The sequence below is a fragment of the Pseudomonas cyclaminis genome (genome assembly GCF_015163715.1).
GTDB lineage: Bacteria > Pseudomonadota > Gammaproteobacteria > Pseudomonadales > Pseudomonadaceae > Aquipseudomonas > Aquipseudomonas cyclaminis.
Map to the genome: position 1 here is coordinate 1 of NZ_JADDUM010000041.1, position 53,043 is coordinate 53,043.

The window sequence follows — 53,043 nt, forward strand, 5'->3', positions numbered from 1 at the left end:
CTGCCTGAGGGTGTACGACCCAATCCGGGCCCGCCGCCGCGTCCGCTGCCTGAGGGTGTACGGCCCAATCCGGGCCCGCCGCCGCGTCCGAATCCCTCTTTGCCGGATCCTCATTACTCCAAGCGAAGTGGAGAGCAACTGGCCGAGCAGTTATTGAAAAATTATACGGCCTTCCGGGGGCCGTGGCCGTCGCGCGAGGTCACGACCCAAAGCGTGCACGATATGGCGGCTCGCCCATTAACCGGTTATCCGCACATTGACAGCAATATTCGCCTGGCAAGAGAGATGGTGCGCCGTCCGGAACTGATGCAGGCCTTGGATCGAAATGGTCGCACGGGTGGATTGGATAACCGCTTGTCCAGGGATGACATCAGCAGCTATGTGCGCTCCGATAACCCCTTGAAACTCGCTACCGACAAAGAAATGGTCTCGAACGTGCTCAGGCATTTTGATGCGTTGAAGGGTGGGTTCTGGAACGGTTCAATAAAGCTCAGTACGTTCGAAAGGCTCGCGTCGAAACCTTTGACCGGTGATCCGCGTAGTGATCATCTTATCCAATTGTCCAGGGAGGTCATGGCGCGTTCGGACTTGGGGGGGCTGATGGACAATATTTTCGGACCGCTGCGTGACGGAAAGGCGACGCGATCTGAATTGCTCAGGCTGCTGAACCTGCTGGGTTAGATCTTCCGGCGGCCTGGTGCCGCGCAGCACGGCGCACCAGGCGGTCAAACGCTCATGCAAGAATTGCACGTCCAATCATGAACACATCATCTACACAGCGCCGCGGCTTAGAAAACGACCTCCGCCATTGGCTATCGGCGGGCGCCTTTATCTACCGGATAAGGTCTTGACCATGAACTCGACATCCTTTGAACCCCGTCACGCCCAGTACAACGCTGCGACGCTGGTCATGCCTGTCGCAGGCGAGCCACCGCGGGTCAATCTCACGTCGTTTCCTAAGAAGAGCTTCCAGGCACCTACCGCCGAGGATTTCGACAAGGGCGCTCGAACGGTGGTTGAAGAACGAGCCCCCAGTTTGCTGTGTTCACTATTCCCGAATATCTGGAGCAAGTTCAAGCTGCCCAGGTTTTAAGTACGCAGGGTCTATGCGAGTCGGTCCCTGGGCGGGCGAATGGTTACAGTTAGTCGAATTTTGCTCGGTCTTTCGGAGGAACCACTGATGCATGAACGCCACTCAGCCTGTGTCGGTGCTTAGGCGGTGGAGTCAACATTTAGTGGAGAAGAACCATGAGTGGCAGGATTGATAATTTATTACCTACAGTACAGCAAGCCGCTAATGCGCTACCCGGAGGCGGGGGGCATGCTCGAGCTCCGGTTGATATGCGTGCGACGGGCAAGGCACTTTCCGTTGCACAGCCTTATTTCGTACAATTCCCCAACGGGTCCGCCCAGCATTTTGACGGTCAGAACATGTACGGCGGCATGTCGAAAGTCGGGAACCCTTACGTCAGTTCGGACGACCACCTGCTGGCAACCGCCTTGAGTAACAATCTGCAGTTGCCAGTACTGGATCAATTCAAGGAAGACGGGCACCTGACCCAGCAATCGATGCAGAAGATCGCGAGCGAGGACCCGGGCACCAGCGCCGTTCCCGAGCGTGTCATCATGCTGTTTCGGGAGACCGTCAACCGCCCGCGCTTGAACCAGGCGGTTCTTGGAAAGGATCGACACCTCACCGCTGAAAGCCTGTCCACGGCCGCTGGTTCATTGGTTGGCAATACCAACCCCAATACACAGAGCGCAGATCCGTACCATGCGAAAACCGATCTGCAACTGGTCCAGGCATTCAGGGCCATGTTTGATGACATACGCGATACATCGGAAGACTACAGTTTCTTTTTTGAGAAGCACCGCTATGTAAAGAAAGACACGATTCTCGAGATGAGCAAGGACCCTGACGAAACGGATAAAAACGGTCAGACCGTGCGGGATCCGGCGACCGGGTTCCCGAAGAAAAAATACAGCGAGAACCAGGTGTATATCACCAAGAATTTGGTTGAGCGAGGCCTGCTCGACTCTCTGGACAGCAACAAGGCGAACGGCACCAGTATTTTTGGCAGCCATAACCATGACGGCTGGATCAAGAACTACAGCGTTGACCGCTGGATGGAAAACGAGAAAAAAGAAAAGGGTCTCTGAACGCGCTTTCTGAAGGAGCTTCTTGAGCGACTCAAGAAGCTCATGCTCTATTTCATTTATACCCGCAGTATTTTTCCGCTGATTGCCACGGCTACCAGCAATCCACCGATCAACAGGAAGGCGCTTGCCAGGCTGCTGCCGTGAGCAATGAAGCCGATCATGGCAGGCCCGGCCAGAATACCGGCATACCCCAGCGTGGTAATGGCGGGTACGGCGATATGCTCCGGCATGAGGGTCTGCTTGCCGACGGCGGTGTAGAGCACCGGGACGATATTTGAACAGCCGGCCCCCACCAATGCGTAACCCAGCAACGCCATCTCCCAGGCAGGCGACAGGGTGGCGAGAAACACCCCGGCGGCTGCCAGGGAACCCCCCGCCACAATCACCCGGGTAGCGCCCAGGCGCCGTACGATGGCATCGCCAGTCAGGCGTCCCGCGGTCATGGTCAAGGCGAAAGCGGCATAACCCAGGCCGGCGTAGGCCTCATCCAACCCGCGCTCGGCGCTGAGGAACACCGCGCTCCAGTCGAGTACCGCCCCCTCGGCCAGAAAAACGATAAAGCACAGGCAGCCGATAAACAGCACCACGCCGTGGGGAATCGCAAACGCCGGGCCCGAACTTTCACTGCCGTAGGGCAGCAAGTGCGGCGCGGCCTTGAGCAGCGCCACCGCCATGATGACGATCACCACCAGCGTCGCTTGCAGAGGCGACAGGCCCAACCCCAATAACCCGGCAACCCCCGCAGCCCCAACGATGCCGCCCAGGCTGAACAGACCATGAAAGCCCGACATCATGGTTTTGCCACTGGCGCGCTCAACAATGACGGCTTGCAGGTTCACCGTGGAGTCCACCGTGCCCAGGCCCGCGCCAAACAGGAACAGCCCGGCGATCAGCAACGGAATCGAGCTGACCGTGGCGAGTATCGGCAACGCCAGGCAGATCATGACCGTGCCGGCGCTCAGTACACGTCGGCAACCGTAGCGCGATGCCAACGCCCCCGCAGCCGGCATCGCGATGATCGACCCCACCCCCAGGCATAACAACAGCAGACCCAGCGTGCCATCACTCAACGCCGCGCGTGCCTTGGCATAGGGCACCAGCGGCGCCCAGGCAGCAATGCCGAAGCCGGCAATAAAAAAAGCGATACGGGTCGACATTTGTTCCAGTCGCCCGGGAACCACGGGCGCTGAGGTGGGGATGGCAGTCATGAAGAATCCTTGGTTTAGCGTTCAACGAACGATGTCCGGCGCGACATCCTTGCACATCAGGCCCTGGGGATCGAGCCGGGTTCCCACAAATGCGCTGTTGTGTATTACGCTGCTGGCCCAGTGTGTAGGCAACCGAACGGACTCACCGATGAAGATATTCAGGCAGGCAGCGCCATGACCCGGTTCTATGATGCACGGGGCAATATTTATGGCGTAGTCAGCCCGGCGGTGTTACGCAGCCGGGGTATCGAGCTGCCCGATAGCGCCGCGCAGGCCGCGGGTGCTCGCGAGCATTGGGCACCCCTGGCGATAACGTCGGAGTGCGACTGGGGTTCGACGCCGCGCCCAGCCAATGCGAAAGCCCACCGATGCGATGGCTTGCTGGTTGGCCCGTTCCAGGCCGAGCCGCCGTTTGACCTGTTGATCGTCAACACCGACGGCTCGCTGGCCGAACGCAGTGGCAACGGGTTGACGATTTTTGCCCAGGCACTCACAGACCAGGGCCTGATGACCCAGACCTGTGAATTGCGCGTGCATCATGACAAGCCAGATGCGGAGTCGCCGGTAGCAACGCGGGTCGAGCCGGCCGTCTATAAGCACCGGCAGGGCTTCTGGCTGGCATTGGGTTTACCCGGTTTCGGGCCGTCGGCGGTGGGCGCGCACGGCGTCGAGCAGGCGTTGCTCGGCGGCACTGAACTGAGCCACGTGACAGCGTTGGCGGCGATTGACTCGCAGTGGGCGCACAGCCAGTTTGTGCGTGTGGGCAATCCCCATTGCGTGACGTTGGTCGAGCACGTTTCGGCCTTGCCGGACAACCTGCTGATGCAGCGACCCGCGCTGTTCGAACCGCTGCAGGCGATAGCCTTTGCGCCCCCGGCAGGCAGTGGTCGGCCCTGTTTGGCCGGGGTCAATTTGCAATGGGCGGCCAGGCAGTCCGGCAATCGGATTATTGCCCGGGTGTTCGAACGGGGAGAGGGCCCCACGGCGTCCTCCGGGACCAGCGCCAGTGCTGTGGCATGTGCGGCATGGCGAGCGGGTTGGGTCGAAGGCGGTGAAGTGGCGGTGGTGATGCCTGGTGGCACTGCGCCAGTGCGTTTGCAGACGCAGGATCAGACGCTGCTGAGCGTCAGTCTTTTTGGGACTGCATCGCCTCAGGCATAAAACTGTTTGAACGGTTGAACCCCGGAGTGGTTATCAGCCGTTTCGCTATCTACTAGTTATTTATCTGCAAGTTGTTGTAGGGCATTTCTTGTTTTAATTAAGTGGTCCATGGCCTCGATTCGTTGTTTCTTAAACGACACTTCCCGCTTTGCTGTACGAAACTTCTTTTTTACTTTAATAGGGCCGATTTCCTTACTGGGATCGCTAAGCTTTACGGCGTTCAGGCGCTTTTTATCGGCATTTATTCAGTGTTCAGCCGGAAAAAGAATTCAGATTGGCAATAACATTGGCGGGTAACAAAGGATGGTTGACGCGTTTGTTTCGTCACGTTTCAATTTGATATTTCCCTGCATGAATACAGACTTCCAGGTACTTGAATTCAAAGGCCAGGAGTTTCTCGACCAACCGTATTTCATCCAGATAAAGGGCGTCAGTGAAAACCCCGACCTTGACCTGGAGGCACTGCTTCATCAACCCGCCTACCTGGCTTTCGGTGAGGCCAACGAAGGCCTGCACGGGCAGGTTTACGCGATCGGCCGGCAGGAGCCGGGTCGAAGACTCACCTGCTACCACCTGACGCTGGCACCGCGTCTGGCTTACCTTGCCCACCGGCGCGACCAGCGGATTTTCCAGCAGCGCAGCGTTCCCCAGATCATCGCCACGGTCCTTGAACAACACGGCATTTTGGCCGACAGCCATGCCTTTGAGCTGGGCCCGGTGGTGTACCCGCCGCGCGCGTTCTGTGTGCAATACGCGGAAACCGATCTGCAGTTCCTCCAGCGCCTGTGCGAAGAGGAGGGCATTCATTACCACTTCCGCCACAGCGCCGACGCGCATGTGATGGTGTTTGGCGATGACCAGACTGTGTTTCGCCGCTTGCCCGCGCAGCGTTATTCCCCAGCAGGCGGACCGGAGGCTGAAACGCGGGTTATCCAGCGTTTCGATGTGCGGCTTCGTACCCGCAGTGGGCAAACGGTGCGGCGTGATCATGATTTCGAGCATCCGTCCCTGCGCCTGCAGGCCGCCGCCGGTTCCACAGCAGAACAATCCCTTGAAGACTACCGCTATCCCGCCGGGTTCAGTGGCCATGAACGGGGTTTGCGTCTGGCTCGCAGAGGCTTGGAACGCCATCAGCGCGACCGTTTTCGTGCGTTGGGCAAAAGCGACCAACCGGCGCTGTGCAGTGGGCACTTTCTTGAATTGCGTGACCATCCAGATCCGCTTTGCAACGATTTATGGTTGATCACGTCGGTCCGTCACGAGGGCTATCAGCCGCAGGTGCTGGAGGAGGCAGTCGGTGAGGTGGATACCTTGCGCGGCTATCGCAACCGCTTCACGGCGACACCGTGGCGGGCGACGCATCGACCGCCCCTCAAACACCCCAAGCCGACCATCAACGGTACCCAGACCGCAACGGTGACCGGGCCTGCCGGTGAGGAGGTGCATTGCGATGCGTACGGCCGGGTGAAAGTGCGGTTTCACTGGGACCGGCTGGACAAGACCGACGACAAAAGCAGTTGTTGGGTGCGGGTGGCGTCCGGTTGGGCCGGTGACGGGTTTGGCACCACGCTGCTCCCTCGGGTGGGCATGGAAGTACTGGTGACCTTCCTGGAAGGTGACCCGGACCAGCCGTTGGTCCACGGTTGCCTGCCCAATGCGTTGCACCTGCCGACCTATCCCTTGCCGCAACACAAGACCCGCAGTGTCTTGCGCAGCCGCAGTACCCTGGGCGGCGGCGGTTCCAACGAGTTGCACCTTGAAGACCGTCGTGGCGAGGAACTCATTTACGTGCGCGCTCAACGGGATCTTGAGCAGCAGGTGGGGCATGACGCTCACTTGGAAGTCGCGGGTGAGCGGCGGGAAATCATTCGGGGATTAAGCACGGTTCACCTGGAAAGCGAAGAGCATCGTCACGTCACGGGTGATCGCAAGGTCGTACTTAAAGCCAGCGATCACCTGGACGTGCAGGGCGATAGCCAGACGTATGTCGGGCAAACCCTCGTGATTGAAGCCGGGCAGCAGGTGCATCTCAAGGCCGGTGCCAGCCTGGTGATCGACGCAGGTGCACACCTGAGCTTCAAAGCCGGAGGAGAGCACCTGGTTATCCAGGCGGGCGGCATTTTCAGCAGTCGGCCCATCACCTTGGGAGGCACTCCGTCCGCCATCCGCTCGGCGAAGTTTGCGTCGGTTGTCGAGCGCCCGAAAGTCTCCGTTGTCCAGGGCGCCATCATGCACTTGGCCAGGCAATTGGGCGCGGACTTCTGTCCGGTGTGCGAACGCTGCCGAGAAGGGCTGTGCGATGTCAGTGAGAGGGCGGCCTGATGGACACTCTTCCAAGCCAATGGATGAGCCAACAACTGCAAGCGGGGCGCAGGCTGTGCTTGATACTTGAAGGCGATAACGCAGCCCGCCAGCCGATGTTGGCAGCGCGGGGTTTACCCGAGTATTGCAGCCTCTATGCACAAACCCCGCTGGCGGAAATCGCCACGGCGGGCCCCTTGATCCTGTTGCTGGATCAGGTCAGCGAGCCTGCGCTGCTGGATCTTCTTCAAAAGCCCGAGACGAATTGGGGCTGGTTGGGCAGTTTGCCAACCGTGGACCTGATGGGGGTGACGCAACATTGGCGCGACCGGCTGCTGGTCGGGCCGCAAGGTAACCAGGCGCTGTACCGCTTTCACGACAATCGTACGCTGGCGCGGGCGCTGAACCAGCTGAGTAGTGAGCAGTTGCCAGCATTCCTTGGTCCGCTGATCAGTGTGTGCTACTGGCACGAAGGCCGTTGGCACTGCGGGGACAACCCTGTACCCGGTGATTACCCGGTGCCCGATCCAGCGTCCTGGCTGAACATACCCAACCCAAATGCCCACGCCATTTTGCACGCCAATATCTTGCGTTATCTGCTGGCTGAGCACAGTGAAAGCCTGGCGGCGCTGGTCGAATTCCAAGACCCCAGAGTCTGGCTGACCCAGGTGCTGGAACAAGCTCGCGCTTGGCAATGGCGCAAGCCTGAACAACTTGAGTTTCTGGTGGTGCGACGGTTGGAAGAGGCCACTCGCCTCAGCGTGATTCGTTGGCAGCCAACCGGTGGAGAAACCCCCGAAGATCATTTCCAACGGGTGTTGCAGCAGTGGCACCGGATGGAGAAAGCAGATGACTAGACGCATCTTGGGGGTGTTGCTTGCGCTGGGAATGGCGGGGCTTTCGGGCTGTGCGGCAAAGCCGGTTGATAGCTTTACGCTGCAGGTGGATTTACCGCCGCAATTTGAACTTAAAACAGCTGCCAATTACGGGCCCGCGACGGGTGAGACCTGCACGTTGCCACGGCGCCGAGGCAAGCGGCCGGAGCGGAAGGTCTTTTTTACAGACTACAAACCTGCGGCCAGTCGGGTGAGTTATCAACTGCCGCTGAATGAAACAGTCGACGGGTGCCCGCTGGTGTTGCGTGACGTGGAGTTTGATTTTTATGCGAAGTGGGGGGCACGGGATGCGGATGTTGGGGGGGATATTGGGGGTATTTCGATCGTTGATCGCCTTGATGCGCACCGGATGCCTGAGTCCGGTGTGCAGGAACTGCCGGGTCAATGTCAGTGGTGGTTTCGCACGGTAGGTCCTCTTCATGGGATCAGGAAGATTCTGCAATGCCGCTCACTGGACGCGGCGGGTCAACGGCAAAAATCGCGAGCAGGTGGCGTTGCACTGCGCGATGAGCTGCGGGGAAAGACGCTCAGGGTGGTGCTGACTTTAACGGAGGAGGAACAGCCGGCTTTTGACGATAGATGGATAGCTGTTCCAGGCGGGTGGAGGCGTTGTAGAGGTAAAAGTTTCGACGACCTGCACGCGTATTGCGGCACTAACACCCAAGACTTCAAGCCCATAAAAATGCCGGATGGGCGCATATGTGATGTCTATCCAACGTGCAGTGTAAAGGAGTGAAATCATGGTGCAGGACGCATGGAAGCGAGCTTTTTTCAGTGACAGGATGCCTGCGTGCTCGTTGCGAGGGACATGGGTAAGCTTTTGCTTAGTGGATGAAACAGGTAATGGAAAGCCCTATGGCGGTCTCCCATTTACTGTCTACGACAGTGCCGGGACCCAGTACGACGGACGACTCAATAGCGAGGGATTCGCCAAGCTGGAGGGCCTTTATTGTGGGCCCGCAGTTCTAAGCTTAGATAGTCAATACAGCGGACAAGAGGAGCCTTATCGCGAGCTGATGACGCGCAAAGTCTACCAACTGCCTATCTCGGAGCTTCAAATTCGCGCTGAACAAACGGTTTTTTCAAACTCCAACGGTGAGCGAGTCGAGATTGATTTTGCACGGCAGAACATGGAGGGCTTTTATCAAGTTGAAGTGAGTGACCTGGTTCGTCATGTCGCTCATCTACCCCCTGTGGCACCTTCAGCCTATCGTCCGCAACCTCACGCCCTGAAAATGATGGCAGACCTCGCCTTCGGCCCAGCCCAGCCCAACTTGTGCGGGGTGGTGCTGTTCCCCGACAACCACACCGTTCTCGAAGTGCGCCCGCTTCGAGCCTTGCGGCCGATGCTCTCCACCCAAGACAGTTTCTGTGCCTTGAACCTGTATCAGTTGGCATTGTTTGCATCACTGAGTTATTGCGACTTCGGTCAGGCGCCGCCGGAGAAACCCCAGGACGAAGTGCGTTTTCCGCTGGACCCCAGTGTCGGAAATCTATTTGCCGAACAGCTTGCAGGGCATCAGGAAGCGTGGCGAGTGGATCCCGAGCAAACGCAGCGTTTCTATCCACTCTACGAGGAAGTCCCGTACTCCAGGCGTTTCGAAATCCTGCCCTTCGACCCTGCGTTGTACTCACAGAATCGCCCGGAATTGGGCTATCAACAGGAGCACCCCGCGCGCTTGCATTTCTTCGATGACGAAAAAGGCGGCACTGATACCCAAGCGTTCATCACTCACCACGATGAGGTCATCCTGATAGCGGTGCGTGGCACTGCCAGTGCCGCAGACGGATTGCGCGATGCCAACGCCCACCAGGTGCATTTCGCGGAGGGGGTTGGCAAAGCGCACGATGGCTTCTATCAGGCGTACCGGGCGGTACGTAATTTCGTGTTGCGCTACCTCGATCAGTTTCACACCGGCCAGCGCATTGTGATTTGTGGCCACAGCCTGGGCGGCGCGATTGCGTTGCTTCTGGCGGAAGGCTTACGACGAATTCCCGATGCAAACTACAACATCCTGCTCTATACCTACGGCGCGCCCCGTGCCGCCGACTCCGCGTTCACCGCTGGCGCTTCCACGCTGGTCCACCACCGTATCGTCAACCACAACGACCCCGTCCCCAGCGTCCCGGCGCCCTGGATGAACACCACCGCGAAACTCTGGATTCCCGGTGCCGTCACGCTGTTCAGCGCGCCCACGGCGGGTGGCCTATTGTTCGCCGCCGGTCTGGTACGCATCGGTGGCAACCCGTACCAACATCACGGCGAGCAGCAACACTTCATGCCGATCATGCTCCCCGATGGCACGCACTCTTCGGTACTCTGGAAACCCGGCTGTGAGTCCATCGAAGAGGCAGGCCGCAATCGGGCGTTGCAAGTGCAGGGTGATATGCCCGACCGCGAAGGTTTGATCAGACAGTTGGTGCAACACAAACAGCACTTCATGACGGCCAGCTACATACCTGCCGCCTGGGCGACGTTGCGGCGCTGGCAACAGGCGGTGGACAGCAACGGCCCTTTGGTCACCCAGCGCGAGTTCGCCCTGCTCGACCATGCCCTGGCGACCATGCGCAAACAACTGCAAGACAAGCGGCGTGAACTGACGCGACATCGCCCGGCCAACGACCGGACCTATGAATATCACGAGCCCTTGAACGCCGAGATCGAACGCCTGAACAACACTCGCGAACGCTTGCAAACCCTGCGCTGGCGGCGTCTTGAGGCCCGCGATATCTACGGAAGCCATGCCCAATCCGTTACGTTGCAACCCAGCCTGAAGCGCTGGTTCCGTCATCGTGAAAATCAGGCACGGCCTCAGATCGCCAGTATCCCTCCCGCCACGCAGAGCGAGTTGGGGAGGGCGCAACTGCTGGATATCGACTCAATCCAGTGACCTGCTCGCTTACACAAACTCTACCTGTGCCGGCTGACGCTTCATCAACACCTTGCCGTTACGAATCGAGTACAGCGGCAGCCCTTGGCTGCGGATCATTTCGTAGTCGCTGTCCGCTGAAAGGATCAACAGGTTGGCCGGGCGTCCAGGCTCCAGTCCGTAGCGATCACCCAGGGCCATGGCCTTGGCGCTGTTGTCGGTCACCAAATCGAGGGCGCTTTGCAGGTTGCGGTAGCCGAGCATGTGGCAGATGTGCAAACCGGCTTCCAGCACCCGCAGGATGTTGCCGTTGCCGAGCGGGTACCAGGGATCAACGATGGAGTCCTGGCCGAAGCACACGTTCATGCCGGCTTCCAGCAGTTCGTTGACCCGCGTGACGCCTCGGCGTTTCGGGAAGCTGTCGAAGCGGCCTTGCAGATGGATACTTTCGGTCGGGCATGAGACGAAGCTGATACCGGAGTGCCCCAGCAGGCGAAAGAGCTTGGCGCAGTAGGCATTGTCATAGGAACCCATGGCCGTGGTGTGGCTGGCGGTGACGCGGGCACCCATGTCGCGGCTGCGGGCTTCTTCGGCCAGCACTTCGAGGAAGCGCGAATGGGGGTCGTCGGTTTCGTCGCAATGCACGTCCACCAGGCAACCCGTGCGTTCGGCCAGGTCCATCAGGAACTTCACCGAACTCACGCCTTGGTCGCGGGTGTATTCAAAGTGGGGGATGCCGCCGATCACGTCGGCGCCTAGACGGATGGCTTCTTCCATCAGCTCGCGGCCATTGCGGTAGGACTCGATGCCCTCCTGGGGAAAGGCGACGATTTGCAGGTCGATCAGGTGCGTGCTTTCTTCGCGCACTTGCAGCATGGCCTTGAGCGCCGTGAGGTCGGGGTCGGTGACGTCGACATGGGTGCGTACGTGCTGGATGCCGTGGGCGGCGAGGGCCTGGATGGTTTTCTTGGCGCGGGTCCTGGTGTCTTCCTCGGTGATGGTGGCTTTGCGTTCCCCCCAGCACTCGATGCCTTCGAACAGCGTGCCGCTCATGTTCCAGCGGGGTTCGCCGGCGGTAAGGGTGGCGTCAAGGTGGATATGGGGTTCGACGAAGGGCGGGATCACCAGGTTGGCAGCGGCATCCAGGTCACCGGCCGTCAGCACGGGCGGCGCCGCCTGTGGGGTGATGCTGGCGATCCGGCCATTTTCCAGGTGCAGATCATGCAGGCCTTCACGGTCGCGCAGGCGGGCGTTGATGATGTGCATGGGCAAGTTCCTCTTGGCTAAAAACAATCAGGCAGACAGCCGCCAGATCATCAGGGCGATACCGATGTCCAGGCGGTCATATGAATTATCCAGCGTCAGCCCGCACAGGGCTTCGATGCGTTGGATGCGGTGGGTCAGGGTATTGCGGTGGACGGCCAGCCGCTGGGCGGCGGCCATCAGATTACCATTCTCGTGAAACCAGGCCTCCAGGGTCGGCATCAGGCTGGGGCCATGGTGCAGGTCGTGGCGCAGCAGCGGGCCCAGGCGCTCATTGAGAAATTGGTCGAGCAGGGCGCGGTCACGCACGCCGCTGAGCAACTTGAGCACGCCCAATTCGTCATACACGCACAGCCCTGCGCGCTCGCTGAACCGTCGTGCTGCGGCCAATGCCTGGCGTGCTTCATCCTGCGCCTGGGCCAGGCGCGCAGCGGGATGCGCCGCCGCGCTCAGGCCGATAAACAGCTTGAGCGGCGCCAGGCGCAGGTTCAATGGCTTCAGCCAGTGCGCCAATTGCTGACGGTTTGCCAACGCCGCGACAGCATCCGGTGCCGGTAGCAACAAGGTCCATTGCCCGGCCCGCCCCAGTACCGGCAGCGCCGTCGACAGCTGAAGCAAGCGGCGACGGATTGTGTCGTGCTGCCTGGCCAGTTGCGCTTCCACCCGCGTCGCGTCGTCTTGGGCAAACAGCAACTCGCTGCCTTCCAGTTGCAATTGCACAACCTGCCAGTGACCCTCCAGGGGCATACCCAATTGCACGGCGCGGTGAAGCAGCAACTCCAGGGATTGATAATCACCGGTCAGCATGCGCTCCAGCACGTCATGACGTGAGCGGCCCAACTGCTCGGACTGGATCAGCGCCGAGCCGATGGCCTGAGTCACCAATACCATTTTCAACGAGTAGGGTTGTTCGATCAGCGGCATGCCGGCCGCTTCAGCGGCGTCGAGTAAACGCTGGGGAATCGCCTGGATATAGGCCGGCCCCGTGAGAATCACCAGGCCGGCGACCTGGCGCTGACACGCTTCGTCCAGCAGTTGCAGCAGGTTGGCTTCATCCCGTGGGTGGTTGATGCCGGTGACGAACACCAGTTCGCCGCCCAACACCCAGTCGGCGATTCCGCTGTTCTCCGCCACGTACGGCCACCGCACGCGGTTATCCAGGCTGGCTTTACCGGCGCGCAGGCGCATGGATTCCAGGCCCGGCAGGGCCAGCACGTCGGCGAGGGTCAGGCTCATATAGGGGCGTCAGCCAGGGGCACCCGCACGCGCAGTACGGCGGTCAGTGCGATGTAGCTGAGCGATGCAGCCGCGATCCCCACCAACGGCGCGACCCATGGTGAGTTGAATGCCAGTACGGTGCCCACTGCATACGCCACCAGCCCCGGCCAGTTGAACGCCGGCAGGCGTGCGTCGGCCAGGCGCGGGTAGTGGCCGCGATAGCGGTAGAAGAAGTCAGCCATGATCACGCCACCAATCGGCGGGATCACCGTGCCCAGCAGGATCAGGTACGGCACCAGCATGTCGTACATGCCGAGCAGGGCCAGCAGTGTGCCGATCACCGCGCCGGCCAGGGTGACGGTTTTGCGGCGTTTGGTGCGCAAGAGATTGCAGCCGGCCACGGCGAAGTTATAGATGGTGTTGTCCTGGGTGCTCCAGATATTGAGCAGCAGCATCGCCATCGCCGCCATGGCAAAGCCTTGCAGCAACAGGACTTCCACCACATCGGGTTGCTGATAGACGATCGCGCCATAGGCTCCGATCAACACCATCAGGCCATTGCCGATAAAGAATCCGATCAGGCTGGCCAGCACCGCCACCCTGGCCGAGCGGGAAAACCGCGTCCAGTTGGTGGCCTGGGTTGCGCCGCTGACGAAGGTGCCGAATACCAGAGTGATTGCCGTCGACAAGTCCAGTTCAGCGGTCGGCACCACCGCGAGCAGGCCGTCCCAACCGCCGACTTTCATTGTGGCGACCCACATCGACAGAAACAGCAACAAGCCCATGGCGGGAACCGCGATGTAGGAAAGAATCTCCAGCCCGCGATAGCCCACGTAGGCCGTGGCGCAGAACACCAGGCCGAACAGCACCATCAAGGCCAGCACGCTGCCTTGGCTCAGCTCGAAATATTTACCCAGCACCACGGCCGCCGTGGCTGTTCCCCAGGCGTACCAACCGATCTGGGTGAAGCCGAGGATCAAGTCACTGAGCTTGCTGCCCACTTCGCCAAAGCAGAAGCGCCCCATCAGCACCGAGTTCAAACCACTCTTGAAGGCGATGTAGCCCAAGCCTGCGGCGTAAATACCCAGCAGCAGGTTACCCAACGCCACTACCCCGAGCATGTCAGTGAAACTGAACGCCACCCCCAGCTTGCCCCCGGCAAACATGGTTGCGGTAAAAAACGTAAAGCCCAGCAGCACCATGGCGGTCGATGCCAGGCCCTTGCGCGCATGCATGGGGACTTCGCTTAAGGGGTAATCGTTGCCCGGTTCTTGCTGCGTCATGTGCCTTGCTCCCTGAATGAGTGACGAGGCCTATTGCACCGCGCGTGCCAAATCGCTCGCAGTGACGGGCGCACGGTGGACGTTGTGCACGGTGCACAGTATTTATAGCCAAACAGGGAGGAAACGCAGGAGGGGGTGTTCGTGGTGCCCAATCGGGCACGAAAGCGGTGCAGGAGTGATACAAAATGGATCAGGTAATCAACCTGTGGTGAGGGATCAAGCCCCACGCCACAGGTAAACCGAAAGGGTGGTTTTTTACCGTGAAGGCTTACTCGCCGCGATAGATGCAGCCGCTGGTGCAGGTCTCATGGATGCGGATCGCGCTGAGTTCCGGCAACAGGGGTTTCAGTTCGGTCCAGATCCACTTGGCCAGCACTTCGCTGGTGGGGTTTTCCAGGCCTGGGATGTCATTGAGGTAGTTGTGGTCGAGGCGTTCGTAGAGCGGCTTGAAAATCGCCTTGATCTCCGAGAAGTCGCGAATCCAGCCGGTATGGGGATCCAGGTCGCCGCTCAGGTGGATCGCCACCTTGAACGAATGCCCATGCAGGCGCCCGCATTTGTGGCCATCCGGCACGTGCGGCAGGCGGTGGGCGGACTCGAAGGTAAACTCTTTGAAGATTTCCACGGTGTGACCTGTAGGGCTTGTGTTGCGTGGCTTAGGGGGTATTGTCAGTTTCTGGTGTACTGATCAATGTACTGATTGGTCGTTGCTGGGCGTGATTGAGGTCATCCATTCAGCAATTGCCGACTGGCGCCAGGCGACCGAATTGGGGCCTATTCTAACCTGTTTTGGGAATGTGCCCTCCCTGATCCGCCGATAAACAGTATTGCGGCCCAGGCCGGTAGTGTGAAGCACCTCGTCGAGGCGTAGGAAGCGATCAATATTTTCTGCAGTAGCCATAGGAATACCTCGCCACGCCGTTGCCGGGTGGATTGATTGGGTTGGGTTGTCCTTGCCGCACGGGGCGGCAGAAGGTGGCCCGCCGCTCACCGGCAGGCATGTAGGGGGGTTGGGGTTAGGGTTTTGCTGCTGCTTTTCGCTTTCGGGCAGCGACGACCAGGGCTTTCGACGTGCTGGCCACTCCGCCGGCAACGTCCTCGGGCAAAATCGCCGCCATGCAGTGAGGGCAGAGGGGCGCCATCTTCGTGCTGCGCCAGGCTTCGTCCATCACCTTTGCGGCTCTGCTGCGCATCTGGAAGCTTTCGGCCTCAGCCAGTTCGCGCTGGCGGCGCTTCAGCGAGTTCATGCCGCCGCTGAAAACCCCGACAATGCCAACGAACGCGTCGAAGGGCTCAACCTCGGATTCGCAGTCGCTGCACCAGACGCGCCGCTCTTTCTCGTCGTACACCAGCTTCTTGTGCTGGCAGGAGCTGGTCGGTCTGCGCGTCATGCCGCGGGCAACGCGAAGGTCTTCGATCTGCACTACCTTTACGCCGTACAGATAGTCCTGCGGCTCAATGGGTACGTCGCTCATGGCCTTGACCCCTTGTAGATGAAGACGTAGGCGAACCAGAGCGTGGCGATCATAGTAGGTGTGCTCCTGCTTCGAGCAGGCCGTCCCGGTCTTCGCGCAGGCGGTCGCGCTCAGCCTTGAGCTCAACAACCATGCCCAGCAGCTCATCGCCGTCGGCGTTCATGTCGGCGCCGAGGGCATTGCCAATCGCGCCCATGTCCATGCAGGCGGCAAGAAGCATGCGCTGGTTGCGCTCAAGGTCGGCGATCAGAGTCAGCACTGCTGCAGGGTTAGCGGCCCGGTAGTACGCCTCGGCCGCACCAAACTCATGGCCGATGCCGTAAAATTGGACGCCAATCGCTGCGCCGTCATAATTGCAATAGTCCGCTTCAATCTCTACTTCGCCACTTCCTCCGCAATGCGGGCATTCGATATAGCCATTTCCGGATTTCTCCTCTGCTGTATCGAACTCTTGCGGGGTTGCAGCCTCGGCCAGGCGCTTCAGTTCGTTATAGTCGGGCATGACTTCGTCCTTGCCGCTATAGCGGCTGACTTTGAAGGGGGAGGGGTTACAGGTTTTTCGGGTGGAGTACGGATGTACTCTTATCGGGATTTGGCGGCACGCTTGCGGAAGTCGTAAACCATGCCGCGCAGATCTACGATAGCTTCCTGCAGGTCACTGCGGGTGGAGTCGATATTCTCAAGCAGCTCACCTTCCCCGTCGTCGCCGCCCTCATCTACGGCCAGTAGAGCCAGGCCGTATGCCTGGAACTTCGCCAGCACGTCGTCAGCTGACTTGGCCATGTACTCGGCATGCTCAATGGCATAGGCCTCCGGTGAGCGATCGGCTTTCTCGGCTGCCAGCGGGTTTGGCGAGAAGCGCAAGGCTGACTTGTACGCGGCGTCGAGCGCATCATCCAAATCCCCGCCGGCCTTCCTGGCTTCGTTGAAAGCAATGATCATCTTCGCTCGTACGTCGTAGCAGCGCTCAACCGGCATGCAGGCTACCTGCTCGCCCTGGGGTAGGGCGGCTGGCATCTCACCCTCATCAGCGAGGGTGACATTGGACTGTGGTCGGGCGGCTGGCTTGCAGTCTGGGCAATCCTTGATGCAGGCCACCGGGCCGTTCTCATATGGGGTTCCGTCGGCGTAACAATCAATCTCACCGTCCGAAACATGCCCGGTGCCGTTGCAAATCTTGCACGTAGGTTTATTTATATCTTCCATCTTCATGCCCTCATGAATTCGCCGTGAAGTTCGGCGCGCTTCTGATCGGCCCAGGCTTTAGCCTCTGGGATTGTCTTGAATATCTTCTGGTGATAAACGCCTTCCCGCCCAATCGACACCTTAAAGCTGCCATTCCTGATCTGATGGATGTTCTTCAGGCCGAGCTTGTTATTGCCCTGGGCGGATATATTCATTTTGTTCTGGCTGTAACTGCACTCGCGAAGATTGGCCCAGGCATTGTTCGACTTGTCGGTGTCGCGGTGGTCAATCTGATCAGCCGGCCATGCGCCAGTCACGTAAAGCCATGCAAGCCGATGTGCCAGGTATCTCTTTCCATCCACGCGAATCCAAAGACGGCCATCACAATTGACAGATCCGGCCGGGGTTCCGTCACTGACGCGCTTGAATTCTCCGGTCTGCTCGTTGTATTCGATTACCTGTTTCAGACGTTCGGCCGTTAACTCGGACAGGATTGGTCGCATAGGCCCACCTCACGCGGCAGGCCGTCAATCGTTTGGTTGGTGGTCATGGCTTCAGGCTCCAGTAAATATTGTTCGACCCGTTGCTGTCGGCCACGGCATACCCGAGCTTTTCCATCTTGCGAAGGTCGCGCCGAACTACCGAGCAAGCCTCACGCATATGCAGGCCTACCATGTAGGTAGTGGTTGCTGGAGAGTCGCCCAGGTATCGAGCGATCTTCAGGTACTGCGCCTGCTCGACGGTGGTTATGGACATTGCCTGCCAGTCTTTGGCGATGCGGGTTTCGTTATCCGTCAGAACACTCATAAAGCACCTCAGCAAATCAGTTGTGCCAGTGCCAGCAGGCACCAGCAGTAGGCGGGGAGTTGGGCGCGCATCAGTCACCCCACGCAGAAATTGCCATCAGCAAGACGAATCCGACGATAACGCCCAGGCCAAAACCGGCGAACATTGAGAATCCATCAATTTCAATCATCGCCACCACCCTCTGCTGGCTTGAGTGCGGCATCGATTTTTCCGTCAAGCTGCCAGCCCAGGAACTCGCCACGCGGGTCAAGCACAACGACTTCCCGCAATAACCCCTCCAGCACATCTGCCCGCTCATCCGCGGCGGTCAGGCGCTGTTGCAGCTCTTTCTCCCGAGCCTCGGCGTGTGCCAGTGACTGATAGGCCAGTTTCAATTTTCCAGTTGGTGCGCTCACGGGGAGTCCTTGCCGGGCCATGCCCGGGCGGTGGAGTGGGGGATTAGGTCAATCTCCGCAGAAGCAGTCGATATCTTCGGAGTATCCAAACGCATCCATCTGGCCTTTGTAGTTTTCTGCGTACCAGGCCAGATGGGAGTATTTCGGGCGGTCCATGCGGAACACCTGGTTGAATTTTTCCTCCAGGCCGGACCAGAAGATCACGCGTTCTGGCTCGGCCTGAATGGCCTTGAACAGCTTGTCCTCACCTTTCTTCCAGCACAGGTCGCAGTTGCCGAGGTCCGAATCCATGCCCAGATCAAACTCTTGTTTGTGCCAGAACTCGGCAACGTCTTCCTTTGTGATGCCGGCAGTATATGAAGGGCAGACGCTGTCCCATCGGGCGCCGCCCTTTGCATTGGCAGCCATCATTCGGTGGTAACGTCCAGGCTCATCCTTGCGGATGCCGATCACACAGTCCCACTCGTCGTAACCCAGCGAGCGCATGTGCTTTTCGCCAATCTTGATTTTCAAGTAGGCGGTGCACGCGTTGTTAGAGAAATTGGGCAGCCACATCGGGAGTCCTTTTTCCTGCGCTCGGTACGCGGCAAAGTAGTCCAGCATCATGGTGAAGGGTTCACCGTTGCGGCTTGCGGTTTCGAAGTCCACCAGCTTGTACCAGGGGGCATCATCCGGCTGCCCGTACACCCGGCACCACTCCATCCATGTAACGTGCACATCCCAGCGCTTGGCCATCTGGTCGATGAACTGCAGCGTTTCCTCGCGCTCCTTACCGGTATTCTGGAAGCACAGATGTACATCTTGCGGGAGCACGCCATTGTGGGCTTCGAGGATCTTGTAGACCATGTGCCCGCTGGTGCGACCACCACTGATGCCGATCTGGGCGGGCCCGGTGATCAAATAGGGATTCATAATTACTCCAGACAGCCGATTGGCTCGCCGGCTGGCGTGATTCGTTGATGGGGTTGGGTTATTTTTTCTGGTAGGTCTTCGTCAGCGCCGCGTTGACGCTGTTGCCGCGCTTCAGCACGACGCGGGCGAGTGCTGCTCGATCGCTGTGGCTGTGGCTGGCCTGACTGAGCAGGCCGAAGTAACTGTTGGCCGTCTCGCGCAGATCCTCGGCGGGCGCCGCGGCGGTGCGCTTTAGTGCCTGGGCCAGTGATCGCTTGCGGGTGGTTCGCCGCCACGGCTTGATGACGTGGCCAACGAAGTCGACACCGCGATCCACGGGCTGCAGGATCGTCTTGGTGGGGTTCAGCTTGGCGCCAAGCCTGGGCAGGAATGCTTCGACCTCAGCCAGCCACTGGTTGAGCTGCTGCGGCGACTCATGCAGGAACACGAAGTCATCGACGTACCGGATGTAGTGCTTGGCGCGCAGCGTGTGCTTTGCGAACTGGTCCAGCGCATCGAGGTAGACGTTGGCGAAGAACTGCGACGACAGGTTGCCGATCGGCAGGCCGAGGCGTGCGGGCTGCGCTACCAGGCGCTTATGCTGCGGCACCCGGTTGAACAGGTGCGCCGGGCTGCGGGTCTCGTAATCCTCACGCGGATCGTGCATCAGGATCTGCGTGGTCAGGGCCAACCACCAGGGTTCGGTGATCCTGGCCTCCAGCTGCTTGCGCAGGACCGCCTTGTCGATGGCGACGAAGAAGTTGGCCAGGTCGCACTTGAGATAGAAGATCGGCTTCGACCAATTCTCGCTGGCGCTCCGTATCTTCGACTCAAGCCGGGTGGCGGCGTACAGCGTGCCGCGCCCCGGAATGCATGCGCAACTGTCCGCTATGAAGCTGGCGTAGAAGCGCGGTGCCACATGGTTGTACATGAGGTGGTGGACGACGCGGTCCCGAAAGGCTGCCGCCCATACTTCGCGGGCTTTCGGTCGGGTGACCACGAAACAAATGGATCGGCCTGGGCGGTAATTGCCGCTGACCAGGTCGTCGTGCAACTGGATCAGGTTCCGCTCCAGGTCTATCTCGAAAGCCAGCGCGCTGTCGCTGTTGCGCTTGGTGCGTCGGCAGTCGTAATAGGCCTGGACCAGATCCTGAAACGGGTAGGGGCCCAAAGTCGAATCTGCGGACGGGGCGGACGCGGAGCTCGTTGTTCTTGTCGTTGTTGTTCTGATTGCCATCATCGAAGTTCATGTTGAATGCGTTGTTGGCTGAGCGCTGCGACCTATCGTGCTATCTACGTCGCCGAGCCGAAGGCATAGCCGATCAGCACGGAAACTGCGCGGGACCTGCACGGACGCTTTAGACCGTCGGTATCCCTTGTGCGCATGGCGGTGACCTATCAGGTCAGCGGCACGACCAGATTCAATTCGCACAGACCAGAAAGCCGTAACCTTCAGGTAGCGGGCGCGGTTGGGGTAGAGCGTTTCCAGGCGTTGGCTTGCTTGCCGACGGAGGCTGTCACCTCTATCGCTTTCGCATGCTGTTCGACACTGATGAATCGGCTGTCCTTGAATAGGCGCATCAGGAACTCGACCACTTGAACCCTCTCGACCAACAGGGTCAGGTGTGGCCGCTTGTCCTGGGTTGCGTTTGCACGGGCGATCAGCATCACGACCTCGATGCATTCGTCGATCACTCGCTTGCCCAGCGATTGCTTGAGGTCTCGCGGGATGTTGCGAGTCAGAATGGTTGCCATGTGCAGGAGGCCCATGGCCGCTCGATAGATCGACAGATCGGTGTGCATTCCCATTGCGGTACAGCTCCATAAGCAAAGCAACCGGCCGCACGCGGCCGGATTAAATAATCGAATTAATCAATAAATTCGCTGCGGACGGGGCGGACGCGGAGCTCGAGGAACTTGCCGCCGGTGTCCTGACTGCCATCATCGAAGTACATGCCGAAAGCGTAGTCGGCTGAGCGCTGCGTTGACGACCAGTACGCACGCTGCTGGAATGCCTCGGGCTCGCCGTCGCGGAAGCCTCCGTGAATTGTCTGCGCCGGGTCCTGCTCGCTGTACAGAAGGCCGACAGGCTCGCTGTGTGGGTTGTCCCCACTGCGGCCGTATTGCCAGTTGTCGTCAGTGCCTGGTTTGAAGTGGCGAAACTGAAGCTCTTGCACGTCACGCGCTGGGATCGCCCAGTCGTTGTGACCGCCAATGCTCAGGGCCAGCACCTTGGCTGCCAGCTCACTGCCTGCCGCTGCCATGGCCCGGGTGTTGGCCAGGCTGTTGGTGAAGCTGTCGGCGCCTTCGATCTTCACGCCGTACTCGCCCCACTTGCCGACCAGCTCATGCGCTGCGCCGGCAGTTATGTTCAGGGCGCGCTTGCCGGTTACCGGGTCGCGGGTAATACCGCTGACGAAGCCGCCGCCGTAGGCCTGGCCGATTTCCTGGATGGTTACTGCTGCTTTCTCAACTGCGGACATGATGCTTCCTCTTTTCGAAGGCAACAAAAAAGGCGCTGTGCGCCCTGGTGTGCCGGATCAAGAACGAATGAATGAAGGATTAAATAAAGTATCTGCGGACGGGGCGGACGCGGAGCTCGTTGAGCTTGCCGTAGCTGAACTGATAGCCATCACCGAAGTCCATGCTGAATGCGAGGTAGGCTGAGCGCTGCGAGGATGACCAGTAGGCGCCCTTGGCGATCAAGTCATGAGCCCATGCCTGATAGAGCTGAGCGGCCGCAGGTAGGTCAAAGTCGCTGTGACCGTCAGCGGTATAGTTGCGCGCCGCTTCGGCTGCTGGGTGACCTCCTGCCGCGATCAGCGCATCAGTGTTGGACTTGCCGTCCCACTTGCTCGTAGCTTGCGACTCTTCCTGGTAGCGCCCCCACTTGAATTCACCCAGGTCCTTGTCGCCGAAGATCAGGTAGTGAGCTGGAACATCGCCACGCGCTGGTACGTATCCGCCGTTAATGCCGCCTTGGCCCGGCCATGGCTGGCCTATTACAGGAATGGCCGATGTCGCAATAGGCTGAACGTTCGCCGCCGGCGGCAGCACCTGGGCGAACACACTGGCCATTGCCAGTTGTGCCAAGGCAGAGGCGGGCATCTTGATAGACGCTTCACCGTGCTTCAGGGTGATCATTTCGGGCTTCATGGGTATTCCTCAGGATGGAGCCAAGCCCGGCGCGGGGTTCGGCTTTTTTGGTTATTCGTCGTGACAGATGCGAAGGGTTTCGCGGGCGTAGGCGAGTTGAAGTTTTGCCGACACGTTTTCAGGAATCACGTATTCGTGTCGTGGTGGCGCTAGGAACTGCGCTGATCCTGCTGGGCCCAGGCCGTGCAGGTGGTGAATCATCAAAGTCATGGCCTCACCCTGTTCCTCGATGCCGTGCCAGGCCATCAGGTCAGCTAAGGCTTGGCGGGTTCCGGCCATGGTGTGTAGTCGCAATTCTTCCTCGCCGCGAGTCTTTCGCCTCGCCGCAGTCTTTGCTGATCGTTCTTTCTGCACGGCAGCCATGGCCTACCTCTTCTATTCCGCTGGCCGGCAGTGCGAGCCAGGTTTGACGTTTGCGTTGCTGGATGCGGGCTATGCGGCGCATGAATCGACCTTCACCTGGCTCCAGGCGCCGACGGCTTCGAAGATCCGCGCGGCGTGCGCCTCGTCGAGCGATATCGCTTCGGGAATGGCGATCCAGCCCGAAGCCACCATCTGGCTTTGATTGGCCTCGTCGCGCAGCTTCTTGTAGCAATGCTCGATCACGTCTTCCAGGTGGTCGGAGAGGTAGACACCATTGGGCGCGACCTCCACCGACTTGCTGTAGCGGTCGCCGCGGGCATCGATGCAAAGCGTGCTGAGGTATATCGTCCACCGGTGGGGGATACCGCAAACGGCTTGGCCGATCTTCCCGGGCGCGATGTTCTTCAGCGACTTGTAATTGATCATGCCCTGGCGGCCGCTGGGGTCGATGTTGACCACCGCTACGTAATTGGATGCCAGTAGCGAGCGGCACGACCGGGCGATGCGCGCCTGCAGGTTATGCGTCTTGCGCTTGCTCATAATGCCTCCGCGAGTTTACGCAGCGCGTTACGCTCGGCCCGTGTGATGGGCGGCTTGCGGCGCTTGAGAATGGTTTCGGGATCGATGTTGGTTGAGCGCTTCGGCGGTGGCGGGTTGATCGACGGGCTATTGCCTTGGTAGATCGTCCGCCGGCGGCCAGGAACTGCGCGATGCGCTCCGATATCGAATCGGTGTGCTGACGCTGCTGCTCAACCAGGTTGAGGTGGTTGCTGATCATGATCAGGCTCCTAAACGGTGGGCTTGCGCCCGGGCTTTGTCTGCCACCTCGTCAACCATGCGATTCAGTTCCAGGTTGAACTGGACCAGCTCTTTGTGAAGGTTGGCGATGTAGTCTTCGTCGCGGTAGATCGTCTCGATGTAGAGCTGGCACTCTTCATCCTGGCGAGAATCGAATGACAGAAAGTCCCACCACTTACGGCCCGTCACGAACATGCAACCCTGGACTTGCGGCATGTGTTCCTCGGGCATGCCTTCAAGCCAGGTCCTGACGTGTATCGCTTCGTTGAAAGGGCACTTAGATTCGGTGCCCCCGTCATCGTTGATGAGACCGTCGGGTGAGCAGCCCAACCAGTCGTACTTTGGGTGAACGATGAACTCCGAGGGCAAAACGATGTTGCCGGTCAGCATCTCGTAGGCGTCTTGAGCTTTTTGCTCTTCGGTGTGGCCCCATTTCATGGAGGCGCTACTGACGTTGTGCTTGGACTTCTTTGCCAGCCGCTCAAAGCACAGCTCACGCATGTACGAGGTCCGGGCACCCATAGGCTCGCGCTTGCCGCTTTTGTCAGGCTTTCCCCAGGCCAGCACATCTTTGAAGCGGCTGGCTGTCACGCGTCCAGATCGGTCCGCATGCCACTTCTCCGTGCCTTGAAGCTCAGTTCTCACTATGCGGCCTCCTCTGTGCGGACCTGGTCACCGTTGGCGTTCGTAATGTCGGTGAAGTCAGCGTCGACGGTTGCCGCCATGCTCTTGAGTGCCTCGTGGCATTCCAGGCCGATTGCCGCGCGCTGCTTCGGCTTGAGGCCAGCCCAGGCTGCCGCGTAGGCTTCGATGTCTTGGCGCTTGGCAACGGCCAGCAGATCCGCGAATACTCCGTCGATTTCAGGCGACGGGGATTTCGGGCCGAACGACACGCCTGCAGCTGCGGCGGTGTTTGCGGTCTGCTCGCCGGGCGTAATGTCAATCTCGTTCCCGTATGAGCCTTCAAACTCGTCAGGCGTGTAAACGCCCAGGATCACGTCAGGGCAAAATAGGCGAGCCCACTTTTTGGTGGCGAGGTATGCAATTTGCTGTTTTGGATCGTCAGCCCAGAGCGTGGAATTGCGAGTGCGAGCCTGCGCCATTAGCGTCTCAAGCACTCGCGGCTCATCCTCACCGCGGAAGGTTGCCCAAACTCTGACGCCCAATCCCACTTCGTCGAGCAGGCCCCAGCCGGGCACGCGGTACTCCTTGTTTTCCGCGTTTTTCTTGACGATGAATTTGCCAACGATTTTTTCCCAAGGACCAAACCAGTCGTAGTGAAGGCGATCGATGGTGGGTGCCTTGGATGTGATTACAGCGTTGACCAACTGGGCTTCGTAACTCAGCGCGCCACCCTTAACGATGAACGTTTTCTGGGCTACTGCGAATGGATTCATCTGCCACTGCATGGCCTGCAAGACGATTGCCATACAGTCGGCCCTGTTGCCCCGGAGATGCTCCGGAACCGTTGTTTTTCCGTCAGCCATCATGGTGGCAAGGTCAGTCATCGACCGCATGGTGCCTGGGTCAAGGATGAGCGCGGCCGCGTTGTGCGAAGGGTCGTGAGAGGTCGCAAGGCTGGTTTGTGCTTGGGTGTCTGTATCGGTCATAGCGCTCTCCGTGACCAGCACGATGTGTGTTGGCCGTGAGATGGAAAGAGTGGTTAGAAGCGAATGGCACGAAGCCAGGCGCGAGCAGTTTCGAGGTCGACGTCAAAGCCCAGGGCGACAACCTCGACAATGTCGTCAACTGCCGGCGCGGTCGTAGTCGTATCGTCCTGTTCAGCGCTGGTCGCCTGTGATTTGACTGGTGCGACCTCGGCCTTCGCTTCGATCGAGGCAGGAGCCGTAGCAATGACCGGGGCCGGCGCGGCAGCTTGGGCGCGCAGACGGACCAGCTCTTCCTGGTCGCGCTGATACTGCGCGTCACGTTCTCGCTGCTGGCGCTGTTGCTCTTCCTGCTGTTCACGCTGCTGGCGTTGTTGTGCTTCCATGTCGCGGCGCTGCTGGTCCAGCTCGTCCTGCTGCTTCTTCAACCGCAGACGGTCTTCCTCAGCGCGCTGCTTACGCAGTTCTTCAGCCTCATCGTCGGCTATGCGTTGCTTCTCGCGCAGCTCGTCCAGCTCTTTCTGCTGAGCCAGCAACTTGGCAGCAGCTTCTTCTCGGTCAATGGCAGCCTTGAGTAGCGCTTCCAACTGCTCAATTGCGTTGTCTCGAGCAATGGTGCCTTCGGCTTCAAACTCGCCGTATTCGTCGGGCAGAATTACCGAGTCTTTCACACTCTGAAGAACGCTAGCGACGTCGGCAGCGCTGCGGCTTGCGTATGCGGCAGCGACAGAGCTGAAGCGACTAATCTTGGCCCGGATGGCTTCGATACGCTCAGCCTCGATACGCTCGCGCTCTGCCTTGGCATCAGCAATACGCTTTTCTTCGGCCTTGATCGCTTCATCGACAGGCTCTTCAATTGCTAGCACACGACTCTTGAGCGTTTCACCGAACTCCTTGACTTGATTGACGCGAGCCTGAGCTTCTTTGACCTTTTGCTGATATGGCACCAACGCGGTTTTGGTGGTCTTATCCAGGGCGTAGCGCACATCGCGGATGTCGACGCGAACTTCCTTCGCGCTCGCCAATCCTTCGCTCGTCGAGCAGTCAACAACCAGCTTCGCGTAGGTTGTTTCCAGGCGAACGATTTGTTCTTCGTGCGGCCGATATTCAGCGATGTCGGTAACCGCTGCTGCAGGGGATACAGCCATTTGCGCATCTCCGGTTTCGCTCATTTCGAGCGACTCTTGTGCGGGTGCTTTTTTAGGATTGGTGGACATGACGATCCCTCGCCGCGCCTGGCGCAGCATTGTAAGTGTTTGTGGTGTGGTTACGCCGTCAAGCGGCGGAAGGGGTGGAGGCGTTGTAGTTGACGTAGATTTTGTCGATGCGCGCCCGGAAATAACGGTGCTCGGCTTCGTCAATGACCCGCAGCATGAAGGCCAGGGTGACGCACGATGTAGCAGCGGAGCTGGCATTAGGTTTGCCCAGGTCGCGGATCATGTTTTCGATCTCTCCCTCAATCCAGCTCACAGCGTTCTGATGATCTCGCTGTGCGACGTTCATTCCGTGCCTCCTACTGGCGGGCAGATAAGCTCCATCTGAGCCATGACGGCACCTATGCGCAGCTTGAGGCTGGCGCGCTCTTTGAGGCGCCGAGCCTCGCGCTCAGTAAGGTCGTCAGCCGTGTACTCGTGGAACAGGTCGACGTGCTGCTTCTTGCCAAAGTTGGGCAAGTCCCAGCGCCTGTCGGATTCCCTAGCCTGGGCGCTATCCGCGTAGCTGGTTGGCATCGCGGGTCTCCAGGCGCCGAGCCAGGGCGCAGGCTTCGTTGTGGTTGCGGCGAAACCCTTTCACCTTGCCGGTGGCGGAATCAACGACGTGGAAGAACTCACTCCCGGCCGGGATGACCCGGTAAAGCGGCGAGGTCTTCGGTGCGCTGGAGCCGACCAGGCCAAGGCAAAGCGCCAAGGCCATATTGCGGCGCTGATTCATTGCGAGCGCTACATCGCAGTAAGCGTGCTGACTTTGGTTCATGGTCAACTCCATTCGTTGGTTCGCCTGTATTCGTCAACACTCATGCCTCCCGCTAGTTGCCGATGGGCGCGGGGTGAGTGCTGACGGGTAGAGGCGGGGAAGGGTGCAGGCGCCCGGCACTGCCCGGGATGTGTCGAGTCTGGCCAGCTATGCCCTCGGACTCGCCTGCGGTGTTCTTCTTCGTTTGGGTTGGGCCTACCTTTCGGCTGATGCGCGGTGACATCGTCGGTCCTGCTTTCCGCTGCCTGTCAGGGTGTCGGGCGAAGCCTTCAGGCTTGCTACGCCACGCGGGTGTATCGTTGATCTACTTCATGGCGGTCACTCCTATCGTTCGCTCACTGGGCAGGCAGTGGCCACCTATAGAATGGGTTGCCGGTCTTTCCCGGCTGTCACGGCGCTTGTGCCAGATCAAGGTAGCTCGCCAATACCAGGTTGGCGCTGACCCTGCGCAATGCGGGTTGAGCTATTCGCCGGTTGGTGCAGATGACCGGAGCTGATCCCGGCACGACTATTAGCGGCCTTAGTGACACCGGAGTTTCACCGGGGCGAAGGTTTCAGCCGCTTATTCTTGGACTCGCCGTGGCCATCTGGGCGCTTACTCACTCTACCGGCCACGATTCCCGAGATCCCTCAGGTCTTACACTCGCCCGTCAGCCCGGGCATTCATCTGCGTGTTGCGGTGATGCAGGTGGGCGGTTATAGGCCGCAGTTTAGTCCGCATCGGGGTGTGATCTATCTCGTCCAGCACGGCGACCAGTTTTTATCCCGTCTTTCCGTCGTCCGTGGCGCCCGAGTTGGCGACCGGCGCTTACTGGTAGATCACACTCCGATGCAGCCTGGTGCTGGGGAGTACCAGGGCCTCGGGTGGGTTAGCCGGGTTCGTCCTGACCACCCAGGACCTCAACCATCACCGGTATAGGGCGGTTAACGACAGACCGTCGCGACACTTCATGAGCGGATCATTTCCTCAGGGTCGAATCCGAACTCACGGCAAAGCGCGCTGGCGACGCCGGAACCAACACCAAAGGCATCACGCACCAGCGCCCAGCGGTACTGGCCGTACTTGGATCGGTATTTGCTCGGCCCTTTCAGGTTGCGAATAGCTCTTCGGATAAGGTCGCGCTCATCAATGTCGCATCCGCTTAACTTCATCACATCGACTTCCTCCCGGTTGTTTTCCCGATGCCCACCGCTCTGGATGGGCATCAGTGAAATGGTCCGTCATGCCGCCTTCAATTCTTTGATCCACTTGTCCCGCGCCTGGGCATCTCGTACGTACTCAGTGGCCCGGCACTCAGCTTTCAGCTTGCCTACCCAGTCACCGGCCGCTTTGCACTTCGCGGCCTCTGATCTGGCAGCCTTGGCGTGAGCTCGGAAGTTCTTCGCCTCGGCCCGAAAGCGGGGAATGTCTTCTTTCGTCAGCATCTTGGTGTCTCCGTTGATTTCCAATGCCGCCTCATAGAAGCGGCATCAGTAAATCTGTGGCGCCCAGGCCCGCTACTGGCGACGGCCTGGGTTTTTTGCGTCAGCGGTGGCTCCCTCTGCGCTAGGGCGGCGCCGCGTATCCCGCTGCTGATTGCAGGTCGGCGGTTCGTCATGGGTGCGGGCTTCGAGCTTCCTACTCACAGCGTAAAACAGCATCTGTTCGCCGTGGATCACAGGTCCTTACAACATGCACGCTACAGCTCTGAGTGCCCTGATTGAGTGGGGCAGGGTGCATGAGGTACGGCGGTCCCAGCCGAAGCTATCGGGCCCGCTAATTCTTGAATTTGGTGTCTATCCCATCTGCCGCTGGGATTCGCGGGGCGCATTGCTTGCCGGGTCATTCGTGCCTACTGGGCATACACGGTTCTGGCGTTTCACCATCGAGCAGCCGTACAAGGTTTTCCCTGTCGTTGGCAGGCTTTCGGGCCTGTCTGCTCGCCGGTCGCCGGTAGAGGCAATGCGGTCTGTTGTTTGTTGCGCTGACTGTTAAAGAGCGGTCAGGCCCTGAGGCCCTGGCGAGTCACTGTTGGGTGACTCGATGGAGTGACTATACGAATCCTCATAATATTGGTCAATACGTTTTTGCATAATATTTTTCATGGGCGTAAAAAAACCCGACCTGAGCCGGGCTTCATTAGGTGTTTTTCTGATCTAAAGCACTGATCTAGGCCATTTTGCGTCAACCACTCGCCCAACCACTGACCAGGTGTCGTCCACCTCTACGGTGGGGAACGAAGGGTTCAAAGGTTTTAGGTAGGCCCGCCCCGAGTCCCATATGAACTGCTTGAACGTCGCTTCATTGGTGTCTATTAGCTTGGCCACGACATATTGACCATTCTCAACGTCGCCACCCGGAGCCACCAGGATCAGCATTCCCTCGCTGAAACTCATTCCGTTGGTCGAGGTCATGGATGGCCCCCTTACCTTTAGCCAGAAACCATTAGGCCCCGCCCAGGCGTCAGAGGGGTGCATCGCTTCGAAGTCGCCTACGTTGAACAAATCCATTGCCTCAGCCGCCACCCCAGCCTGCACCCAACTAATTTCAGGGTATTCGTAATACCGCGTAGGCCCCTGAGCCGATTCAACGTTGGCATCAAAGGTGTCGTCGCCAATTCCATACATAAGCCACTCAGGGGAAACCTTAAGTGCTCTTGCCAGCTTGGCGATAGTAGGCATACGCGGGCTTGCGCTCTCGCCTGACAGTATCCGATTGATCGTTGGCTGAGGAACGCCAGACCTTTTGCCGAGCTGCGTTTCATTCAGGCCGGTGTCGGCCATTTTTGCGCGTATGCGCCCAGCGATATCCATGACTCACCAAATATACGAATGCGGATTATGAGAATTCTATTGCATGGGGCAATGCATATTCGTATGATTCCTCATGCAAAACCTCATAGGATTCCAGTCATGACAGTTCAAGAGATGTTGAATCGCCTTTTCCAGCTCGGGCTGTCGCAGACAGAAGTAGCTGAACACTGCGGCACCACCCAGGCCACGATCTCCCGCGCAACCAGCGGGACGATGGTCGGCTACGGCACAGGAAAAGCTATTGAGCTCTTACTGGCCGAGCGTGAAGAGACCGCCAAGAACACCGAAATTCAAGCCGCTTAAACCCATTCATTAGCCACTGGAGACAAACGATGCACTTTGACCCAAGCCACATGCACGACAAGCCCACCAAGGTCCGCCTGGATGAAGTGGCCGACGACCTGCTCACCGCTATGGCGCGTTTTCAGCGCACGCAGAAAGCAGTTCTCGCCCGGGAAATCCTCGAGCGCGGCCTGAACCAGATGATGGAAGAGCTTAACGCAAAAACCGACGTGGCCTGAAGTTGCCGAGGAGGCCCTGTGCCTGAAAGAAAGCCGCTGGAAATCCAGCTCGATTGGCAAGGAATAGCTGATCTAGAGCTGTTGGCCAGACGCAACGGAGTAACACCCGAGGATCTGGCAGCAACAATTATGAATCGGGCGCTGGATCGAATGACCCGGCCGCCAAAGAGTCGGAGCAACGTCGCTTCCATAGGACGAAAGGGCTGATTAGCCCCTCAGGGACTATTGAGGATCTGCCAATGAAATACCGAACTGCCAAATCACGGGCACAAAAAAGCCAGGTTCGTGGCCTGGCTTCTTGTGCAGCACATACAACAAAGTTCTGGAGCGAATAATGCCTATTCCCCAATCCGTCGTCAATACCAACGAATCCGCGCCACGTTTTTCGATAGCTGAAAACGTGGCGCGGACAATGCCAACCATTGAGTTGCGCGAAATTATCAATGACGCGAGGTCTCTGGCGGGCGAGGCAAAAGTACGCAATGACCAGTTCCTTGCCCGCGTCGAAGACGAACTCGGTGATGAGCTGGAGGGGGTGCAAAAGTATTTCACCCCCCACCATGGCAATCAAGTCGCCACTTATGACCTGACTCTTGACCAATGCATGCTGGTTGGTATGCGCGAGTCAAAGGCTGTGCGTCGATCCGTGCTGAAAAGGCTGAAAGCGTTTGAAGGCCCGCGTGTTATCGCCACGCTCCCAGACTTTTCCAATCCGGCAGCCGCTGCCCGCGCTTGGGCTGAACAGTTCGATCTCCATCAGCAGGCCAATCAGGCCCTGATTGAGGCTGCTCCAAAGATCGCTTTCGTCGACAAATACGTCAAATCAACGGGGCTCAAGGGGTTTCGCCAGACAGCAAAACTTCTCAAGGCCAATGAGTCGAGATTCCGCGATTTTCTTCTCGACAAAAAGATCATGTACCGCATGGGCGGGGAGTGGCAGGCATATCAGCCGCATATCGATGCTGGTCGCTTCGAGGTGAAAACCGATACAGCCGAAAACGGTCACGCGTTCAATCAAACAAAATTCACCCCTAAGGGCGTCGACTGGGTTGCCGGGCTGTGGGATCAGTATCAGCTGGAGACGCGGCAATGAGCATCATCCGTGCGCCTCGGCCTGAGGCGAATTTCTACATGCTCAGCAAGTCGATCAGCGAGGACGTGCGCCTTAGCTGGGCTGCGCGTGGCCTGCTGGTGTTCCTGCTGGGTAAGCCTGACCACTGGGCCGTGTCAGTCACTCACCTGCGCAACGAGACCTCAAAGTCTTCGAAGCCTACCGGGCGTGACGGTGTTTACGGCCTACTGCAAGAGCTGATCACCGCCGGCTACGTCCAGCGCCGCCAGGATCGTTTGGGCTCTGGTTTGCTTGGCGAAACCCACTATGTCGTCTCTGAATCACCGCTTCCGGCTTTACCGTATACGGCTGCACCGCTTCCGGCTCAACCGTATCCGGCAAATCCGACACTAGTAAGTATTGAAGGTGAGCAAGGACTGAAACAGCAAGCAAGGACTGAAAAACCTTCGGGCGCTAAAGCACCCTCGCGCACTAAGGCTGCAAAGTTTGATCCGGTGACCGCCAAGCCTGAAAGCGTCAGCGACCAGACCTGGCAGGACTGGTGCCAGCACCGCGCCGAGATTAAGCGTCCACTGACCGCCACCACCTGCGCAAAGCAAGCCAAGACCCTGGCAGGCCACCACGACGCTGACGCAGTGATTAACCAGTCCATCAGCAACGGCTGGACCGGCCTGTTCCCGGACAAGGTGGTGCCTGGCGGCAAAACTGTCAGCAACGGCCCGGACTTCTACGACCAGTCGTGGCGCACCGATACGAGTGATGACCTATGAAGAACGTCACTCAGATGATCCCAGGTGCTGCGCGGGCCCTGGCCACCGCCACCCCTTATCAGGCCCCGGCGCAGACCGGAACCCAGCTGGGCGTTGTGGATGACGCCACCGGTGAAGTGGTCGAGCGCCTGTTTCGGCAGTTGCAGGCCATCTTCCCGGCCCACAAGCAGGCATGGCCAGACGACAAGACCAAGGCTGCCGCGATGCGCAACTGGACTATGGGCTTCATGGCCGCTGGCATCCGTTCTCTGGAGCAGATCCGCTATGGAATCGAGCAGTGCCGGAAAAGCGGCTCACCGTTCGCTCCAAGCGTCGGCCAGTTCATAGGCTGGTGCACGCCTGGACCTGAGGCTTTCGGGCTGCCAGCGAGCGCTGACGCATGGGTGGAGGCATTGATGGGCGTCTACAGCCACGAAGGCGTGAAGATCGCGGCCATTGCCACCGGCCTGTTCGACCTGCGTTCCGCCAAGCAGGAAGACAAGGGCCTGCGCCAGCGCTTCGATCACAACTACGCCGTGGTGATCCGCCGCGCCCAGGAAGGCCAGCCGTTGGACGGCAAGATCCTCACCGGCATCGGCCACGACAGCCAGAAGACCGACTTCGAACTCGCCAACGAGCTGGCCGACCAACAGGCCCGGGCGCGAATCCTTCAACAGGGCATCCCGACTGACGGCAAATCGGCGCGTGCGCTGCTGCTGGCCAAGTTTGGCAAGAAGACCACGGAGCAACGGACATGACCGACAACAAAAAGCTGAAAGTATTGTGCGAAGCGGCGCCGACTGGACCTTGGTTGGTCGAAAATGACTCCCTGTATTTCAAGGATGACGGGTACACCCGGCATCTGCTGGAAGCTGATGCAGGCCATGACGTAGAGGATGAGGCGTATTACGCCGCGCTGAAATTCATCGCCGCAGCCAATCCCTCCGCTGTCCTGGCCCTGATCGCCGAGAACGATCGGCTGAAGACGTTGCGTAGCACGACCGAACGTGATCTTGCGCAAGAGCTTGAGGTTTGGCGTAACGGGCCTTCTTGCTGGAGTTGCAGCGACACCGGTGATGTGCATGACATCGTCGGCGAATGGCGCGGCCAATGCGATTGCAATGCGACCAAGTTGATTGACGCTGCCAGCGAGCGCGACCAGCTCAAGGCCGAGAACGCCGGGCTACGCACCGGCTACGAAGCCTACGAGCAGGTGAATGCTGAGCTAAAGGCTGAGAACGAGGCGCTGCGTGATTATCTCAACCTTCGCGTATCTGCAATGCCGCGTGATCGCCTACGCGAGATATTCAACACAGCTTACTACGGGCCGCGCGAACTTGGATCGGACGGTGAGCAATGCCGCGCTGGTGTGCTTGCAGTGATCGGCGCCGCCATGGGTCAGGGAAAGCAGTCATGACTCAGCTCACCGAACTCGAAAAGTGGATCAAGCGCAACAATCGAAAAAAGCCAAAGCTGGTTCGCTCCGAAGGGATCAACCACTACATCGTTTACTTCGACAAGGGTAAAGCTCGGGTCGGGATTGTGCATGACGGCATGTACAGCCGCTACGGGATCATGTGCTACGGCGCCATGCCTAACACCGACCCGTTCTACTGCTGGCAGGCCCAGCCTGGCGCATGCGACGAGGGCGACGTGAAGGTGATGGTCGACTACCTCAACGGGGTGAGCGAGCTTCCAGACTTCGACTTCGCGTCGATCAAGGGGGTGCGTCCATGACCGACAAAATCAGCGTCAACTGCCGCTCCATGCTCACTGAGGCCATCACCCGCATGTCCAAGATGTTCGAGGACAAGCACTTCGTGGTGGTGAGTCTTCGCCCTGGCAAGGACCGCACACTCGACCAGAACCGCCTTTGGTTCGCGATGTACAAGCGCATCGCCGAGATGACCCAGTTGGGCGACCCAGCCGAGGCGCGCAAGTACTGCAAGCTCCATGTCGGCGTCCAGATCCTGCTGAACGATGATTCAGGGTTTCAGGCTGAGTGGTACCGGGTGATGCGCCACCTGCCGTACGAAACGAAGCTGGACATGATGGGCGAGTGCCACCTGTTCGGCCCGGATGGCTTCCCGGTGACCAGTCTGTTCAATCGCGCACAGGGCATTGCCTATACCGACCGAATCGTCGCGCGCTTTGCACCCCAGGGCGTGTACTTCTCTGACCTGCTTAGCCAGGAGGCCGCATGAGCCATAACTTCAAATCCGGCGACCTTGCCCTCACGCTTCGGAGTGGGCTCGGCTTCCCAGCAATGACCACGGTAAAGCTCGACGTATTCCTGCGTAACGGCGAGACGGCGCAAGAGCCAGACGGCTGCCTCTGGACTCCGAAGTTTGACGGCTGGGTCGTTTATCGCGAGGACGTGGATGGCGCGGACTTCTTCCGTCCTGAACATCTGATGCCCCTTCGCGGCGACTTCACCCATGAGCAGCAGAAAGCCAGGGAGGCTGTATGACCATCGAACGGAAGCCGGCCAAGCCGAAGAAATGCCGCGTTGCTACGTGCAGGGCCTCATTCGCACCTTCGCGCATGGGGCAGGCTGTTTGCAGCCCGGCGTGCGCTCTGATCGATGGGCCGCGTCATGCCCCGAAAGCCCGCAAGGCCCTGGATCAGATCGAGCGCGCCGAGATCAAGGTTCGCAAAGAGAAGCTGAAGAGCAGGGCGGATCATCTGCGCGAAGCCCAGGCCGCGGTGAACGAGTACGTGCGCCTGCGTGACGCGCACCTGCCCTGCATCAGCTGCGACTCGACGCCCAACGACAACGACCTCATGACGGGAAGCCGCTGGGACGCCGGGCACTACCGATCCGTAGGTGCCTGCCCGGAGCTGCGCTTCGAGCCGCTGAATATTCACCGGCAGTGCGTGAAGTGCAACCGCAACCTATCCGGCAACGCGGTGGAGTACCGCATTCGCCTTGTGCAGCGCATCGGCGCCGAGAAGGTCGCCTGGCTGGAAGGGTTGCATGCGCCCTGCAAGTACACCGTGGAAGAGATCAAGGCCATCAAGGCCAAGTACCGGGCAATGACCAGAGAGCTGAAGAAGGGGGAGGCAGCATGAAGATCAACTCAGCGCGCCAAGCGTGGCATGACTGCAAATACAACCCTGCCCCCGGCCAGACCTCTGACGTTGTGCAGTTGGGCGTGGTGGTACAGAACACCGAGCGCGGGCCCACGGCTAACCACGCGGTGCACGGGGCGTTGGCTGGGCATATCCAGTCGGCAATCGCCCGACTGCACCCGCAGATCCGTGTCTTCGGCGACTTCATGTACGCCGCCGAGCAGAGCGACGATATCCGAGAAGCGGCGGAAGAGGTCGTGTTCCTGATGGTGGTGGGCAAGTCGCCACGGATGACGGCAGCCAAGCGCGAGAAACTGGAGTTCGTGGTGAAGGGGGTAATGCGCCGGTACCGGCATATGCATCAGGGCGGCCAATCGGCCAACGAAGACCCGCTGAACAACGCCGAGAAGTTCCGGGCGTGGCTGTGGCAGGTGTTCGAGGTACGGCTGGAGTCGTGCAATTGGGAGCGAGATTGGGGTGGCGTGCTGCAACTGATCTTCGAGTGCTGCGAGGATCTGGACCGTCGCGCATTGAGCCCCGTTGCAGCGGTAATTTACGAAATGCGCGAGGCCGCATGAGGGCCTATTGCGTTCCCGTGCGGCTGGTGGCATATTAGCGCCATCCTGATAATTTTGCCTTCGGCAACTTAATCGAAAACCATTAAAGCCTCGCCATCGTGCGGGGCTTTTTCGTTTTCGGCTCCACCACACCCATTGCTCCGAGCTGGGAGTGCCGCTGGAGCTGATTTAAATCCGCAGGCGAAAGACTGATAGGCCCTCCTGCTCGCAACCCGAGGAAACATCATGTCTCCAGTAATGCGCTGCAAAATGGTATGCCACGAAGTCGCCCATGTTCGTCACGCCAACCAAGACCGTGACGATCCACTATGTGATGTCCGGTTTGGCGCGGTGTGCGCTCTTCCAAAAGACCCACCTGGTGAAAACGCTGTGTTCGGCAAGTTCACTCCTGTCGCCGAGTACAAGGCCAAGATCGTGAAGTCCGTCGCCGACAAGCTTGAGCCGGGCAAGGCGTACTACCTTGACTTCACTCTGGCTGATTAACAGATCACCGCCGCTCCTTGCTGCATCTTGGCCTCACCCAATGAGGCCCTTTTAATTCCCTGGTGCCCCTATGACAGAAGTATCGCGCATTGCAGATAGCACGGCGTTCAAGGTCGTCGTGCCGATATTGCAGACGATCCTGTCGGCGGGAGCCATTGGCGCATTTGTGTACGTGGTGGGTTCGCTTGGATCGCTCCAGGTACAGCTCGCCGCCTACCAGACCAATCAAGCCCTGATCGGGCAGCGGGTTGAATCGCTGGAGCGATCGAGGGAGTCGACAGACAAGTTCGTCGACTCCCTGCGCGTCAGCACCCAGCGCCAAGAGTTCAAGATTGAGCAAGTCGTCGAAAGCATGCGTGACCTGGTGAAGAACGGACGCCCAAAATGAAAATTGTGCTGATCGTGATGTTCCTGATTGCCGGGTGCACGACCAAGCCTGTTCCGCCACCCCAGATCACCTACACGGTATCCGGCCTCACTGCCTCGAACTGCGCGCCGTCTGATCGACTGGCTCGACAGCTGCGAGAGGCCCTGAAGAGTCGCGATGAATGGAAGCTCTACGCCGAAAGGCTTGAGAAACTCCCAGCAGCGAAGATATCCCATGACCCTAATCCCTGAATGGCGAAAGTTCTGGCGCATGACCAGCGTTCAACTGGCAATCATCGGTGTTGCCCTCAACGCGGCCGCCGCTGGCTGGTCCGCCTTCCAGGGCGCGGTAGACCCGCTGATCTTCGCCTCGGTGAATATGATCCTCGGTATCGGGGTAGCAGTGTTCCGAGTGATCCAGCAGCCAAAGTTGCGCGACGGTGAACCGAAGTGATCGCCCTTCTGAAGCTGGTGCCGGCCTGGGTGTGGATTGCCCTGGCCGTGGCCGTAGCCTTCGGCATCATGGATATCCAGCTCCAGCGAGCCAAGTCAGAACTGGCCGAGGTCACCGGTGAGCGCGATAACGCAACCGCCAAAGCAGACTCGCTCAGCAAGACCCTGTCCCTACAGCGCCAGGTCACCGCCGACATCAACCGAGCAGCCGACAATGCCCAGACTCAAAACCAAAGCATCCAGGCTGCTGTTGTTGTCGCTGACGGTCGTGCTCGCAGCCTGCAGCAGCAAATCACCGACCTCCTTGCCAGCCGACGCACCTGCACTGCCGAGGTTGCCAGCGGAAGCAAGGCAAGAGCTGACCTTACCGCTCTGCTTGCCGACCTGCGTAGAAGCGCTGACGAAACAGCGGGAAGCCTGGCAGAAGCGCTTGACCGAAGCAGAGTAGCCGGATTCGCATGTGAGGCTGCATACGCAGCTGCGCATAAGAACAGATAGGTCGCGCACGATTTGGCGCATTCGAAATCGTGGCGCGGAGAATTAAGGATCATGGATAGACCATATCCTCCAGCGTCATTGCTTGAGCCTTCCGAGCTATCCGACTTCGGCATCCGACTGACGCCAGCGCCCGAAGTGTGGGAATGGCTGCAGGCCGAGATCCTTGCCGACACCGGCAGCATTCACAACGAAGACCATTCCCACCTACTGGATGCAGACATACAGGTCATGTGGGCCTCGTCGAGCTTCGCCAAGCAGGGCCGCACAGTCCTGGGCCAGGCCGAACAGGTAGCGTTCCGCGCCGGCGGTTGGCAGAAAGCACGGATGGAGCAACAGATGCGTGATTGGTTCGGCGATGTGCCGGCCTACATCATCACCTTGGCTGCTGACTACTGCGCCGAGTGCAGTGACACCGACTTCTGCGCCCTGGTAGAGCATGAGCTTTACCACATAGCCCAGGCGACAGATCAGTACAGCGCACCCAGGTTCACTCAGGAAGGCCTGCCCAAGCTTGAGATGCGCGGACACGACGTCGAGGAGTTTGTCGGTGTCGTCCGTCGTTATGGGGCAAGCCCTGATGTCCAGGTGCTGGTCGATGCTGCAAACAAGCCCGCTGAGGTGGGTAAATTGAACATATCGAGGGCCTGCGGAACCTGCCTGCTCAAGCTGGCCTGATTTTGGACAGGCACCAGACAGGTGAGAATCTATGGCAATCCTTCAAAACGAAGTGAAGGCCTTTATCGTGCAGGCTCTGGCTTGCTTCGATACGCCGTCACAAGTGGCTGAGTTGGTCCAAAAGGAATTCGGGCTGGCCATCACGCGGCAGAAGGTTGAATCGCACGACCCCACGAAGATCTCCGGCAAGTTCCTGGCGAAGCGCTGGGTGACGCTGTTCGAGGACACCCGCAAGCGTTTCCGTGACGACACAGCAGACATACCGATCGCGAACCGGGCATTCAGGTTGCGGGCCCTTGGTCGAATGGCCGAGCGCGCAGAGAACATGAAGAACATCGCGCTCGCTGCTCAGCTGCTGGAGCAGGCCGCCAAAGAAACCGGTGGCACCTACACCAACAAGCAGCAGGTAGATCTCAGCTCGACCGACGGGACGATGACTCCCGCAAAGGACCGCCCGATTGACGCCGAGCTGGTTAAAGCCCTGGTAGACAAGCTGGTGGACTGATGGCTATCAAACCGATCGAGTGGGACGCGCTGAGCCACGCTGAGCGCTCCGCCTTGGTCGCGGCCGGCGAGCATAGCCCCCTAGCCTTCACCAGCCTGTGGTTCAACATCACGCAGGGCGACAGCTTCAGGACGAACTGGCACCACCACTACTTCGACTACGCCGCCCGCCAGATGCTTGCCGGTGACGCGCAGAACATCGTCGTGAACATCCCGCCAGGCGGTACCAAGACCGAGTTCTGGTCTGTGCACCTGCCGGTGTACACGATGGTTAAGCACCGCCGGGTGCGCATCCTGAACACCAGCTATTCCAAGAGCCTGGTAGACGAGAACAGCGAGCGCAGCCGCGCCCTGGTCAAATCCGCCGAGTTCCGCGAGTTCTATCCCTTCGATATCGAGAAGGACAAGGTAGACGACTGGACGCTCGCCAAGGAAGGGAAGCGCGTACACCAACTGTTCAGCCGTTCAAGCGGTGGGCAGATCACCGGTGTCCGTGGCGGCTACATGGGCGACGAGTACAGCGGCCACATCCAGGCGGATGACTGGGACAAGATCGACGACCTCTTCAGTGAGGCGAAGCGCCGCAAGTCGCACACGCGGCTGGTGAACACCCTGCGCAGCCGGAAGGCGCACAGCGGCACGCCGTTCGTTGCCATCCAGCAGCGCGGACACATCGACGATTCGACCGCGTTCCTGCTTTCTGGCGGCATGGGTCTGAAGATAGACCTGCATATCAAGATCCCGGCCCTGGTCAACCAGGAATACATCGACTCACTGCCTGACGGCATCCGCGAACGTTGCATCAAGAGCGTGTGTGGGTCTGAGCAGGTAGACGGCTACTGGTCCTACTGGCCGGCCAAGGAAAGCGTTCACGACCTGATAGCGCTCCGCACGGCTCACCCGTACACATTCAGCAGCCAGTACATGCAAGACCCTGACACGCTGGACGGTGGGATCTTCTCGGCTGACGACTTCCAGTACTACGGCGACGTGGATGCTGGTGCTGATCTGCCAGTGCCGGAGAAGTTCGACTACCGCTTCATCACCGCCGACACCGCCCAGAAGACCAACACCTGGAACGACTGGACTGTGTTTGGTGAGTGGGGCGTGGCCGAGGGCCGCATATACCGGGTTGGCATGAAGCGCGGGCGGATGGACGCCAAGACGCTGCGCCGTGAGTTCGAGGCGTTCGTCAAAGGCGCCTGGGCGAAGAACGGTAAGGCCAACGGCATCCTGCGTCGGGTCTACGTCGAGGACAAATCAAGCGGCACCGGCCTTATCCAGGAGATGGAGAAGCGCCTGCCGCTCAAGGTGACGCCGGTTCCTCGGGACCGCGACAAGCTGACCCGCGCCCTTGACGTGCAAGGCTTTCACGCCGCCAAGCTGGTCTGCCTACCCTACGACGACAACCAAAACTACGAGTTCGTGTGTGAGGTCGCATCCTTCACCGCCGACGACAGCCATAAGTACGACGACCAGACCGACGTGATGATCGACGCCTTGTCCGAGGTTTACATCAAGGGCAAACGATCGATCCGCGACCTCCTATAACCCAATCGGTGACCCCATGAGCAAGAAGGGCTTAGTGCCAGCAGACAAAAAGCTGGGCAAAGCCCTTGTTCGGGCCGCTCAGAAGTACGAGGCACAGATCAAGTCGTCGAGTGATGGCTTGGTGAACGTCGTGTCCGGCCTGGGCACGCAGAAGGCCAAGCGGTCCCACAACCAGTTCCAGTACGGGTTCCTGAATGACTTCCAGCAGCTGGATGCTGCATACCAGACCAGTTGGCTTGCCCGGGCGATCGTGGACTACCCAGCCGAGGACATGACCCGCGAGTGGCGCACCCTCAAGTGCGATGACGCGGACGTGATCCGGGCCGAGGAAGACCGGCTGAACCTGCCTGCCATGGTCAGTGAGGCGACGAGCTGGGCTCGCCTGTACGGTGGCGCAGGCATCCTCATGCTGACCAATCAGGACCTGACCAAGCCGCTCAAGCCGGAGAAGATCAAGAAGGGCGACCTGTACCGCCTGCTGGTCATCGACCGCTTCGACATGACGGCGATGGACCTGAATCAAACCAACATCCTGGCCGCGAACTACTTGCAGCCGGAGTTCTACACCATCGCCGCCGGCGCCCAGATGATCCATTGGACGCACTTTGCCCGGTTCGCCGGTGCCAAGCTGCCACGCCGCCAGCGCGCACAGACACAAGGCTGGGGCGACTCAGAGCTGCGCAAGTGCATGGATGACGTGATGGACATCGTCGCCAGCAAGGACGGCATCGCCGAGCTGATGCAGGAAGCGAACGTCGACATCATCAAGCGTGATGGCCTCTCGGATGAGCTGGCAAGCGATCAGGACGACGCCATCACGGCGCGATACGCCCTGTTCAGCATGATGAAGTCCTCGATCAACCTGGCGCTGCTGGACGGTGAAGAGACCTACGACCGCAAGACCTTGGACCTGTCCGGGGTTGCTCCGGTGCTCGACCTGCTCATGACCTGGATCAGCGGTGCGGCGGACATCCCGCTCACCCGCCTGTTCGGCACCTCCGCCAAAGGCCTAAACGCCACTGGCGAGGGGGACATGGACAACTACTTCAACTCGCTGTCCTCGAAGCGGTTGACGCAGATTGACCCAGGCCTGCGCCAGCTCGACGAGGTGCTGGTGCGCTCGGCGACTGGCGGCTGGCTGAAAGACTTCAACTACGTCTGGAACCCATTCCAACAGCCTGACCTGGTCGAGATCGCCCAGGCCAACAAGGCCAAGGCCGAGACCGACATCCTGTACAAGGACGCCGGCATCGTGCTGCCAAGCCAGATCATGCGCCGCCTACAGGCCGAAGAGCTCTACCAGTTCGACGACAAGAAGATCGAAGCGCTGGAGGCTGATGAGGACCTGACCATGTTCAATGACCCGGTGGACGAGAACGATGACGATCAGCGAACTGAAACGTAAGTTGGGGCTGCCGTTCAACCAGAACCCGTCGCTCGAAGAGATGCGCGCCCACGGCGTCGAGCCCCCAAGGCGCCCACTGATTGCACCAAAGGCGCCACCGCCGGTACCGCGAGGCTGATTCATGAACATGATCGGCATCCAGTACAACGCCAAGCTGCAGCGGCTGGTGAAACAGATCAAAGCGGACATTGCCAAGGAGGTGATGCCGCTGATTCGCCAGCTTGCGCCGGAGTACACGCAGGACGCCGTAGCAACCACTGACGCCTGGTCGGACCTGATCCTGAGCGCCATGTCCCGCCTAATGCAGAAGTGGCAGTCGGAGCGGGTCAGCTCGGGCGCCAACCGTATGGCCGCCGAGTTCGTCCAGTCGTCGCTCAAGAAGTCCGAGCGCGACCTTGGCAAGTCAGCCGGTATCGACGTGTTCAGCGGCTCCAGCGTGATGCAGGACTACCTGAAGGCCTCGGCCCAGCAGAACGCCCAGCTCATCAAGTCCATCCCGGCCAAGTACCTGGAAGAGGTGCAGACGCTGGTAATGGCGAACATGCGCTCCGGCATGAGGCCTGGCTTCATTGAGAAGGCGCTGCAAGAACAATTCGGCGTGACTCAGCGCCGCGCCAAGATGATCGCCCGCGACCAGACATCGAAGATCAACGGCGAGCTGGCTGAGAAGCAGCAGAAGGGCGCCGGCTTCGAGTACTTCCAGTGGATCGACTCCGACGACAGCCGTGTCCGGCACCGTCACTCGGAGATCGCCAACAAGGTCACCGCCTACGGCAAAGGGATTTACCGCTGGGACGACCTACCGCTGAGCTCCGACGGCAAGCCGATCAAGCCCGGCTCCGACTATCAGTGCCGATGCATCGCGCGCCCAGTGAGCGCACGCGAGGTCAAGGCCAACCAAGACGCAGGCAAGACAGCGCCGGGCGTCTACCGCTAATTCATCCAATCCGCGAGGCCGCAACATGAAGTGCACGGTTTTCGACCGGGCTGGGTATCGCATCACCCAGCGAGAGTACACCGATGAGGGGTTCCTCAAGGTGCCAGGCCGTGTGGCCCGCACCGGGATTCAGGAATACCTGGCCCGAGAGCTTGGCCTCGACGGCGACCCGATGCGGGTTGTTCGCGTGTACCGCCCTGAGGAAGAGGTTTTCAACGACGCCTCACTTAACACATACGACGCCTCCGACATCACAAGTCCTCATCCGCCCCTGCTGGTCACGGCGCTTACCTACAAGGGCGTGGCGGTTGGTGTGGTGCGCGGACCAGGGCGCCGAGATGGCGACTTCGTGGTGTGCGACCTGATCGTTAAAGATCAGAAGACCATCGACGAGATCATTGGCGGAAAGTGCGAGCTGTCCGCCGGATATACCGCTGTCTACGACGAAACCCCAGGGGTGACCGAGGACGGCCAGGCATACGACTACATCCAGCGCGACATCAAGATCAACCACGTCGCGATCGTAGAAAGAGCAAGGGCGGGCGCCAATGCTCGCGTTTTTGACCACAACCCAGGAGGCAACACAATGCCTGTACTTATCACCACCGATAGCGGGCGCAGCGTTGATGTTGCTGATCCTGCGAACGCCCAAGTGGTCGCCGACTCGTTCGACCGATTGCTGAAGCGTGCCACTGATGCGGAAACCAAGTCTGATAAGGCCCAGGCGACCGCTGACAAGGCTGCCGAAGACCTGGCCGAGGCCCGCAAAGCTTCGGGCGATGTCGCAATTGGCGAGCGCGTCAAGGCCATCAGCGAAACACAGGCCTTGGCCCGAAAGGTCGCAGGCGACGGTTTCACCTGCGACAGCCTCGACGTGATCGAAATCAAGCGCGCCGCCCTGGCCGTCAAGCGCCCGAAAATGGCGTGGGGCGACAAGTCTGCTGGCTATGTCGAGTACGCCTTCGATGCTGAGTCCGACAAGGATGATGACGAAGAAGACAAGGACAAGGACGAGAACGGCAATAAAAAGGTCAAGTCGCCAACTGGTGACACTGCCGCGCTCTTCGCCCAGTTCGTGCAGCTGGCTAAGGACGGCGCGAACCCGGCCGCTACCACCGACGCCGCACAGACCCCATACCAGGCGCACAAGCAAAGCTTGTCCGGTGCCCACAAACAGAAAGGAGCCTAACCATGCCAGTTCAAGGTGGTAACGCAATCAACCACGGCGTCGCGTACGCGGGCATGGTCGCTGATGGCGAAGTGTCCAACGGCGTCTCCAAGGTCAACAAGGGTACCGTCAACATCGCCTACGGCCTGGGCGTGGTCACTGACGGTGACGACGGCGCCAAGCTGCCGGTAGCCGCTTCGACCGCCGCCCAGTTCATCGGCGTCGTGAAGCGCGAGCTGAACCGTGCCTACACCTCGACCGACGTGTTCGGCGCTGTCGCCAAACGCGACATGACCGTCGAGACCATGGCGCCTATCTGGGTGACTGCTCGCGTAGCAGTCGTCAAGGATGACCCGGTGTACCTGGTCGTCGGCGACGGTACCGGCACCAACCAGGGCCAGTTCTCCAACGTGGTCGGCGCTGCTGCCACTCTGGCAGTCCTGATCCCTAACGCCAAATGGGTCAGCACCGCCGGCGCCGGCGCACTGGCTAAAATTTCTCTGAAGGTCGGGGGCTAATCGACATGACTCAGCTTAAGAAAATCGTCGTAGCCATCGATGCCGCTATCGCGCACCAGATCGGCCGCGATGCATACCAAGTGACCTTCAACGACGGTCTCCCGACCCTCGACGACGGCCTGGCGTTCTACATCAGCCAACTGGCGAGCCTGGAATCTCGTATCTACGAGGCTAAGTACGCCGCGATCAACTACATGGAACTGATCCCGGTCGATACCTCCCTGCCGGAGTGGGTCGATCAGTGGGACTACATCAGCTACGACGGCGTGACTCTCGGAAAATTCATCGGCGCCAGCGCTGACGACCTGCCAGACGTAACGCTGAACGCCAACAAGTCGACCGTTCCTATCGGCTACGCCGGCAACAAGTACAGCTACAGCCTGGACGAGTTGCGCAAGTCGCAGCAGATGCGCATTCCCTTGGACACTACCAAGGCTAAACTGGCCTTCCGTGGCGCCCAGGAACACACCCAGCGCGTGGCTTACTTCGGTGACGCCGCTCGCGGCATGACCGGCTTGTTCAACAACGCCAACTTGGCGCTGTCGAACTCCACTCTGGACTGGTACAACGCTGCTACTACCGGCGACCAGATCGTCGCCGACCTGAACAAGATCCTGGTTGATGTCTACCTCAACTCGGCCACTGTTCACTTGCCAGACACGATCATCTTGGATGCTGCGCGCTTCGCGTTCATCTCGAACAAGCGGATGGGCACCATCACCGACAAGACGATGCTGGAGTACTTCCGCACCAACAACCAGTACACCGCTCTGACCGGTCGTCCGATCAACATCTTCAGCCGCCTGCAACTGTCCGCTGCTCAGCTGGCCGCCGCCGGCGTGTCCAACGGCAACAAGGACCGTATTGTTGCTTACGAGCTGAACGACGAGAACCTGGGCATGCAGGTGCCGATCCCGTGGCGCTCCCTGGCCCCGCAGATGTGGAACCTCAAGGTCAACGTGCCGTGCGAGTACAAGATCAGCGGTGTTGAATTCCGCTATCCGTTCTCTGGCGCGTACCGCGACCAGTTCTAACCAGCCGATCCATGGCCGCCTCCGCTATGCCCGGGGCGGCGGCCAATGATTCCGGGCGAGGATTCGACATGTTCCTGAAGAACGAAGCAGCACGACTGATCACCATCAACCACCTTGTGGATGGCACTGAAACAAGCTACCCGATCCTGCCAGGCGAAAACCCAGCGGTCGAAGTGCCAGACGCTGCAGCCAAGATCGATTTCGTCAAGGCTCTGCTGAAGAGCGGCGACCTGCGCCGCGTTGGCGCTGACGAGCTGGAAATCGAAGACGATGATGAGGGCGACGACGATATCGAAGCGTTGCGTGCTGAAGCCGAAGAGCTCGGCATCGAAGTCGGCCGCTGGGGCGCTCCGCGTCTCCGCACCGAAATCGCCAAAGCCAAGGCTGCCAAGGGCGAGTAACACCCGGGCGCCTAGCGCCCACTCATTCATACCGGAGAGCCCATGATAATCACCCCCGAGATGATTGCGGCTTTCCGCAGCAATCCAGTTCTGAAGGCTTTCGCAGATCCGGTTAAGTGGCCCGACGAGTACATCGTTGAGGCCCTTTGCGAGGCAGGTACCGAGACAGGCTCAAGCCGTTGGGGCGCTCTCGAACTGACCTGCGACAACTTCAAGTGGCGTGGCATGCAGTACTTCGCAGCCCACTGGCTGGCGACCAACTTTGCCACGCTCGGCGCAAACGGCACGCCCAACTCCGAGGCCCGCCTCAACGTGGCCCAGAAGTCGGTCGGCGACGAATCGATCGCCTACCGAGTGCCGCAGATGATGGACGCGGGCACCGACTGGCTCACCTACACCAACTACGGCCAACAGTTCTACAGGCTTAAGAAGCGCGCCGGTATGGGTGCTAAGGCGGTTTAGATGATCACTCTCGACATCCAGGGCTTTCAGGAGCTGCAGGATGAACTGGCGAAAGAGCTGAACGCGCTGAAGTCGAACAAGGTTGTCACCGTCGGCATCCATGAGGAAGCCGGCGACGTTGAGTCGGGTGACCTGACCATGGCCAGTCTTGGCGCTATCAACGAGTTCGGCGCAGACATCAAGCACCCGGGCGGAACATCGTACGGCTACGCCAGCAAAGCTGCTGCCGACCGCGATGAGGTTCGCTTCCTCAAGACCGGCAAGGGATACATGGAGCTGGGCGTGACCCAGGCGCACACCATCAACATCCCGGCCAGGCCATGGCTTGAGCCAGGGGTCGCGGGCGCAACGCCTGAGGTGCTGCTGACCATCCAGGATGGTATGGAGGCAGGCAAGTCGATGGACCAGATCCTCGAGGCGGTCGGTGTGGTGGCCGCAGGCAAGGTGAAGGTCTACATGACCGATCTGAAGACACCGCCAAATGCCGCATCGACCATTCGCAAGAAGGGCAGCAGCAACCCGTTGATCGATACCGGCGCCATGCGCCAGTCGGTCACCCACCAAGTTTCCATTGGTCCCGCATCGGAGGGTCTCGAATGAGCCTGAATATGGAGGGCCAGATCGATGGCGTGTTCGAGAGCGTACCGGCAAGTCGCACCCCGACAGCCGGGGCGTGGGTCGAAGGTATCTGGGTGGCGTCGCCATCTGCTGCGTCTCCATACGTGGTGAATATCCAGCCAGCCAGCGACCGCGAGATAGATTTTGTCCAGCGCGCAGGTGAGCGGATTGTTGATGTTCGGCGCATCTACATCAATCAGGGCGAAATGCAGGGCATAGACCAAACCGGAACCTGGGAATTTCTGGGGCAGCAGTGGAAGTCGGTCAAGTGCGACAACCGCTGGTGGCGGAACTACTGCAAGGTCATCGTCACCAGAATCGACGATCAGTCGGGCGGCCCAGCATGACAAACGAAGAATTATTCAAGAAGCTGCGCCCGATTGTGATGCTGGCGACCGGTGTTCCTGAGTGCCTGCTGGCCGATCAGGTCGGTCCTGGCAGCATGCCTGCGCCAAAGGGCGCCTACGCGACGATCACGCCCAGGCAGTCGGTCAGTGAGCGCGGCCAGGCCAACATCGTTTCGCGCAACGTGCCTGGTGATCAGGTGGAGGTCGATGTGCGAGCGCAGATCATGTGCTCGGCCAGCGTCAACTTCTACCGCGGCGAGGCCCTGATGTACGCCGAGCGCCTGAAGCAGGCCAACAAGCGGCCGGACGTTAGCATGATGCTGTTCAAGGCCAAGATAGGCTGGAACAGCACCGATGCCGTCAACAACCTGACCAGCCTGCAATCGGCCAACTTCGAGCCGCGGGCGCAGATCACCATCCGCCTGATGTACGAGGCCAGCAGCCTGCCGGTCGCCAACAACATCCTGAGTGCCACTGTGGCCCTCGAGAACGAAAAAGCGCAGGTCATCCAGACCTTCACCGTGGAAGTCGATCCCACATAACCCATTGGAGCTAGCACAGTGAGCTATCCTGCTACCAACATCATCCGGATTAATGCCCGGATCAGCCCGGCAGGCCTGGGCAATGCGAACTTTGCCAGCGCCATGTTGTTCGCGCCGCAGGTCGGACTGCCAGTAGGTTTCCTTCCGGACACGTACCGGACTTATTTCACCCTCGCTGCGCTGTCTGTTGATTTCGCGGACACGACCGATACGTACAAAGCGGCTCAGCGCTGGCTTGGCGGAACTCCTGCCACCCGCGAACTGAAAGTTTATGGTGTGGCCACCGCTGATACCACCCGCGTGCAGACACTGAACAAGGCTCGCAACCTGCTCTGGTGGTACTGGACCATGTGGACAGCGCCTATCCTGGCAGTGAAGGCGGACGTGCTGGCTATCGCCCAATGGTGCGAAGACAACACCAGCATGTTCATCGACAATCAGACCGGCGCAGCAGTTGTTGAAATTCGCAACCCTGCGTTGACCACTGACGTGGCGAGCGCGCTGACTACTGCCGGCTTCCGGCATGCGTTCACTGCTGCGCACGCCACTGATGCCTACTCCGGGTCAGCCTTGGCCAAGCACTTCGCTGCGGTGAACTACAGCGCAGACCGCTCTACCATCACCGGCGAGTTCAAAAAGTCGCCAGGCGTGCCCGCAGAGAGCCTTCAAGGCACTGCCTACACGGCGATGCAGGATGCGAAGAAGAAGGCAGTCTTCTACACCGTCGTGGATAACCAAGGATCGACAGACTCTGGCCGATGGTTGAATACGATCACGCACAGCACCTACGGCGAGTTCATCGACGATGTTGTGAACCTTGATGCATGCGTCAACTACCTGACCACATCTCTCTACAACGCAGTGGCCAACCAGACCACCAAGCTTGCCCAGACCCCGGTCGGCCAGGCTGTTTTGATCGGCGCCGCCCGAGCAACCATGCAGCAGTTCATCAATAACGGATACCTGGGCCCGCGCAACTACATCGACCCGGATGACGGGCTCGAGAAGTACACCATCGGTTTCGAGATCCTGACTAAGCCCGAGGACATCCTCGATTTGTCGGAAGCCGACCGTAACGCCCGCAAGTCCGCACCGCTGCGTATCCGCCTGTTCCGCGCCGGCGCCATCCACATTGTTGACGTTGACCTCGACGTTTATTGATAGGTGACCCATGAGCCTGAGTAATTTCTCGAACGACCTTACCGTCGTCACCATCAATGGCCGGCAGATCCAAGACTGGGGCGATACCGCTACCCCGTATACGGACGCGCCGATCGATCCTCGCAGCCAGCTGCGCCGAGGTCAGGGCGGGAACGCCGTCCGTCTCGACCGCCAAAACCCTGGTCGCGAGGTGAACGTTTACCTCAACCCGGGCTCGTCTGACTCTGCATACGTGCAGGGCTTGCTGAACTCGAACGCGAACATCACGCTGACCTTCACCCAGATCGGCACGCTGGAAACAGCGCTTGGCTCGGAAGGCGTGATCGTGAACGACGGCCAGCGCGGCCGGGCCGGTTCAACCATCACGGACGACCAGTTCACGATGCAGTTCAACATCTGGGAAGCGACAAGGGGCTGATAGATGAGCGTGAAACCATTCACAATTGGCGGCGTGCAGTACAACGCCGCCATGGCCAGCGCAGTCGATCAAGACCGCCTGATGTCACTTCTGTCCGGTGCCGTGCTGGAGCGATTCGCCACGGCCGCGCAGGCGGGCATTGAGGTTGATGACCGGGTGCTCTGCTCGATGTTCATGTCGATGCGTCAGGACGTAAAGACCCAGGTTGCAAACGTGCTGATGGGCAAGGTGCTCATCAATGGCACCGAGCGGCCGGTCACCGTCGCCGACTTCGGCGGCAAGATGGTGCAGTACAACCAGTTGCTGGCCGAAGCTCTGCGCTGGAATCTATCCGATTTTTTCGACTGGCTGCCAAGCGGCGAAAAAGGCCCAAGGCAGCCGGGCGCGGAAAGCGCAGCGCAGTAAATTGGTACCTGATGCGCCCGTGTGTCGGGATTGTTGGCGTGTGCCCGCCGCTGTGCACCTGGGCGCAACTTGAAGATGGAACCTACTCCCTAGCCAGCGTAGAGCGCTTCAACCAGGCCATGGATGAGCTGTGGGATCAATACGAGGCTGCGAAGAATGGCTAGCAAAGTACTGAAGTCATTCCTGATCGGCATCGGTTATGACACTAAGGCCCTGGAGGCCGGCGACAAGAAGATTGGCGCCAGCCTCAATGGGATCAAGTCGAACGCACTTGGCATATCGGCGGCCCTCGTCGGGGCATTCGGCGCAGGCGCCAGCGCTATCGTTGGTGTGGCCAACCGCGTAGACAAGCTGGCCATGTCCACGCAGAACCTGCGCACGTCTCAGGCGGCCGTGTACAACTACGGTAACGCCTTGAAACTGATGGGCGGGGATGCGGCGGATGCTGTTGAGACCCTGGCGCATTTTGAAGAGATCCAGAACAACCTGCGCCTCAAGGGTGATGCTGGCCCTATCAATGACCTGGCCACCGCCGGCATTGATGTCAGTTCGCTGTATCAGACGAATACTGGCGAAGAGTTCATGCGCGCCCTCGCGGACATGATCCCTAAGCTGGACGAGGGGCAGCGCGCGCAGGTTCAAAGCTCGCTCGGGCTGTCTGATGGTGTGTTCCGCTCGCTCGCCGGTGGTGTTGAAAAGCTCGACGAGACAATGAAGCGAGCCAATGCGCTGACTGGCAGTGTCGATCAACTCACCGAGAACAGCAGGAAGCTTGCGGACAACTCGGCGCAACTCGGCCTGATCATCGAAGGCGTCAAGAACGAGCTGGCTGATAAGTTTCTGCCAAGCCTTATCGGCGCTACTGCCGGAGTGAACAACTTCCTCAAGGAATACCGACCAGAGATCAGCAAGGGTGTAGATGCTCTGGCCGAGAATCCTCAGGCGACAGCTGGGGTGGGTGTAGGTGCGGCGGCAGCGGTCGCGGGCGCTGGCCTTTCAAAGATCGGGCTTACAGGTCTAGGCGGGGCATTGAAAGGCGCTGGGCAAATTGGCATGGCAATCAGCCTGGCCGACCTCATGACGCCCTATATTGACCCGATGTTCGACAAGCTCTTCGGCGTCGACAGGGCCAAGTCAGACGTATATTCGGGCCAGGTTCAGCGGACCCAAGAGGATGTCGATTATCTTGACCGTAGAGACGGAGCGGCCAACGAGGTTCGGTACGACCCGGATAGCGATATGTTCGGGCATAGGTCAGCCTCAGATAGCATGCCACCTACCAGCGGAACCACGCCGGAAGAAGACCGGCAGGCTTCAGCTGAGGTGCTTGCCGGTGTACTGGCTCGTACCCCTATCAACGTGAAAAACCAGCTGGGCATCACGCTAGAGCTCGACGGCCAGGCCCTGGAAACGAAGATCAACCAGGTCAACGAGCGCCAAAACTACGAAACCCTTGGCGACCTGAAGACCACTACGGAGCGATAGCCGTGAGCATCATCAACATCTTCACGCGCAAAGCCCCGACCATTGCTGGCTACTCGTTCGACGCGGTGCTGGAGGACACGTTCGAGGCGACGGTGACGATCACCTCCATCCCGATTGAGTCGGGCGTGAGGATCTCCGACCACCGCATCCTGAACCCTTTCAAGTGGACAATGACCGGGGCAATCAGCAACAACCCGGTCAAGGTTCAGTTGACGGACTTTCTCGGCGGCGCGCTTTCCAACCTGACTGACAACCCCATCGTATCGACGGTGGCTGGTCTGTCGGCTGGCTGGCTGGCCGGCAGCGATGAAACCAGGGCAAGCACCACGCTCGACTTCCTGATCTGGCTGATGAAGTCGTACGACCCCTTCGACATCGACGCCGGCGACATCCTGCTGAAGAACATGGCCATCACGCGCCTGTCCCGGACAAAGGAGCCGCGCAACGAGGGAGGCCTGGAGTTCGTCGTGGAGATGCAGGAGGTCATCGACCTGGACCGTATCCAGCGGGACTACCAGTGCACGCCTGATCAGCTGCGTGACGGAGATCCGTCAAAGTCGGCGCTGACTCGCGCCATCAACCGCGGCCAGGCAATCGCCAAAGAAGCATCCGACAGCGTTTCGAAGTCGGTAAACGGAATCCTTGACGGAGTCGTCTGATGTACACCATCCCGCTGCGCGCCGGTGCCGCCAACGCTCACCAGCGTTTTGGCGTACAGCTCGGTGACAACCTAATCGACTTTGAAATTGACTTCATCTCCTACCTGGATGTGCCGGCATGGTCAATGAACCTCCTGCGTGACGGCAGCCGCATCGTGGCCGGTGCAATGCTTGAGCCGGGCAGCGACATCATCCAAAGCTACCGGACCGCTATCGGTCAGATGGTGTTCACCGGCAAAGACGTGACCCTGGACAACCTGGGCATCGACAACTTCCTCGTCTGGATACCTCCATTGGTGGAAACATGAGAGAGCGTGTTTGGTCAATCGATGTGAACGGCCAGCCCTACATCGGGCTTCAGTCCGGGCGCCGGCAGTTCCGCATCCAGTTTAGCGTCGATATAGCTCCACAGAATGTGATTTCCTATGCTGACATACGGCTTTACAACATGAACAAGGGGTCTGCTATTACCCAGCGCTCGAGCATCGTGTTGCGGGCTGGATACAACGATAACGTCGATGCGATTTTCACTGGCTTTGTGACCAACGTACTACGGGAGAGGGAGCCAGGCGCACCTGAAATAATCACGCGATTAATATGCCGGTCTGGACAGCCTGCCGTTGACCGAGCTTCCTCTCAGCTATCGTTTGGCGTCGGTGCAAGGGTAGAAGAAGTACTTCGCGCCCTTGCTGCTTCATGGCCGCTGCCTATCGATATCGACAACGCTCAGTTTTCCGACGCGAAGCCGCTATCGTCTGGGCTCGTCGTTGACGGCGATATTCCTTCCGCGATGAATGCATTGGCATACGCATATAAATTTCAGTGGTTGCAGGATCGCGGCCGGATAATCGTAACCAAACCGAACATGTTGCGCGTCACCACCATGGTGAAGGTTGATCAGTTCAATGGAATGATAGGGATTCCAGAGGTGTCCAGGGGGCCTGATGGTCTTGGCGTGTTCGTCTCAGTCCAGTTGAATCCATCGCTCAGGGCAAATGGTCGCATCGATGTGGAGAGCGAATTCGCCACATTCAACACCGGCAACCTCTTCGTATCCGAGCTGAGCGGTGATGCCAGCGCAAACGGCGAGTACAACATTTTCGCCATGAAGCATTCCGGCGATTCGCACAGTGACCTTTGGCGAACCGAGATCGACG

General features: G+C 59.5%; 74 protein-coding genes and 1 pseudogene (1 of these 75 only partly in view). 46 read left to right on the forward strand and 29 right to left on the reverse strand.

Going from position 1 to position 53,043, the window contains the following annotated elements:
• The 3 genes from IQK56_RS07085 to IQK56_RS07095 all read left to right on the forward strand — a co-directional run.
• On the forward strand, positions 1–681 hold a 681-nt coding region (locus IQK56_RS07085; protein ID WP_246500169.1), incomplete at its 5' end, for a hypothetical protein.
• Positions 682–853: 172 nt separating this feature from the next.
• Positions 854–1,093 carry a hypothetical protein gene (locus IQK56_RS07090; protein WP_122305344.1) on the forward strand — a complete coding sequence of 80 codons (240 nt, stop codon included), beginning with the start codon at positions 854–856 and terminating at the stop codon, positions 1,091–1,093.
• Positions 1,094–1,248: 155 nt separating this feature from the next.
• Entirely contained in the window at positions 1,249–2,160 is a 912-nt protein-coding gene (locus IQK56_RS07095; protein ID WP_246500170.1) for a hypothetical protein, read from the forward strand.
• Between the two features lie 56 nt (positions 2,161–2,216).
• On the opposite strand, the gene IQK56_RS07100 is transcribed toward IQK56_RS07095, so the two are convergent.
• Entirely contained in the window at positions 2,217–3,368 is a 1,152-nt protein-coding gene (locus IQK56_RS07100; RefSeq protein WP_099584862.1) for an MFS transporter, read from the reverse strand.
• Positions 3,369–3,542: 174 nt separating this feature from the next.
• On the opposite strand from IQK56_RS07100, the gene IQK56_RS07105 reads away from it, so the two are divergent.
• The 5 genes from IQK56_RS07105 to IQK56_RS07125 all read left to right on the forward strand — a co-directional run bounded on the left by IQK56_RS07105 (position 3,543) and on the right by IQK56_RS07125 (position 10,617).
• A complete protein-coding gene (locus IQK56_RS07105; protein ID WP_193863674.1) occupies positions 3,543–4,529 on the forward strand; it encodes a diaminopimelate epimerase in 987 nt (328 codons plus the stop codon).
• 303 nt (positions 4,530–4,832) lie between these two features.
• Positions 4,833–6,851, forward strand: a complete 2,019-nt coding sequence (locus IQK56_RS07110; protein ID WP_193863673.1) for a type VI secretion system Vgr family protein — start codon at positions 4,833–4,835, stop codon at positions 6,849–6,851.
• Positions 6,851–7,687 carry a DUF4123 domain-containing protein gene (locus IQK56_RS07115; protein WP_193863672.1) on the forward strand — a complete coding sequence of 279 codons (837 nt, stop codon included), beginning with the start codon at positions 6,851–6,853 and terminating at the stop codon, positions 7,685–7,687. The genes IQK56_RS07110 and IQK56_RS07115 overlap by 1 nt, the downstream gene beginning before the upstream one ends.
• Complete coding sequence (locus IQK56_RS07120; protein ID WP_193863671.1) at positions 7,680–8,462, forward strand: hypothetical protein; 783 nt, start codon at positions 7,680–7,682, stop codon at positions 8,460–8,462. Before IQK56_RS07115 ends, IQK56_RS07120 begins: the two co-directional genes overlap by 8 nt.
• Before the next feature lie 4 nt (positions 8,463–8,466).
• Positions 8,467–10,617: a lipase family protein gene (locus IQK56_RS07125; protein ID WP_193863670.1), complete on the forward strand. Its 2,151-nt coding sequence runs from the start codon at positions 8,467–8,469 to the stop codon at positions 10,615–10,617.
• A 9-nt stretch (positions 10,618–10,626) separates the two neighbouring features.
• Here IQK56_RS07125 and codA read toward each other — a convergent pair whose 3' ends face one another.
• From codA to IQK56_RS07260, 28 genes and pseudogenes are all read right to left on the reverse strand, one after another.
• Positions 10,627–11,862: a cytosine deaminase gene (codA, locus tag IQK56_RS07130; RefSeq protein WP_150677300.1), complete on the reverse strand. Its 1,236-nt coding sequence runs from the start codon at positions 11,860–11,862 to the stop codon at positions 10,627–10,629.
• Positions 11,863–11,889: 27 nt separating this feature from the next.
• On the reverse strand, positions 11,890–13,095 hold the full coding sequence (locus tag IQK56_RS07135) for a PucR family transcriptional regulator (protein WP_193863669.1): 1,206 nt from the start codon (positions 13,093–13,095) through the stop codon (positions 11,890–11,892).
• On the reverse strand, positions 13,092–14,360 hold the full coding sequence (codB, locus tag IQK56_RS07140; protein WP_122305323.1) for a cytosine permease: 1,269 nt from the start codon (positions 14,358–14,360) through the stop codon (positions 13,092–13,094). Before codB ends, IQK56_RS07135 begins: the two co-directional genes overlap by 4 nt.
• A gap of 268 nt (positions 14,361–14,628) precedes the next feature.
• The gene (queD, locus tag IQK56_RS07145; protein ID WP_017736453.1) at positions 14,629–14,985 is read right to left on the reverse strand and encodes a 6-carboxytetrahydropterin synthase QueD; all 357 of its coding nucleotides are present in this window, start codon (positions 14,983–14,985) and stop codon (positions 14,629–14,631) included.
• 63 nt (positions 14,986–15,048) lie between these two features.
• The gene (locus tag IQK56_RS07150) at positions 15,049–15,261 is read right to left on the reverse strand and encodes a helix-turn-helix transcriptional regulator (protein WP_106804585.1); all 213 of its coding nucleotides are present in this window, start codon (positions 15,259–15,261) and stop codon (positions 15,049–15,051) included.
• A gap of 115 nt (positions 15,262–15,376) precedes the next feature.
• A complete protein-coding gene (locus IQK56_RS07155) occupies positions 15,377–15,835 on the reverse strand; it encodes a hypothetical protein (RefSeq protein ID WP_193863668.1) in 459 nt (152 codons plus the stop codon).
• Positions 15,836–15,884: 49 nt separating this feature from the next.
• Positions 15,885–16,337: a hypothetical protein gene (locus IQK56_RS07160; protein WP_193863667.1), complete on the reverse strand. Its 453-nt coding sequence runs from the start codon at positions 16,335–16,337 to the stop codon at positions 15,885–15,887.
• Between the two features lie 80 nt (positions 16,338–16,417).
• Entirely contained in the window at positions 16,418–16,852 is a 435-nt protein-coding gene (locus IQK56_RS07165) for a hypothetical protein (protein WP_193863666.1), read from the reverse strand.
• A gap of 191 nt (positions 16,853–17,043) precedes the next feature.
• A complete protein-coding gene (locus IQK56_RS07170; protein ID WP_193863665.1) occupies positions 17,044–17,523 on the reverse strand; it encodes an HNH endonuclease in 480 nt (159 codons plus the stop codon).
• A 43-nt stretch (positions 17,524–17,566) separates the two neighbouring features.
• Positions 17,567–17,827, reverse strand: a complete 261-nt coding sequence (locus tag IQK56_RS07175; protein ID WP_193863664.1) for a hypothetical protein — start codon at positions 17,825–17,827, stop codon at positions 17,567–17,569.
• 161 nt (positions 17,828–17,988) lie between these two features.
• A complete protein-coding gene (locus IQK56_RS07180) occupies positions 17,989–18,222 on the reverse strand; it encodes a hypothetical protein (protein WP_193863663.1) in 234 nt (77 codons plus the stop codon).
• Positions 18,223–18,270: 48 nt separating this feature from the next.
• On the reverse strand, positions 18,271–19,134 hold the full coding sequence (locus tag IQK56_RS07185) for an adenine nucleotide alpha hydrolase family protein (RefSeq protein ID WP_193863662.1): 864 nt from the start codon (positions 19,132–19,134) through the stop codon (positions 18,271–18,273).
• A 58-nt stretch (positions 19,135–19,192) separates the two neighbouring features.
• On the reverse strand, positions 19,193–20,284 hold the full coding sequence (locus IQK56_RS07190; RefSeq protein WP_193901614.1) for an RNA-directed DNA polymerase: 1,092 nt from the start codon (positions 20,282–20,284) through the stop codon (positions 19,193–19,195).
• Between the two features lie 281 nt (positions 20,285–20,565).
• Positions 20,566–20,922 carry a four helix bundle protein gene (locus IQK56_RS07195; protein ID WP_032903920.1) on the reverse strand — a complete coding sequence of 119 codons (357 nt, stop codon included), beginning with the start codon at positions 20,920–20,922 and terminating at the stop codon, positions 20,566–20,568.
• A 59-nt stretch (positions 20,923–20,981) separates the two neighbouring features.
• The gene (locus IQK56_RS07200; protein ID WP_193862342.1) at positions 20,982–21,596 is read right to left on the reverse strand and encodes an Lcl C-terminal domain-containing protein; all 615 of its coding nucleotides are present in this window, start codon (positions 21,594–21,596) and stop codon (positions 20,982–20,984) included.
• Between the two features lie 79 nt (positions 21,597–21,675).
• Positions 21,676–22,269 carry an Lcl C-terminal domain-containing protein gene (locus IQK56_RS07205; RefSeq protein WP_193862343.1) on the reverse strand — a complete coding sequence of 198 codons (594 nt, stop codon included), beginning with the start codon at positions 22,267–22,269 and terminating at the stop codon, positions 21,676–21,678.
• A 51-nt stretch (positions 22,270–22,320) separates the two neighbouring features.
• Complete coding sequence (locus tag IQK56_RS07210; protein ID WP_193862344.1) at positions 22,321–22,632, reverse strand: hypothetical protein; 312 nt, start codon at positions 22,630–22,632, stop codon at positions 22,321–22,323.
• Between the two features lie 69 nt (positions 22,633–22,701).
• The gene (locus IQK56_RS07215; protein ID WP_193862345.1) at positions 22,702–23,172 is read right to left on the reverse strand and encodes a hypothetical protein; all 471 of its coding nucleotides are present in this window, start codon (positions 23,170–23,172) and stop codon (positions 22,702–22,704) included.
• Positions 23,169–23,410 (reverse strand): annotated as a pseudogene (locus IQK56_RS31075) (hypothetical protein). The gene IQK56_RS07215 and the pseudogene IQK56_RS31075 overlap by 4 nt, the downstream one beginning before the upstream one ends.
• Before the next feature lie 2 nt (positions 23,411–23,412).
• Positions 23,413–24,075, reverse strand: a complete 663-nt coding sequence (locus tag IQK56_RS07220; protein ID WP_193862346.1) for a YqaJ viral recombinase family protein — start codon at positions 24,073–24,075, stop codon at positions 23,413–23,415.
• Positions 24,075–25,040 carry a RecT family recombinase gene (locus IQK56_RS07225; protein WP_193862347.1) on the reverse strand — a complete coding sequence of 322 codons (966 nt, stop codon included), beginning with the start codon at positions 25,038–25,040 and terminating at the stop codon, positions 24,075–24,077. The genes IQK56_RS07220 and IQK56_RS07225 overlap by 1 nt, the downstream gene beginning before the upstream one ends.
• A 53-nt stretch (positions 25,041–25,093) precedes the next feature.
• Positions 25,094–26,254: a coiled-coil domain-containing protein gene (locus tag IQK56_RS07230; protein WP_246500171.1), complete on the reverse strand. Its 1,161-nt coding sequence runs from the start codon at positions 26,252–26,254 to the stop codon at positions 25,094–25,096.
• A 58-nt stretch (positions 26,255–26,312) separates the two neighbouring features.
• Positions 26,313–26,540, reverse strand: a complete 228-nt coding sequence (locus IQK56_RS07235) for a hypothetical protein (RefSeq protein ID WP_193862348.1) — start codon at positions 26,538–26,540, stop codon at positions 26,313–26,315.
• On the reverse strand, positions 26,537–26,710 hold the full coding sequence (locus IQK56_RS07240) for a hypothetical protein (protein WP_193862349.1): 174 nt from the start codon (positions 26,708–26,710) through the stop codon (positions 26,537–26,539). Before IQK56_RS07240 ends, IQK56_RS07235 begins: the two co-directional genes overlap by 4 nt.
• A 34-nt stretch (positions 26,711–26,744) precedes the next feature.
• The gene (locus IQK56_RS07245; RefSeq protein WP_193862350.1) at positions 26,745–27,011 is read right to left on the reverse strand and encodes a hypothetical protein; all 267 of its coding nucleotides are present in this window, start codon (positions 27,009–27,011) and stop codon (positions 26,745–26,747) included.
• A 948-nt stretch (positions 27,012–27,959) separates the two neighbouring features.
• A complete protein-coding gene (locus tag IQK56_RS07250) occupies positions 27,960–28,217 on the reverse strand; it encodes a hypothetical protein (protein ID WP_193862352.1) in 258 nt (85 codons plus the stop codon).
• A 15-nt stretch (positions 28,218–28,232) separates the two neighbouring features.
• Complete coding sequence (locus IQK56_RS07255; RefSeq protein ID WP_193901616.1) at positions 28,233–28,436, reverse strand: hypothetical protein; 204 nt, start codon at positions 28,434–28,436, stop codon at positions 28,233–28,235.
• 711 nt (positions 28,437–29,147) lie between these two features.
• Positions 29,148–29,804, reverse strand: coding sequence for a LexA family protein (locus IQK56_RS07260; RefSeq protein WP_181125207.1), 657 nt, complete (start codon positions 29,802–29,804; stop codon positions 29,148–29,150).
• A 99-nt stretch (positions 29,805–29,903) separates the two neighbouring features.
• Here IQK56_RS07260 and IQK56_RS07265 point away from each other — a divergent pair, with 99 nt between their 5' ends.
• The 38 genes from IQK56_RS07265 to IQK56_RS07455 all read left to right on the forward strand — a co-directional run.
• Positions 29,904–30,107, forward strand: coding sequence for a helix-turn-helix domain-containing protein (locus IQK56_RS07265; RefSeq protein WP_181125206.1), 204 nt, complete (start codon positions 29,904–29,906; stop codon positions 30,105–30,107).
• Between the two features lie 29 nt (positions 30,108–30,136).
• Positions 30,137–30,325: a hypothetical protein gene (locus tag IQK56_RS07270; protein ID WP_010568074.1), complete on the forward strand. Its 189-nt coding sequence runs from the start codon at positions 30,137–30,139 to the stop codon at positions 30,323–30,325.
• 334 nt (positions 30,326–30,659) lie between these two features.
• On the forward strand, positions 30,660–31,418 hold the full coding sequence (locus IQK56_RS07275) for a phage antirepressor KilAC domain-containing protein (RefSeq protein ID WP_193861877.1): 759 nt from the start codon (positions 30,660–30,662) through the stop codon (positions 31,416–31,418).
• Positions 31,415–32,167 carry a hypothetical protein gene (locus tag IQK56_RS31080; RefSeq protein WP_246500172.1) on the forward strand — a complete coding sequence of 251 codons (753 nt, stop codon included), beginning with the start codon at positions 31,415–31,417 and terminating at the stop codon, positions 32,165–32,167. The genes IQK56_RS07275 and IQK56_RS31080 overlap by 4 nt, the downstream gene beginning before the upstream one ends.
• Positions 32,164–32,904, forward strand: a complete 741-nt coding sequence (locus IQK56_RS07290) for a replication protein P (protein ID WP_193861878.1) — start codon at positions 32,164–32,166, stop codon at positions 32,902–32,904. The genes IQK56_RS31080 and IQK56_RS07290 overlap by 4 nt, the downstream gene beginning before the upstream one ends.
• Positions 32,901–33,563, forward strand: coding sequence for a hypothetical protein (locus tag IQK56_RS07295; protein ID WP_193861879.1), 663 nt, complete (start codon positions 32,901–32,903; stop codon positions 33,561–33,563). Before IQK56_RS07290 ends, IQK56_RS07295 begins: the two co-directional genes overlap by 4 nt.
• Positions 33,560–33,883, forward strand: a complete 324-nt coding sequence (locus IQK56_RS07300; RefSeq protein WP_193901618.1) for a hypothetical protein — start codon at positions 33,560–33,562, stop codon at positions 33,881–33,883. The genes IQK56_RS07295 and IQK56_RS07300 overlap by 4 nt, the downstream gene beginning before the upstream one ends.
• Positions 33,880–34,350: a hypothetical protein gene (locus IQK56_RS07305; RefSeq protein WP_154845434.1), complete on the forward strand. Its 471-nt coding sequence runs from the start codon at positions 33,880–33,882 to the stop codon at positions 34,348–34,350. The genes IQK56_RS07300 and IQK56_RS07305 overlap by 4 nt, the downstream gene beginning before the upstream one ends.
• Entirely contained in the window at positions 34,347–34,616 is a 270-nt protein-coding gene (locus IQK56_RS07310) for a hypothetical protein (RefSeq protein WP_193901620.1), read from the forward strand. Before IQK56_RS07305 ends, IQK56_RS07310 begins: the two co-directional genes overlap by 4 nt.
• Positions 34,613–35,218, forward strand: coding sequence for a recombination protein NinG (locus tag IQK56_RS07315; protein ID WP_193861881.1), 606 nt, complete (start codon positions 34,613–34,615; stop codon positions 35,216–35,218). Before IQK56_RS07310 ends, IQK56_RS07315 begins: the two co-directional genes overlap by 4 nt.
• Positions 35,215–35,796: a hypothetical protein gene (locus IQK56_RS07320; protein WP_193861882.1), complete on the forward strand. Its 582-nt coding sequence runs from the start codon at positions 35,215–35,217 to the stop codon at positions 35,794–35,796. The genes IQK56_RS07315 and IQK56_RS07320 overlap by 4 nt, the downstream gene beginning before the upstream one ends.
• Positions 35,797–36,021: 225 nt before the next feature.
• The gene (locus IQK56_RS07325) at positions 36,022–36,279 is read left to right on the forward strand and encodes a hypothetical protein (RefSeq protein ID WP_193861883.1); all 258 of its coding nucleotides are present in this window, start codon (positions 36,022–36,024) and stop codon (positions 36,277–36,279) included.
• 70 nt (positions 36,280–36,349) lie between these two features.
• Entirely contained in the window at positions 36,350–36,667 is a 318-nt protein-coding gene (locus IQK56_RS07330) for a hypothetical protein (RefSeq protein WP_193901622.1), read from the forward strand.
• Positions 36,664–36,897, forward strand: a complete 234-nt coding sequence (locus tag IQK56_RS07335; protein WP_193861884.1) for a hypothetical protein — start codon at positions 36,664–36,666, stop codon at positions 36,895–36,897. The genes IQK56_RS07330 and IQK56_RS07335 overlap by 4 nt, the downstream gene beginning before the upstream one ends.
• A complete protein-coding gene (locus IQK56_RS07340; protein WP_106804551.1) occupies positions 36,881–37,099 on the forward strand; it encodes a DUF7940 domain-containing protein in 219 nt (72 codons plus the stop codon). Before IQK56_RS07335 ends, IQK56_RS07340 begins: the two co-directional genes overlap by 17 nt.
• The gene (locus IQK56_RS07345; protein WP_193861885.1) at positions 37,096–37,596 is read left to right on the forward strand and encodes a DUF2514 family protein; all 501 of its coding nucleotides are present in this window, start codon (positions 37,096–37,098) and stop codon (positions 37,594–37,596) included. Before IQK56_RS07340 ends, IQK56_RS07345 begins: the two co-directional genes overlap by 4 nt.
• A 51-nt stretch (positions 37,597–37,647) precedes the next feature.
• On the forward strand, positions 37,648–38,271 hold the full coding sequence (locus tag IQK56_RS07350; RefSeq protein WP_193861886.1) for a putative metallopeptidase: 624 nt from the start codon (positions 37,648–37,650) through the stop codon (positions 38,269–38,271).
• 31 nt (positions 38,272–38,302) lie between these two features.
• Positions 38,303–38,776: a DUF2280 domain-containing protein gene (locus tag IQK56_RS07355; protein ID WP_193861887.1), complete on the forward strand. Its 474-nt coding sequence runs from the start codon at positions 38,303–38,305 to the stop codon at positions 38,774–38,776.
• Complete coding sequence (gene terL / locus IQK56_RS07360) at positions 38,776–40,326, forward strand: phage terminase large subunit (protein WP_193861888.1); 1,551 nt, start codon at positions 38,776–38,778, stop codon at positions 40,324–40,326. Before IQK56_RS07355 ends, terL begins: the two co-directional genes overlap by 1 nt.
• A 34-nt stretch (positions 40,327–40,360) precedes the next feature.
• Complete coding sequence (locus IQK56_RS07365) at positions 40,361–41,731, forward strand: anti-CBASS protein Acb1 family protein (protein ID WP_193861889.1); 1,371 nt, start codon at positions 40,361–40,363, stop codon at positions 41,729–41,731.
• Complete coding sequence (locus IQK56_RS07370) at positions 41,706–41,849, forward strand: hypothetical protein (RefSeq protein WP_193861890.1); 144 nt, start codon at positions 41,706–41,708, stop codon at positions 41,847–41,849. The genes IQK56_RS07365 and IQK56_RS07370 overlap by 26 nt, the downstream gene beginning before the upstream one ends.
• A 48-nt stretch (positions 41,850–41,897) precedes the next feature.
• A complete protein-coding gene (locus IQK56_RS07375; protein WP_341869493.1) occupies positions 41,898–42,668 on the forward strand; it encodes a phage head morphogenesis protein in 771 nt (256 codons plus the stop codon).
• 25 nt (positions 42,669–42,693) lie between these two features.
• Entirely contained in the window at positions 42,694–43,857 is a 1,164-nt protein-coding gene (locus IQK56_RS07380) for a DUF2213 domain-containing protein (RefSeq protein WP_193861892.1), read from the forward strand.
• A gap of 2 nt (positions 43,858–43,859) precedes the next feature.
• On the forward strand, positions 43,860–44,354 hold the full coding sequence (locus tag IQK56_RS07385) for a structural cement protein Gp24 (RefSeq protein WP_193861893.1): 495 nt from the start codon (positions 43,860–43,862) through the stop codon (positions 44,352–44,354).
• A gap of 5 nt (positions 44,355–44,359) precedes the next feature.
• Entirely contained in the window at positions 44,360–45,388 is a 1,029-nt protein-coding gene (locus IQK56_RS07390) for a DUF2184 domain-containing protein (RefSeq protein ID WP_193861894.1), read from the forward strand.
• Between the two features lie 68 nt (positions 45,389–45,456).
• Positions 45,457–45,789 (forward strand): hypothetical protein, encoded by a 333-nt coding sequence (locus IQK56_RS07395; protein ID WP_193861895.1) that lies wholly within the window; start codon positions 45,457–45,459, stop codon positions 45,787–45,789.
• 42 nt (positions 45,790–45,831) lie between these two features.
• Positions 45,832–46,251, forward strand: a complete 420-nt coding sequence (locus IQK56_RS07400; RefSeq protein WP_193861896.1) for a DUF4054 domain-containing protein — start codon at positions 45,832–45,834, stop codon at positions 46,249–46,251.
• Positions 46,252–46,851 carry a hypothetical protein gene (locus IQK56_RS07405; protein WP_193861897.1) on the forward strand — a complete coding sequence of 200 codons (600 nt, stop codon included), beginning with the start codon at positions 46,252–46,254 and terminating at the stop codon, positions 46,849–46,851.
• Positions 46,848–47,216 (forward strand): hypothetical protein, encoded by a 369-nt coding sequence (locus tag IQK56_RS07410; protein ID WP_193861898.1) that lies wholly within the window; start codon positions 46,848–46,850, stop codon positions 47,214–47,216. The genes IQK56_RS07405 and IQK56_RS07410 overlap by 4 nt, the downstream gene beginning before the upstream one ends.
• Positions 47,213–47,758: a phage neck terminator protein gene (locus IQK56_RS07415; protein WP_193861899.1), complete on the forward strand. Its 546-nt coding sequence runs from the start codon at positions 47,213–47,215 to the stop codon at positions 47,756–47,758. The genes IQK56_RS07410 and IQK56_RS07415 overlap by 4 nt, the downstream gene beginning before the upstream one ends.
• A gap of 18 nt (positions 47,759–47,776) precedes the next feature.
• Positions 47,777–48,919 (forward strand): DUF3383 family protein, encoded by a 1,143-nt coding sequence (locus IQK56_RS07420; protein ID WP_193861900.1) that lies wholly within the window; start codon positions 47,777–47,779, stop codon positions 48,917–48,919.
• Between the two features lie 10 nt (positions 48,920–48,929).
• Entirely contained in the window at positions 48,930–49,337 is a 408-nt protein-coding gene (locus IQK56_RS07425) for a hypothetical protein (RefSeq protein ID WP_108574112.1), read from the forward strand.
• A 3-nt stretch (positions 49,338–49,340) separates the two neighbouring features.
• Positions 49,341–49,742, forward strand: coding sequence for a hypothetical protein (locus IQK56_RS07430; RefSeq protein ID WP_193861901.1), 402 nt, complete (start codon positions 49,341–49,343; stop codon positions 49,740–49,742).
• An 11-nt stretch (positions 49,743–49,753) separates the two neighbouring features.
• Positions 49,754–49,906 (forward strand): hypothetical protein, encoded by a 153-nt coding sequence (locus IQK56_RS07435; protein WP_193861902.1) that lies wholly within the window; start codon positions 49,754–49,756, stop codon positions 49,904–49,906.
• Entirely contained in the window at positions 49,899–51,227 is a 1,329-nt protein-coding gene (locus IQK56_RS07440; RefSeq protein ID WP_193861903.1) for a hypothetical protein, read from the forward strand. The genes IQK56_RS07435 and IQK56_RS07440 overlap by 8 nt, the downstream gene beginning before the upstream one ends.
• A 2-nt stretch (positions 51,228–51,229) precedes the next feature.
• On the forward strand, positions 51,230–51,886 hold the full coding sequence (locus IQK56_RS07445) for a phage baseplate protein (protein WP_193861904.1): 657 nt from the start codon (positions 51,230–51,232) through the stop codon (positions 51,884–51,886).
• Entirely contained in the window at positions 51,886–52,194 is a 309-nt protein-coding gene (locus IQK56_RS07450; RefSeq protein WP_193861905.1) for a phage baseplate plug family protein, read from the forward strand. The genes IQK56_RS07445 and IQK56_RS07450 overlap by 1 nt, the downstream gene beginning before the upstream one ends.
• Positions 52,191–53,043 carry the 5' portion of a baseplate hub protein gene (locus IQK56_RS07455; RefSeq protein WP_193861906.1) on the forward strand. Its footprint extends 563 nt past the window's final position, so only the first 853 of its 1,416 coding nucleotides appear in the window; it begins with the start codon at positions 52,191–52,193; its stop codon lies off the right edge, out of view. The genes IQK56_RS07450 and IQK56_RS07455 overlap by 4 nt, the downstream gene beginning before the upstream one ends.

Excerpts from the sequence above, each read along its gene's own strand:
- IQK56_RS07090 (WP_122305344.1), top strand. The coding sequence starts at position 854 with ATGAACTCGACATCCTTTGAACCCCGTCACGCCCAGTACAACGCTGCG.
- IQK56_RS07095 (WP_246500170.1), top strand. The coding sequence starts at position 1,249 with ATGAGTGGCAGGATTGATAATTTATTACCTACAGTACAGCAAGCCGCT.
- IQK56_RS07100 (WP_099584862.1), bottom strand. The coding sequence starts at position 3,368 with ATGACTGCCATCCCCACCTCAGCGCCCGTGGTTCCCGGGCGACTGGAA.
- IQK56_RS07105 (WP_193863674.1), top strand. The coding sequence starts at position 3,543 with ATGACCCGGTTCTATGATGCACGGGGCAATATTTATGGCGTAGTCAGC.
- IQK56_RS07110 (WP_193863673.1), top strand. The coding sequence starts at position 4,833 with ATGGTTGACGCGTTTGTTTCGTCACGTTTCAATTTGATATTTCCCTGC.
- IQK56_RS07115 (WP_193863672.1), top strand. The coding sequence starts at position 6,851 with ATGGACACTCTTCCAAGCCAATGGATGAGCCAACAACTGCAAGCGGGG.
- IQK56_RS07120 (WP_193863671.1), top strand. The coding sequence starts at position 7,680 with ATGACTAGACGCATCTTGGGGGTGTTGCTTGCGCTGGGAATGGCGGGG.
- IQK56_RS07125 (WP_193863670.1), top strand. The coding sequence starts at position 8,467 with ATGGTGCAGGACGCATGGAAGCGAGCTTTTTTCAGTGACAGGATGCCT.
- codA (WP_150677300.1), bottom strand. The coding sequence starts at position 11,862 with ATGCACATCATCAACGCCCGCCTGCGCGACCGTGAAGGCCTGCATGAT.
- IQK56_RS07135 (WP_193863669.1), bottom strand. The coding sequence starts at position 13,095 with ATGAGCCTGACCCTCGCCGACGTGCTGGCCCTGCCGGGCCTGGAATCC.
- codB (WP_122305323.1), bottom strand. The coding sequence starts at position 14,360 with ATGACGCAGCAAGAACCGGGCAACGATTACCCCTTAAGCGAAGTCCCC.
- IQK56_RS07150 (WP_106804585.1), bottom strand. The coding sequence starts at position 15,261 with ATGGCTACTGCAGAAAATATTGATCGCTTCCTACGCCTCGACGAGGTG.
- IQK56_RS07155 (WP_193863668.1), bottom strand. The coding sequence starts at position 15,835 with ATGAGCGACGTACCCATTGAGCCGCAGGACTATCTGTACGGCGTAAAG.
- IQK56_RS07160 (WP_193863667.1), bottom strand. The coding sequence starts at position 16,337 with ATGCCCGACTATAACGAACTGAAGCGCCTGGCCGAGGCTGCAACCCCG.
- IQK56_RS07165 (WP_193863666.1), bottom strand. The coding sequence starts at position 16,852 with ATGCCAGCCGCCCTACCCCAGGGCGAGCAGGTAGCCTGCATGCCGGTT.
- IQK56_RS07170 (WP_193863665.1), bottom strand. The coding sequence starts at position 17,523 with ATGCGACCAATCCTGTCCGAGTTAACGGCCGAACGTCTGAAACAGGTA.
- IQK56_RS07175 (WP_193863664.1), bottom strand. The coding sequence starts at position 17,827 with ATGAGTGTTCTGACGGATAACGAAACCCGCATCGCCAAAGACTGGCAG.
- IQK56_RS07185 (WP_193863662.1), bottom strand. The coding sequence starts at position 19,134 with ATGAATCCCTATTTGATCACCGGGCCCGCCCAGATCGGCATCAGTGGT.
- IQK56_RS07195 (WP_032903920.1), bottom strand. The coding sequence starts at position 20,922 with ATGGGAATGCACACCGATCTGTCGATCTATCGAGCGGCCATGGGCCTC.
- IQK56_RS07200 (WP_193862342.1), bottom strand. The coding sequence starts at position 21,596 with ATGTCCGCAGTTGAGAAAGCAGCAGTAACCATCCAGGAAATCGGCCAG.
- IQK56_RS07205 (WP_193862343.1), bottom strand. The coding sequence starts at position 22,269 with ATGAAGCCCGAAATGATCACCCTGAAGCACGGTGAAGCGTCTATCAAG.
- IQK56_RS07210 (WP_193862344.1), bottom strand. The coding sequence starts at position 22,632 with ATGGCTGCCGTGCAGAAAGAACGATCAGCAAAGACTGCGGCGAGGCGA.
- IQK56_RS07215 (WP_193862345.1), bottom strand. The coding sequence starts at position 23,172 with ATGAGCAAGCGCAAGACGCATAACCTGCAGGCGCGCATCGCCCGGTCG.
- IQK56_RS07225 (WP_193862347.1), bottom strand. The coding sequence starts at position 25,040 with ATGACCGATACAGACACCCAAGCACAAACCAGCCTTGCGACCTCTCAC.
- IQK56_RS07230 (WP_246500171.1), bottom strand. The coding sequence starts at position 26,254 with ATGTCCACCAATCCTAAAAAAGCACCCGCACAAGAGTCGCTCGAAATG.
- IQK56_RS07235 (WP_193862348.1), bottom strand. The coding sequence starts at position 26,540 with ATGAACGTCGCACAGCGAGATCATCAGAACGCTGTGAGCTGGATTGAG.
- IQK56_RS07245 (WP_193862350.1), bottom strand. The coding sequence starts at position 27,011 with ATGAACCAAAGTCAGCACGCTTACTGCGATGTAGCGCTCGCAATGAAT.
- IQK56_RS07250 (WP_193862352.1), bottom strand. The coding sequence starts at position 28,217 with ATGCCCATCCAGAGCGGTGGGCATCGGGAAAACAACCGGGAGGAAGTC.
- IQK56_RS07255 (WP_193901616.1), bottom strand. The coding sequence starts at position 28,436 with ATGCTGACGAAAGAAGACATTCCCCGCTTTCGGGCCGAGGCGAAGAAC.
- IQK56_RS07260 (WP_181125207.1), bottom strand. The coding sequence starts at position 29,804 with ATGGATATCGCTGGGCGCATACGCGCAAAAATGGCCGACACCGGCCTG.
- IQK56_RS07265 (WP_181125206.1), top strand. The coding sequence starts at position 29,904 with ATGACAGTTCAAGAGATGTTGAATCGCCTTTTCCAGCTCGGGCTGTCG.
- IQK56_RS07270 (WP_010568074.1), top strand. The coding sequence starts at position 30,137 with ATGCACTTTGACCCAAGCCACATGCACGACAAGCCCACCAAGGTCCGC.
- IQK56_RS07275 (WP_193861877.1), top strand. The coding sequence starts at position 30,660 with ATGCCTATTCCCCAATCCGTCGTCAATACCAACGAATCCGCGCCACGT.
- IQK56_RS31080 (WP_246500172.1), top strand. The coding sequence starts at position 31,415 with ATGAGCATCATCCGTGCGCCTCGGCCTGAGGCGAATTTCTACATGCTC.
- IQK56_RS07290 (WP_193861878.1), top strand. The coding sequence starts at position 32,164 with ATGAAGAACGTCACTCAGATGATCCCAGGTGCTGCGCGGGCCCTGGCC.
- IQK56_RS07295 (WP_193861879.1), top strand. The coding sequence starts at position 32,901 with ATGACCGACAACAAAAAGCTGAAAGTATTGTGCGAAGCGGCGCCGACT.
- IQK56_RS07300 (WP_193901618.1), top strand. The coding sequence starts at position 33,560 with ATGACTCAGCTCACCGAACTCGAAAAGTGGATCAAGCGCAACAATCGA.
- IQK56_RS07305 (WP_154845434.1), top strand. The coding sequence starts at position 33,880 with ATGACCGACAAAATCAGCGTCAACTGCCGCTCCATGCTCACTGAGGCC.
- IQK56_RS07310 (WP_193901620.1), top strand. The coding sequence starts at position 34,347 with ATGAGCCATAACTTCAAATCCGGCGACCTTGCCCTCACGCTTCGGAGT.
- IQK56_RS07315 (WP_193861881.1), top strand. The coding sequence starts at position 34,613 with ATGACCATCGAACGGAAGCCGGCCAAGCCGAAGAAATGCCGCGTTGCT.
- IQK56_RS07320 (WP_193861882.1), top strand. The coding sequence starts at position 35,215 with ATGAAGATCAACTCAGCGCGCCAAGCGTGGCATGACTGCAAATACAAC.
- IQK56_RS07325 (WP_193861883.1), top strand. The coding sequence starts at position 36,022 with ATGTCTCCAGTAATGCGCTGCAAAATGGTATGCCACGAAGTCGCCCAT.
- IQK56_RS07330 (WP_193901622.1), top strand. The coding sequence starts at position 36,350 with ATGACAGAAGTATCGCGCATTGCAGATAGCACGGCGTTCAAGGTCGTC.
- IQK56_RS07335 (WP_193861884.1), top strand. The coding sequence starts at position 36,664 with ATGAAAATTGTGCTGATCGTGATGTTCCTGATTGCCGGGTGCACGACC.
- IQK56_RS07340 (WP_106804551.1), top strand. The coding sequence starts at position 36,881 with ATGACCCTAATCCCTGAATGGCGAAAGTTCTGGCGCATGACCAGCGTT.
- IQK56_RS07350 (WP_193861886.1), top strand. The coding sequence starts at position 37,648 with ATGGATAGACCATATCCTCCAGCGTCATTGCTTGAGCCTTCCGAGCTA.
- IQK56_RS07355 (WP_193861887.1), top strand. The coding sequence starts at position 38,303 with ATGGCAATCCTTCAAAACGAAGTGAAGGCCTTTATCGTGCAGGCTCTG.
- terL (WP_193861888.1), top strand. The coding sequence starts at position 38,776 with ATGGCTATCAAACCGATCGAGTGGGACGCGCTGAGCCACGCTGAGCGC.
- IQK56_RS07370 (WP_193861890.1), top strand. The coding sequence starts at position 41,706 with ATGACGATCAGCGAACTGAAACGTAAGTTGGGGCTGCCGTTCAACCAG.
- IQK56_RS07380 (WP_193861892.1), top strand. The coding sequence starts at position 42,694 with ATGAAGTGCACGGTTTTCGACCGGGCTGGGTATCGCATCACCCAGCGA.
- IQK56_RS07385 (WP_193861893.1), top strand. The coding sequence starts at position 43,860 with ATGCCAGTTCAAGGTGGTAACGCAATCAACCACGGCGTCGCGTACGCG.
- IQK56_RS07390 (WP_193861894.1), top strand. The coding sequence starts at position 44,360 with ATGACTCAGCTTAAGAAAATCGTCGTAGCCATCGATGCCGCTATCGCG.
- IQK56_RS07395 (WP_193861895.1), top strand. The coding sequence starts at position 45,457 with ATGTTCCTGAAGAACGAAGCAGCACGACTGATCACCATCAACCACCTT.
- IQK56_RS07400 (WP_193861896.1), top strand. The coding sequence starts at position 45,832 with ATGATAATCACCCCCGAGATGATTGCGGCTTTCCGCAGCAATCCAGTT.
- IQK56_RS07405 (WP_193861897.1), top strand. The coding sequence starts at position 46,252 with ATGATCACTCTCGACATCCAGGGCTTTCAGGAGCTGCAGGATGAACTG.
- IQK56_RS07410 (WP_193861898.1), top strand. The coding sequence starts at position 46,848 with ATGAGCCTGAATATGGAGGGCCAGATCGATGGCGTGTTCGAGAGCGTA.
- IQK56_RS07415 (WP_193861899.1), top strand. The coding sequence starts at position 47,213 with ATGACAAACGAAGAATTATTCAAGAAGCTGCGCCCGATTGTGATGCTG.
- IQK56_RS07425 (WP_108574112.1), top strand. The coding sequence starts at position 48,930 with ATGAGCCTGAGTAATTTCTCGAACGACCTTACCGTCGTCACCATCAAT.
- IQK56_RS07430 (WP_193861901.1), top strand. The coding sequence starts at position 49,341 with ATGAGCGTGAAACCATTCACAATTGGCGGCGTGCAGTACAACGCCGCC.
- IQK56_RS07435 (WP_193861902.1), top strand. The coding sequence starts at position 49,754 with ATGCGCCCGTGTGTCGGGATTGTTGGCGTGTGCCCGCCGCTGTGCACC.
- IQK56_RS07440 (WP_193861903.1), top strand. The coding sequence starts at position 49,899 with ATGGCTAGCAAAGTACTGAAGTCATTCCTGATCGGCATCGGTTATGAC.
- IQK56_RS07450 (WP_193861905.1), top strand. The coding sequence starts at position 51,886 with ATGTACACCATCCCGCTGCGCGCCGGTGCCGCCAACGCTCACCAGCGT.